Annotated in this window: 52 protein-coding genes; 31 read left to right on the plus strand and 21 right to left on the minus strand. The window is 65.9% G+C overall.

Features of this window, described 5'->3' with window-relative positions:
- Positions 1-119: 119 nt before the first annotated feature.
- Positions 120-287 (minus strand): hypothetical protein, encoded by a 168-nt coding sequence (locus ACQCVD_RS13690; RefSeq protein WP_426824334.1) that lies wholly within the window; start codon positions 285-287, stop codon positions 120-122.
- 185 nt (positions 288-472) lie between these two features.
- Here ACQCVD_RS13690 and ACQCVD_RS13695 point away from each other — a divergent pair, with 185 nt between their 5' ends.
- Positions 473-1,429 carry a Sir2 family NAD-dependent protein deacetylase gene (locus tag ACQCVD_RS13695; RefSeq protein ID WP_426824335.1) on the plus strand — a complete coding sequence of 319 codons (957 nt, stop codon included), beginning with the start codon at positions 473-475 and terminating at the stop codon, positions 1,427-1,429.
- Here ACQCVD_RS13695 and ACQCVD_RS13700 read toward each other — a convergent pair.
- Both ACQCVD_RS13700 and ACQCVD_RS13705 read right to left on the minus strand, forming a co-directional pair.
- Positions 1,426-2,619, minus strand: coding sequence for an MFS transporter (locus ACQCVD_RS13700; protein ID WP_426824336.1), 1,194 nt, complete (start codon positions 2,617-2,619; stop codon positions 1,426-1,428). The two genes, ACQCVD_RS13695 and ACQCVD_RS13700, sit on opposite strands and share 4 nt — an antisense overlap.
- Before the next feature lie 83 nt (positions 2,620-2,702).
- Entirely contained in the window at positions 2,703-3,776 is a 1,074-nt protein-coding gene (locus ACQCVD_RS13705; protein ID WP_426824337.1) for an esterase/lipase family protein, read from the minus strand.
- Between the two features lie 122 nt (positions 3,777-3,898).
- Here ACQCVD_RS13705 and amn point away from each other — a divergent pair, with 122 nt between their 5' ends.
- The 8 genes from amn (at position 3,899) to ACQCVD_RS13745 (ending at position 14,088) form a co-directional block, all read left to right on the plus strand.
- Positions 3,899-5,308, plus strand: coding sequence for an AMP nucleosidase (amn, locus tag ACQCVD_RS13710; protein ID WP_426824392.1), 1,410 nt, complete (start codon positions 3,899-3,901; stop codon positions 5,306-5,308).
- Between the two features lie 117 nt (positions 5,309-5,425).
- A complete protein-coding gene (locus ACQCVD_RS13715; protein WP_426824338.1) occupies positions 5,426-6,331 on the plus strand; it encodes a LysR substrate-binding domain-containing protein in 906 nt (301 codons plus the stop codon).
- Positions 6,332-6,717: 386 nt separating this feature from the next.
- Positions 6,718-8,103, plus strand: a complete 1,386-nt coding sequence (locus ACQCVD_RS13720; protein WP_426824339.1) for an MFS transporter — start codon at positions 6,718-6,720, stop codon at positions 8,101-8,103.
- Positions 8,104-8,150: 47 nt separating this feature from the next.
- The gene (locus ACQCVD_RS13725; protein WP_426824340.1) at positions 8,151-8,444 is read left to right on the plus strand and encodes a YciI family protein; all 294 of its coding nucleotides are present in this window, start codon (positions 8,151-8,153) and stop codon (positions 8,442-8,444) included.
- On the plus strand, positions 8,441-9,526 hold the full coding sequence (locus ACQCVD_RS13730; protein ID WP_426824341.1) for a zinc-binding dehydrogenase: 1,086 nt from the start codon (positions 8,441-8,443) through the stop codon (positions 9,524-9,526). The genes ACQCVD_RS13725 and ACQCVD_RS13730 overlap by 4 nt, the downstream gene beginning before the upstream one ends.
- Positions 9,526-11,235, plus strand: a complete 1,710-nt coding sequence (locus ACQCVD_RS13735) for an FAD-dependent oxidoreductase (protein ID WP_426824342.1) — start codon at positions 9,526-9,528, stop codon at positions 11,233-11,235. Before ACQCVD_RS13730 ends, ACQCVD_RS13735 begins: the two co-directional genes overlap by 1 nt.
- 53 nt (positions 11,236-11,288) lie before the next feature.
- On the plus strand, positions 11,289-13,115 hold the full coding sequence (locus ACQCVD_RS13740; protein ID WP_426824343.1) for an FAD-binding protein: 1,827 nt from the start codon (positions 11,289-11,291) through the stop codon (positions 13,113-13,115).
- Positions 13,116-13,419: 304 nt separating this feature from the next.
- Positions 13,420-14,088, plus strand: coding sequence for a heme oxygenase (biliverdin-producing) (locus ACQCVD_RS13745; protein WP_426824344.1), 669 nt, complete (start codon positions 13,420-13,422; stop codon positions 14,086-14,088).
- Between the two features lie 35 nt (positions 14,089-14,123).
- On the opposite strand, the gene ACQCVD_RS13750 is transcribed toward ACQCVD_RS13745, so the two are convergent.
- The gene (locus tag ACQCVD_RS13750; protein ID WP_426824345.1) at positions 14,124-14,255 is read right to left on the minus strand and encodes a hypothetical protein; all 132 of its coding nucleotides are present in this window, start codon (positions 14,253-14,255) and stop codon (positions 14,124-14,126) included.
- Between the two features lie 39 nt (positions 14,256-14,294).
- Positions 14,295-14,606 (minus strand): hypothetical protein, encoded by a 312-nt coding sequence (locus ACQCVD_RS13755; RefSeq protein WP_426824346.1) that lies wholly within the window; start codon positions 14,604-14,606, stop codon positions 14,295-14,297.
- 115 nt (positions 14,607-14,721) lie between these two features.
- On the opposite strand from ACQCVD_RS13755, the gene ACQCVD_RS13760 reads away from it, so the two are divergent.
- The 10 genes from ACQCVD_RS13760 (at position 14,722) to ACQCVD_RS13805 (ending at position 26,472) form a co-directional block, all read left to right on the plus strand.
- Complete coding sequence (locus ACQCVD_RS13760) at positions 14,722-16,686, plus strand: HtaA domain-containing protein (protein WP_426824347.1); 1,965 nt, start codon at positions 14,722-14,724, stop codon at positions 16,684-16,686.
- A 9-nt stretch (positions 16,687-16,695) separates the two neighbouring features.
- Positions 16,696-17,778, plus strand: a complete 1,083-nt coding sequence (locus ACQCVD_RS13765) for a heme/hemin ABC transporter substrate-binding protein (protein WP_426824348.1) — start codon at positions 16,696-16,698, stop codon at positions 17,776-17,778.
- Positions 17,779-17,915: 137 nt separating this feature from the next.
- A complete protein-coding gene (locus ACQCVD_RS13770; RefSeq protein WP_426824393.1) occupies positions 17,916-18,923 on the plus strand; it encodes a FecCD family ABC transporter permease in 1,008 nt (335 codons plus the stop codon).
- The gene (locus tag ACQCVD_RS13775) at positions 18,920-19,783 is read left to right on the plus strand and encodes a heme ABC transporter ATP-binding protein (RefSeq protein WP_426824349.1); all 864 of its coding nucleotides are present in this window, start codon (positions 18,920-18,922) and stop codon (positions 19,781-19,783) included. Before ACQCVD_RS13770 ends, ACQCVD_RS13775 begins: the two co-directional genes overlap by 4 nt.
- Before the next feature lie 71 nt (positions 19,784-19,854).
- Complete coding sequence (locus ACQCVD_RS13780) at positions 19,855-20,634, plus strand: HtaA domain-containing protein (protein ID WP_426824350.1); 780 nt, start codon at positions 19,855-19,857, stop codon at positions 20,632-20,634.
- Between the two features lie 59 nt (positions 20,635-20,693).
- Positions 20,694-21,545: an HtaA domain-containing protein gene (locus ACQCVD_RS13785; protein WP_426824351.1), complete on the plus strand. Its 852-nt coding sequence runs from the start codon at positions 20,694-20,696 to the stop codon at positions 21,543-21,545.
- Positions 21,546-21,767: 222 nt separating this feature from the next.
- The gene (locus ACQCVD_RS13790; protein WP_426824352.1) at positions 21,768-24,185 is read left to right on the plus strand and encodes a molybdopterin oxidoreductase family protein; all 2,418 of its coding nucleotides are present in this window, start codon (positions 21,768-21,770) and stop codon (positions 24,183-24,185) included.
- Positions 24,182-24,664, plus strand: a complete 483-nt coding sequence (locus ACQCVD_RS13795; protein ID WP_426824353.1) for a hypothetical protein — start codon at positions 24,182-24,184, stop codon at positions 24,662-24,664. Before ACQCVD_RS13790 ends, ACQCVD_RS13795 begins: the two co-directional genes overlap by 4 nt.
- 442 nt (positions 24,665-25,106) lie before the next feature.
- Positions 25,107-25,478: a transcriptional regulator gene (locus ACQCVD_RS13800; RefSeq protein ID WP_426824354.1), complete on the plus strand. Its 372-nt coding sequence runs from the start codon at positions 25,107-25,109 to the stop codon at positions 25,476-25,478.
- 100 nt (positions 25,479-25,578) lie between these two features.
- Positions 25,579-26,472 (plus strand): LysR substrate-binding domain-containing protein, encoded by an 894-nt coding sequence (locus tag ACQCVD_RS13805; protein WP_426824355.1) that lies wholly within the window; start codon positions 25,579-25,581, stop codon positions 26,470-26,472.
- Between the two features lie 12 nt (positions 26,473-26,484).
- Here ACQCVD_RS13805 and ACQCVD_RS13810 read toward each other — a convergent pair whose 3' ends face one another.
- The gene (locus ACQCVD_RS13810) at positions 26,485-27,588 is read right to left on the minus strand and encodes a 2-keto-3-deoxygluconate permease (RefSeq protein ID WP_426824356.1); all 1,104 of its coding nucleotides are present in this window, start codon (positions 27,586-27,588) and stop codon (positions 26,485-26,487) included.
- A 161-nt stretch (positions 27,589-27,749) separates the two neighbouring features.
- On the opposite strand from ACQCVD_RS13810, the gene ACQCVD_RS13815 reads away from it, so the two are divergent.
- The gene (locus ACQCVD_RS13815) at positions 27,750-27,956 is read left to right on the plus strand and encodes a hypothetical protein (RefSeq protein ID WP_426824357.1); all 207 of its coding nucleotides are present in this window, start codon (positions 27,750-27,752) and stop codon (positions 27,954-27,956) included.
- Between the two features lie 75 nt (positions 27,957-28,031).
- Here the strand turns inward: ACQCVD_RS13815 and ACQCVD_RS13820 are convergent, their stop codons facing one another.
- From ACQCVD_RS13820 to ACQCVD_RS13830, 3 genes are all read right to left on the minus strand, one after another.
- Positions 28,032-28,301 (minus strand): hypothetical protein, encoded by a 270-nt coding sequence (locus tag ACQCVD_RS13820; RefSeq protein WP_426824358.1) that lies wholly within the window; start codon positions 28,299-28,301, stop codon positions 28,032-28,034.
- 155 nt (positions 28,302-28,456) lie between these two features.
- Complete coding sequence (locus ACQCVD_RS13825) at positions 28,457-29,974, minus strand: mannitol dehydrogenase family protein (RefSeq protein WP_426824359.1); 1,518 nt, start codon at positions 29,972-29,974, stop codon at positions 28,457-28,459.
- 21 nt (positions 29,975-29,995) lie between these two features.
- The gene (locus ACQCVD_RS13830) at positions 29,996-31,441 is read right to left on the minus strand and encodes an RbtT/DalT/CsbX family MFS transporter (RefSeq protein ID WP_426824360.1); all 1,446 of its coding nucleotides are present in this window, start codon (positions 31,439-31,441) and stop codon (positions 29,996-29,998) included.
- Positions 31,442-31,615: 174 nt separating this feature from the next.
- Here ACQCVD_RS13830 and ACQCVD_RS13835 point away from each other — a divergent pair, with 174 nt between their 5' ends.
- From ACQCVD_RS13835 to ACQCVD_RS13845, 3 genes are all read left to right on the plus strand, one after another.
- Positions 31,616-32,476, plus strand: coding sequence for a DeoR/GlpR family DNA-binding transcription regulator (locus tag ACQCVD_RS13835; RefSeq protein ID WP_426824361.1), 861 nt, complete (start codon positions 31,616-31,618; stop codon positions 32,474-32,476).
- Positions 32,476-33,864, plus strand: a complete 1,389-nt coding sequence (xylB, locus tag ACQCVD_RS13840) for a xylulokinase (protein WP_426824362.1) — start codon at positions 32,476-32,478, stop codon at positions 33,862-33,864. The genes ACQCVD_RS13835 and xylB overlap by 1 nt, the downstream gene beginning before the upstream one ends.
- Before the next feature lie 78 nt (positions 33,865-33,942).
- Positions 33,943-34,839, plus strand: a complete 897-nt coding sequence (locus tag ACQCVD_RS13845; protein WP_426824363.1) for a hypothetical protein — start codon at positions 33,943-33,945, stop codon at positions 34,837-34,839.
- Between the two features lie 5 nt (positions 34,840-34,844).
- Here ACQCVD_RS13845 and ACQCVD_RS13850 read toward each other — a convergent pair whose 3' ends face one another.
- Positions 34,845-36,014, minus strand: coding sequence for an NAD(P)-dependent malic enzyme (locus ACQCVD_RS13850; protein WP_426824364.1), 1,170 nt, complete (start codon positions 36,012-36,014; stop codon positions 34,845-34,847).
- Between the two features lie 267 nt (positions 36,015-36,281).
- On the opposite strand from ACQCVD_RS13850, the gene ACQCVD_RS13855 reads away from it, so the two are divergent.
- Both ACQCVD_RS13855 and ACQCVD_RS13860 read left to right on the plus strand, forming a co-directional pair.
- Positions 36,282-37,325: a fatty acid desaturase family protein gene (locus ACQCVD_RS13855; RefSeq protein WP_426824365.1), complete on the plus strand. Its 1,044-nt coding sequence runs from the start codon at positions 36,282-36,284 to the stop codon at positions 37,323-37,325.
- Positions 37,326-37,346: 21 nt separating this feature from the next.
- A complete protein-coding gene (locus ACQCVD_RS13860) occupies positions 37,347-37,556 on the plus strand; it encodes a ferredoxin (RefSeq protein ID WP_426824366.1) in 210 nt (69 codons plus the stop codon).
- 48 nt (positions 37,557-37,604) lie between these two features.
- On the opposite strand, the gene ACQCVD_RS13865 is transcribed toward ACQCVD_RS13860, so the two are convergent.
- The 3 genes from ACQCVD_RS13865 to ACQCVD_RS13875 all read right to left on the minus strand — a co-directional run bounded on the left by ACQCVD_RS13865 (position 37,605) and on the right by ACQCVD_RS13875 (position 41,145).
- Entirely contained in the window at positions 37,605-38,678 is a 1,074-nt protein-coding gene (locus tag ACQCVD_RS13865) for an App1 family protein (RefSeq protein ID WP_426824367.1), read from the minus strand.
- A 67-nt stretch (positions 38,679-38,745) separates the two neighbouring features.
- Positions 38,746-39,690, minus strand: a complete 945-nt coding sequence (locus ACQCVD_RS13870) for a nucleoside hydrolase (RefSeq protein WP_426824368.1) — start codon at positions 39,688-39,690, stop codon at positions 38,746-38,748.
- A 15-nt stretch (positions 39,691-39,705) separates the two neighbouring features.
- Positions 39,706-41,145: an MFS transporter gene (locus tag ACQCVD_RS13875; protein ID WP_426824394.1), complete on the minus strand. Its 1,440-nt coding sequence runs from the start codon at positions 41,143-41,145 to the stop codon at positions 39,706-39,708.
- Between the two features lie 467 nt (positions 41,146-41,612).
- Between ACQCVD_RS13875 and ACQCVD_RS13880 the strand changes: the two genes are divergently transcribed.
- A complete protein-coding gene (locus ACQCVD_RS13880; RefSeq protein ID WP_426824369.1) occupies positions 41,613-43,631 on the plus strand; it encodes a LamG-like jellyroll fold domain-containing protein in 2,019 nt (672 codons plus the stop codon).
- Positions 43,632-43,656: 25 nt separating this feature from the next.
- Here the strand turns inward: ACQCVD_RS13880 and ACQCVD_RS13885 are convergent, their stop codons facing one another.
- Positions 43,657-44,370, minus strand: a complete 714-nt coding sequence (locus tag ACQCVD_RS13885) for a FadR/GntR family transcriptional regulator (RefSeq protein WP_426824370.1) — start codon at positions 44,368-44,370, stop codon at positions 43,657-43,659.
- 104 nt (positions 44,371-44,474) lie between these two features.
- Positions 44,475-46,145 carry an L-lactate permease gene (locus ACQCVD_RS13890; protein WP_426824372.1) on the minus strand — a complete coding sequence of 557 codons (1,671 nt, stop codon included), beginning with the start codon at positions 46,143-46,145 and terminating at the stop codon, positions 44,475-44,477.
- A 269-nt stretch (positions 46,146-46,414) separates the two neighbouring features.
- Between ACQCVD_RS13890 and ACQCVD_RS13895 the strand changes: the two genes are divergently transcribed.
- The 3 genes from ACQCVD_RS13895 to ACQCVD_RS13905 are packed head-to-tail and all read left to right on the plus strand — an operon-like array spanning position 46,415 to position 49,451.
- A complete protein-coding gene (locus tag ACQCVD_RS13895; protein WP_426824373.1) occupies positions 46,415-47,224 on the plus strand; it encodes a (Fe-S)-binding protein in 810 nt (269 codons plus the stop codon).
- Positions 47,221-48,798 carry a LutB/LldF family L-lactate oxidation iron-sulfur protein gene (locus tag ACQCVD_RS13900; RefSeq protein WP_426824374.1) on the plus strand — a complete coding sequence of 526 codons (1,578 nt, stop codon included), beginning with the start codon at positions 47,221-47,223 and terminating at the stop codon, positions 48,796-48,798. Before ACQCVD_RS13895 ends, ACQCVD_RS13900 begins: the two co-directional genes overlap by 4 nt.
- Positions 48,795-49,451, plus strand: coding sequence for a LutC/YkgG family protein (locus tag ACQCVD_RS13905; RefSeq protein ID WP_426824375.1), 657 nt, complete (start codon positions 48,795-48,797; stop codon positions 49,449-49,451). The genes ACQCVD_RS13900 and ACQCVD_RS13905 overlap by 4 nt, the downstream gene beginning before the upstream one ends.
- 27 nt (positions 49,452-49,478) lie before the next feature.
- Here the strand turns inward: ACQCVD_RS13905 and ACQCVD_RS13910 are convergent, their stop codons facing one another.
- Positions 49,479-50,942 (minus strand): alanine racemase, encoded by a 1,464-nt coding sequence (locus ACQCVD_RS13910; RefSeq protein ID WP_426824376.1) that lies wholly within the window; start codon positions 50,940-50,942, stop codon positions 49,479-49,481.
- A gap of 535 nt (positions 50,943-51,477) precedes the next feature.
- Between ACQCVD_RS13910 and ACQCVD_RS13915 the strand changes: the two genes are divergently transcribed.
- Together ACQCVD_RS13915 and ACQCVD_RS13920 are read left to right on the plus strand one after the other, a co-directional pair.
- The gene (locus ACQCVD_RS13915) at positions 51,478-52,032 is read left to right on the plus strand and encodes a hypothetical protein (RefSeq protein WP_426824377.1); all 555 of its coding nucleotides are present in this window, start codon (positions 51,478-51,480) and stop codon (positions 52,030-52,032) included.
- A gap of 36 nt (positions 52,033-52,068) precedes the next feature.
- Positions 52,069-52,734: a DUF1801 domain-containing protein gene (locus tag ACQCVD_RS13920; RefSeq protein ID WP_426824378.1), complete on the plus strand. Its 666-nt coding sequence runs from the start codon at positions 52,069-52,071 to the stop codon at positions 52,732-52,734.
- Here ACQCVD_RS13920 and ACQCVD_RS13925 read toward each other — a convergent pair.
- The 5 genes from ACQCVD_RS13925 to ACQCVD_RS13945 form a co-directional block, all read right to left on the minus strand.
- Positions 52,731-53,246 carry a GNAT family N-acetyltransferase gene (locus tag ACQCVD_RS13925; RefSeq protein WP_426824379.1) on the minus strand — a complete coding sequence of 172 codons (516 nt, stop codon included), beginning with the start codon at positions 53,244-53,246 and terminating at the stop codon, positions 52,731-52,733. The two genes, ACQCVD_RS13920 and ACQCVD_RS13925, sit on opposite strands and share 4 nt — an antisense overlap.
- Positions 53,247-53,413: 167 nt before the next feature.
- A complete protein-coding gene (locus tag ACQCVD_RS13930) occupies positions 53,414-53,572 on the minus strand; it encodes a hypothetical protein (RefSeq protein WP_426824380.1) in 159 nt (52 codons plus the stop codon).
- 309 nt (positions 53,573-53,881) lie between these two features.
- The gene (locus ACQCVD_RS13935) at positions 53,882-54,481 is read right to left on the minus strand and encodes a PepSY domain-containing protein (protein ID WP_426824381.1); all 600 of its coding nucleotides are present in this window, start codon (positions 54,479-54,481) and stop codon (positions 53,882-53,884) included.
- 107 nt (positions 54,482-54,588) lie between these two features.
- The gene (locus ACQCVD_RS13940; protein WP_426824382.1) at positions 54,589-54,906 is read right to left on the minus strand and encodes a monooxygenase; all 318 of its coding nucleotides are present in this window, start codon (positions 54,904-54,906) and stop codon (positions 54,589-54,591) included.
- A gap of 118 nt (positions 54,907-55,024) precedes the next feature.
- Positions 55,025-55,951: a hypothetical protein gene (locus ACQCVD_RS13945; protein ID WP_426824383.1), complete on the minus strand. Its 927-nt coding sequence runs from the start codon at positions 55,949-55,951 to the stop codon at positions 55,025-55,027.
- Between the last annotated feature and the right edge of the window lie 478 nt (positions 55,952-56,429).

Raw genomic sequence — 56,429 nt, forward strand, 5'->3', positions numbered from 1 at the left:
AGGCGAAAACCTCGGTGATGAAGTCCGCGAGGTCATCATGAGTGGCGGTGGTATTGTTCCTGCTCATGATATGAATTTACGCCTCAGCTCACCTGCCCACAAGAGCTAACAAAGCACTACTAGCGGGCGGCGGCATTGCGCCCGTCCGCAATGGCATCAACCAGCGACTCGTTACCAAGCTGCGGCCGGTCACTCCACATCGGGAGGCCACTCTCGGCATCTCCCGGTCCTGCAAGCTGGTCCAAGGTCAGATCCAGCGTGGTGTTGATATCTTCTACGGTTGCCATAGCAATCTCCTCTTCCTCATTGTTTTCTGGTGTGGATGACAGGAGTCTGCCGTATCGCCATGGACTTCTCGTAGCGTTCCGGGCGATCTGCAAGTCCCTCGGTGCCGCCATTGATCACTTGGGTAGCACCTCCCTTGGGGCCACTTAGTCGCCCCACCACCCATCCACGAACTACTCTGGATCCCGTGACGTCGACATTCGAATCACAGGACACATTCACCGATCAAGCCATCAACGAGGCGCACCGTGCGGCGCTTCGCTCTATCGCCCGGGTAGTGGAGGAGACCACGCCACCCACGCCACCGGAGCAGGCGTTGCAGCAGGTCATCGAGCAGCTCGACCTCGGTCCGGCACTCGTGCTCACCGGCGCCGGGGTGTCCACCGATTCCGGTATTCCGGACTACCGCAGCCCGCGGGGCCGGTTGAGCCAGCACCGCCCGATGACCTACCAGGAGTTCCGGCACGATCCGGCGGCACTCCAGCGTTACTGGGCACGTTCTTTCGTCGGCTGGCGGCAGATGACGGGCATGCGGCCGAACCGGACGCACTACGCCCTGGTGGAGCTGGAGCGCGCCGGATACATCCAGGGTGTAATTACCCAGAACGTCGACGGACTGCACAGTGCCGCCGGCTCCCGGAATCTGGTGCACCTGCACGGTGACATGAAATCGGTGATCTGTCTGGACTGCGGGTACCGGGAGGAGCGGGGGCACTTCGACCAGCGCCTCCTGGCCGCGAATCCCACTTATCTGGACTCCATCCGGCTGGATCCGCAGATGGTCAATCCGGACGGTGACGTCTTCCTCTCTGACCCGGATATCGCCCGGTTCGCCATGATCGGATGCCTGAACTGCGGCTCCCACCGGCTCAAGCCGGACGTGGTCTACTTCGGGGAGTCCGTTCCCGCCGAACGCAAGCAAGCCACCAGCCAACTGATCAACGACGCCGCCTCGGTCATCGTGGCCGGCTCCTCACTCGCCGTGATGAGCGGGTACCGCATCGTGCTGGACGCCCAGAAGCAGGGGAAACCGGTGGCGGTGATCAACGGTGGCCCGGGCCGGGCGGATCACCGGGTGAACACCCTGTGGCGCACCCGGGTCGCCCCGGCCTTCGACGCCCTCCTGGATGAGCTGGATCTCTAGCGGCGCAGCAGATCCGTCCTGCTCAGTTGCAGGCCACGCACCAGCGCGGAGAGTAGGGCCAGACCGGCCAGCACGAACAGCGGAAGTGCGGCACCCACGGTGGGAAGCAGGGCTTCGAGCAGCACCGGTAACCCGAACCCCAGGTAGGTGAACACGTAGAAGATACCGATCACGGTGCCGTGGGAACCCCGGGGCGCCAGGTGCTCGATGTCCAGCAGCCCCTGTTGAAGGCAGAGTCCATAAGCGGCACCCAGCACGAGACAGGCGACGATGAAGATCCACAACGGGGGAGCTGCGCCCCCGGTGCCGGCGAGTGCCATGCCGACGGCCGCCAGAATCGCACCGGCGACACCGGCCCCGGGACCCCACCCGAAACGGCGGCCCAGCATCTGCACGCCGAGCCCGGCGCCGAAGGCGAGGAAGGCGGCGGCACCGGGCAGTAGCACCCCGTTACTGACACGCCCGGCCATCCGTCCGGCCAAAATCACAAAAGTTGCGGTGGCGCAGCTGAACACCCACAGGGCCATCGGGAGAGAGGCTGACAGGGCACGGCCGATGCTGCGTGCAGCCGGTTGTGCGTCGGGCTGCCCGGCCGTTCCCCGGGTGGAGCGCTCCCGGGAGGGTTTGGCAGGTAGATTCCCGACCGCCAGGGCCAGCACGACCGTGGCCAGGGAGAAGAGGGTACTCACCGCGAAGGGGACGGGGAGGGCTGCGCTCGCAGGCAGGAGGTAGGCCAGTAATCCGGAGGCGATGGGACCGCTGGCGAAGCCGGAGGTCAGGAAGATCCCGGCGAGGGTGACCCCACCGGCCGGACGGAGTTTCCCGGCCCACGCGGTGCCGGCGCTCATGGCAAGACCCACGCCCAGGCCCACGATAAACCTTCCCACCAGCAACCCGAGCTCGCCGTGCCAGAACAACAGTCCGGCATTGCCGAGTGCGGCGACGGTCCCGCCGGTCAACACCACCCGGCGGGCGCCGATCCGGTCCGCGAGGGCTCCGCCTCCCAACAGACAGGGCAGTAACCCGAGGGCGTAGATGCCGTAGGCGCCGTTGACCAGCACCCCGGAAAGGTTCTCCTGTTCACGGAGCAGCCCCAGCATGGAGGCGAAGTGGTTCGCCGCCCACCCCGCGGCCAACAGCAGCAGGACCACAGCGCCGAAGACCCGGCGCCGGGCATTCTGATATTCCATGCTCACCCCATGACGGCTCGGCTCCCGGTTGTGTACAAGTGCACTCTAGTGGTTGAACCGGGCCCGGGGCCGCGGAACCGCAGCTATTCCACCATCGCCAATTCATCCCGGATGATCCGGCGCACCCGCTCATCCTGGGGCAGATCAGCGTGCAGGATCACGGCACGGGGATGCAGGTCCTGCACCCAGATATTGTGCACGCGGTCGGTCTCCAGTTCATCCACGGTGCCATCCGCCAGCTCCGCCTTGTCCGGGTAGAGGAAACAGGTCTCAGGTGGCTGGATCACGGTATCCCCGCGGGTGGCGATACAGGTATAAGTCACCCCGGGGTCCAGATCGCCGCCCTCGTTGATGGCCGCGATGGTGGCGTGCCCGGCCACCTGCTCGAAACCGGAATCACCGAACCAGCTGCTGACCAGTGAATTCATGATGTTCTCCGCCATGGAGGTCCGCACCAGCGGACTGACGATCCCGCCCAGAGTGGTGCCGTGGTTAGGTACCGCCAGGCTGACCAGATGCCGTACCTTCGGTGCTCCGCCCAGCAACCGCATCCAGTAGCGGCAGAGTGTGCCGCCCTGGGAGTGGCCGATCAGGATCACCTGCTCCGCCCCGGTGACCTGCAGGACCGTGTCGATGTAGGCGCCGATCTGGGAGGCGGATTCGGCGATCGTGTCAGTGGCCCGGTTGCCGAAGTCCGGTGCGAAGACCGCGTAGCCGTCTTCCCGGAGGTCGTGGCCGAGTTCCATCCAGTCTCCCTTGGTGGTGCCGGTGCCGTGCACGCAGACCACGGGATAGGGACGATCCGCGGTGGGGCGGGCCCGCCAGTCATCCTCGAAGAGGCCGCGGGCGCGCAGCCGGGCCAGGATCGGCAGAGGCCGGGGTCCCTCATCCTCCAGCGCCTCCTCCTCGCCGGAGGTGTCCACGTTCTTGCTGACCTCGCGCGCCACCCGCTCGGATTCCGCCCGGTCCTCCGGGGACGGTGCCGCTGCCGCATCCCCGTCGTTGTTCCCGTCATTCCCGGCGTCCCCGGGCAGGACCACCGGGTTGTCGGGGTCGTCGGCAAGCGAGTCAGTGCCGGATTTCTCGTGCGGCCGCAACAGATTACCGAGCTTTTCGGACAGCTCCTGGAAGAGGTCGTTCGGTCGCTCCTGCGGCATGTGGCTTCCTCATACTCGGCATTCGATCGGACGTCGCCCAGCCTAGCGGCGCCGCGGTTAGGCTGGGTGCCAGCAAGTACGAGGGTGAAAGGTAGTGATCCCGGGTGACGCAATCCGAACTGATGCTGATGCAGTCCGTCGACCAGGCGCTGGACAAGTTGACCGAGCTCTACGAGAACTCGGCCCGGCTGGCGCGGCAGGTGCTCGAGAAGGGCACCTACGAGGACTACCGAAAGGTGGTCTACCCCAAGCTCGTGGTGGACATTCTGGAGTGGCGGCCGATCGACCGTTCCGAACCCTTCGGTTATGTGGATGAGGCAGGCCGTTATTCCGCCACGCTGTCCAAGCCCCACCTGATCCGGGACTACCTCGAGGAACAGCTCACCCGGCTGACCGGAAACTACCCCTGCGAGATCTACGTCGGGGAATCGGAGACCCGTATCCCGCCGGAGTACCTGCGCGACGTCCCGGACGCCAGCGAAGCGCGCCGGGCCGGGGACGTCGCCGACGCGATCCCGCGCCCGACCCTGGACGAGGTGCACGACGCCATCGTCGACGGCGAATGGGACGTCTTCCACGGCGAGGAGAAACCGCTGTTCCACTTCGGCCCGCAGCGTTTCGACATCGCCTGCGCCCGCATCGAGCACTACACCGGCATCCCGGTGGACAGCGTGCAGCGCTACATCCTGTTCACCAACTACGCCATGCACACCTCTGAGTTCGTGAAATTCGGTCTCCGCGCCCTGACCCACGAAGATTCCCGCTACACCCTGCTGACCCTGCCCAACGGACAGCAGATCACGCCCGAGCACGCCGGGGAGCTGATCGGCGATGAGCTGGACCTCGGGTCGCGGTTCCAGATGCCGCGCTATGACCTGTGCACCGAGAACGGCTACGGCATCACCATGATCAACATCGGCGTCGGCCCCTCCAACGCGAAGACGATCACTGACTGTCTGGCGGTGCTGCGCCCGGAGGGCTGGATCATGATCGGCCACTGCGCCGGCCTGGACGGTCGGATGCGCATCGGTGACCTCATCCTGGGCAACGCCTACCAGCGCCAGGACCGGATCCTGGACCACCGCATCGACCCCGACATCCCGATTCCGGCGGTGCCGGAGATCCAGCGGGCGCTGGAGGCCAGCGTCCACGAGATCTACGGCGGCGACAAGTCGCTCATGCGCACCGGCACCGTGCTGTCCACCGGCGACCGGAACTGGGAGTGGCACACCCCGGAGGCGCTGTGGGAGTTGTTCAAGGGTTCCACCGCCGCCGCGGTGGACATGGAGTCCTGTGCCCTGGCGGCCAACGGCTACCGCTACCGCATTCCCTATGGCACCCTGCTCAGCGTCTCCGACCTGCCGCTGCACGCCGTGCCGAAGCTCCCGGCACAGGCGCAGGCCTTCTACTCCAACTCCAAGGAGGCGCACGTGATGTGCGCGGTACGTGCCGTGGAATCTCTGGCCGCCGACCCACAGCGCCTGCGCACCCGCAAGCTGCGCCGCGCCATGGGGGAGGTGCCCTTCAGGTAGAAGCCGGCCCGGTCGCCCGCTTGTTGACGCCGCGGGGCGCGGCACCATCGGGCTGTGCCGGGTTTGCGCCGGCGCTGGTTAGGATTGAGCGAAACGCGCGGCAGGCAGGAGGACGGCGTGGAGATCCGTTGGCTTGAAGGGTTCATCGCGGTGGCCGAGGAGCTGCACTTCAGCAATGCCGCAGCCCGCCTGGACATGCAGCAGTCCCCGCTGAGCCAGCTCATCCGCCGGCTGGAGAAGGAGCTCGGGCAACGGCTCTTCGACCGGAGCACCCGCTCCGTGGAGTTGACTGCCGCTGGCCAGGCGTTTCTGCCCCACGCCCGGGAAATCGTCGCCCGCACCATCGCGGCCCGACAGGCCGTGGACGCCGCTGAAGGTGAGATCGTGGGCAGGGTCCGGGTGGGGTTTTCCGGGGTGCTCAATTATTCGACTCTGCCTCCGCTCACCAGGATGGTTCATGAGCGACTCCCACACGTCCATCTTGACCTCGTGGGCCGCATTCTGACCAGGGATGCACTCATCCAGCTGCAGCGGGGATCCCTGGACCTGTCTTTTGTGGGGCTTCCCGTCAACAACCCGGACGTGGCGACCCGGCTCATCAACAAAGAAGCCTTCGGCGTGGTCCTGCCGGCTGACCATCCGATGGTGGGGGAGAAGATCGTGCATCTCGGCGACCTGTCGGGGGACGGCTTTGTCACGACGCCGGAGTCGTCGGGCTCGGTGTTCCGGGATTCCACCCTGAAGTTGTGTGCGGAAGCCGGTTTCACACCGCGCATCTCCCAGGAGGTGACCGACCCTTATGTGGCGATGCTGCTCGTGGCGGAGGGCGTGGGAGTGGCCGTCATGACCGAGGGCGTGGGCCCGCTGACTCCGCCCGGATCGGTGTACCGCCCGATCCGGCAGGACTCCGTGGAGCTCAGCCATGGCGTCGCCTGGGTTCCGGGGGCGGGGACGACCGCACGCGATGCGGTGATCGAGATCGCCGAGGAGCTGTCCGCACCGACCGGCGGTGACGGAGGGTAGCCGGTTTCCGGCGGGCGGTTACGTCCTGAGGTCGGTGCGTGGTTGCAGTGACCCGGGTGGGACGCTTCATCCGGCCCCTTGTTCCGCTGAGCGCGGGAGAGTCTGGACCGGAAAATTCATCTGCCGACGTCGCTGGGAGGGGCACAGCCAAGCCCTCGGTCGGGCCGTCACAAGGTCGTACCCAGGGGTTTCCCGGCGCGGAGCGTCGTTCCGGGAGGTGTCCTGCAGAGATAATGTAGAGAATGAACTTAATATATGTAGTATTTTGTATTTCTCTTACAAAGTGACCGTGCTTATAGTTCTCCTCAGTGGTTACTCCAGTCACATTATCTGGTGGTTGCGGGAACCCTACCCCCACATCTGCACAACGACTGAGAGGGACTCTCATGGCTCATAATCTGTCGGTGAAGGAGCCGCCGCGCGTGGCTCCTTCCACCGAAGACAGCCTCCGGGCCCATCCCACGAAGGGCACCCCGCAGGCGAAGCGGGCGGCCGTGTCCGGCTTCCTGGGGTCGACGCTGGAGTACTACGACTTCTTCATCTACGGTTCGGCGGCGGCGCTGGTATTCGGCGACGTGTTCTTCCCCGGTGGTGGGGCGAACTCGGTGCTGCTGTCCATCGCGACCCTCGGCGTGGCCTATGTCGCGCGCCCGTTGGGTGCCATCCTCTTCGGGCACCTCGGTGACACGCTGGGACGCCGCAAGACCCTGTTGATCATCCTGTTCACCATGGGGATCGCGACATTCGTCATCGGCTGTCTTCCGACCTACGACCAGGTCGGCGTATTGGCCCCCGTTCTGCTGGTGGTTCTGCGGTTGTTGCAGGGGCTGTCCGCCGGTGGCGAGTCCCCGGTGGCCGCCTCCCTGTCCATGGAGCACGCTCCGGAGCGCCGCCGCTCGTTGTTCGCTTCGTTCACCGCCTCCGGCGTCATGTCCGGCATCGTCCTTTCTTCTCTGGTGTTCATCCCGATCGCGGCCCTGCCGGACCAGGCCCTCCTGAGCTGGGGCTGGCGCGTTCCGTTCTGGCTGAGCATCGTGCTGACGGTGGTCGCCCTGTGGATCCGCACCCGCCTGGAGGAGTCAGAAACCTTCGCGGAAGAGGTGCAGGACGCCGATGAACCGGCGAAGGTGCCCATGGTGGAGCTGTTCCGCAGCCACCGGGGCGCTGTCATCCGCGTGATGTTCTCGTCGACCTACATGATGATGAACACCATCCTCAACGTCTTCGGGCTCGCCTACGCCGTGTACAACGACGTGGAACGAACCACCATGCTCGGTGTCATCGCCGCGGCGAACCTGGTGGCGGTGCTGACCCAGCCCTTCTTCGGGCTGCTGGCGGACCGGATCGGCCGTAAGCCGGTCTTCGTCGTCGGGGCGCTGGGAGCCGGTGCGATGATGTTCATCTTCTTCAGCGCCATCAGCACCGGCGACATCATGATGATCTACCTGTCCGCCATGGTCCTGATGGGCGTCTTCTACGCAGCCCCGAACGGTTCCTACATGGCGGCGTTCCCGGAGCAGTTCCCCGCCCGGGTCCGCTACTCCGGCATGGCCATCGCGTTGATGCTCGGACTGCTGATCTCCGGCTTCGCCCCCGCCATCGCGGAGCTGCTGACCGGGGGCCAGGCGGGCCACTGGCAGCCGGTGGCCTGGATGTGCCTGGGCTTCAGCGTGCTGTCCGCCGTGGCCTTCGCCACCGGCCCCGAAACCTACAAGATCCCGACCCACCTGCTGGGCACCAGGAAAACCGACCCGCAGGTTTCCCCCGAGTAAGGGCGACCGCCCACCACAACCCCCAATTCACCAAGGAGAGAAAGAACATGGCTGAATACGCCGTCACCTACGCCTACGTCCCCGAGAACGATGAGATGGCCGCCATCCGGCCCACCCACGTTGACTTCCTGCGGGAACTCCACGAGCGCGGCACCCTGCTGGTTTCCGGCCGGCTGACCGAGTGCGATCCGCTGGGAGCGCTGCTGATCATCCGCGGTGACTCGGTGGAGGAAGTCGAGGCCACCATGGATGAGGATCCGATCTACTCCGGCGGTTTCGTCTCCGAACGCCTGGTGCGCCGCTGGAACATCGCCTTCGGCGGAATCGAGGAGGGCAAGTGACCACCACGATCCAGACCCCGGTGCCCACGAGGCAGCTCACGGCGGAAGCAGCCGTCACCACAGCCCAACGCACCATCGAGTACCGTCAGCTCCCCGCCCCGGTCCCGGCCCCCGGCACCGCGGTGATCCGGATGAACACCGTCACGCTCTGCGGCACCGACGCCCACATCTGGGATGACGACTACGCCACCGAGCTGCCGATCATCCAGGGACATGAAGCCGCCGGAACCATCGTGGAGCTGGACCCCACCGACGCGGGGCAGGGCTTCAGCGTCGGTGACCGCGTGGTGATCTGTCCGATGTTCTACTGCGGTACCTGCCACGCCTGCTCGGTCGGCCGGGTGAACGCCTGCCGGGAGATGAGCGTCTACGGCTGCTACGAGGACGGTTCGCTGGTCTCCCGTCAGGCGGTGCCCCTGGCGAACCTGCACCGGCTTCCCGGGGGGCTGCCGGTGGACCTCGCCCCGCTGGTGGAGCCGATCTCCATCGCGATGCAGGCCTGCCAACGGGGTCGCCCCGTGGCAGGGGAGAAGGTGCTGGTCAACGGCGCCGGGCCGATCGGGGTACTGGCGGTGACCTACCTGAAGGACTTGGGCTGCGAGGTGGCCGTCGCGGACATGAACCAGGCCCGTCTCGAGCTGGCCGCCGCCTGCGGCGCGGACCGGCCCTTCCTCGTCGCGGGTGCGTTTCCCGCGGCGGACCAGGCGGATGAGCTGGCGGCGTGGACCGACGGCAACGGTCCCTCGCTGATCATCGACGCCACCGGTGCCCCGGTCTCGGTGGCCACCGCCATCGACCTGGTGGCCACCGCCGGCCGTGTGGTCTGCGTCGGTATCTCAGACCGGCAGCTGTCCTTCGACATGCGCAAGCTGGCCACCAAGGAGATTGATCTGCTCGGCTCCCGGAACTCGGAGAATCTCTTCGACCAGTCGGCCGACCTGCTCAACCGCTACCAGCAGACCCTCCGTCAGTTGATCACCCACCGCTTCGCCTTCCACGACCTCGACCGGGCCTTCACCACACTCATCGACCCGGCCGCGGGCGTGGGCAAGATCGCCATCGATTTCCCAGGAGAGAACTGATGTCCATATCCTTTAACGGAGACCGTCCGTTGCTGACCGCGCCGGAGCAGTGGCCCGAATCCGTCGACCTGCTCGTGATGGGATCCGGCTGCGCCGGCATGACCGCCGCACTGGTGGCGGCGCAGGCCGGGCAGCGGGTCGCCGTCGTGGAGAAGGCCAGCCGGCTCGGTGGCACCACCGCCGCCGGTGGCGGGGTGATGTGGGCACCGAACAACCACCTGATGGGTAACCGGGGCTTCACCGACTCGGTGGTGGCGGCCCGGGACTACCTGTGGGCCGCCACCAGGGGCAGGCTCTCCGAGGAGGAGATCGACTGGTACGTGGAGAATTCCGCGGCGGCGGTACGCTTCCTCGACGAGCACACCCGGGTGGACTACGTGCCGCTGTTCCGGCCGGACTACCACCGTGAATGGCCGGGTTCCACGGCGGGCGGGCGTGGTCTCGACCACCGGCCCTTCGACCCCGCCGTGGTCCCAGGACTGCGCGAGGCCGTCCGCCAGCCCACCTACCTCCCGCTGATCACCATGGATGAGCGTGACCAGCTCCACGGCGCCGCCCCCGACCCGCAGCTGCTGGCCGACCGGACCAAGGTGGGGGTGCGCACCATGGGCGGGGCATTGGCCTCGGCCCTGGTCGCCACCGCCTGGGATCTCGGCGTGCTGATCACCACCGAGACCGCGGTCACGGGTCTGCGGCACTCGGCCGACGACGAGCTGGAGGACACACCGTGGACCGTGGAACTGACGGGAACGGACGGCGCGCGTCCGATCCGTGCCCGCAACGTCCTCATCGCCGCCGGGGGGTTCGAGTGGTCGCAGCAGCTGACATCCACCCTGCTGAAGTTCCCCATCACCCCGATCTCGGCGCCGTCGAACACCGGTGACGGCCTGAAACTCGGCCTCGGCGTCGGTGCGGCGGTCACCGAGACCACCGACATCTGGGGGGTGCCCGTCCTCACCGAGCACGGTGCCGAGTACGACGGCCTGCCTTCCGGACGCATGGGCAACGTCGAGGCCACCCTGCCAGGCTCCGTCGTGGTCAACAGTGCCGGACGCCGCTTCGTGAACGAGGCGCTGAACTACCACGATTTCTCCCGGGTGTTCGCCAACATCGACCCCGCCACCGGACAGTTCCAGAACATCCCCGCCTACCTGGTCATGGACTCGGTCTTCGTCTCCCGTTACCCGGTCGCCGGCCACCCGGTATTCACCGAGGCCGCCGACGCACCGGAGTGGCTGGTGCAGGCCCCCACCCTCGCGGGGCTGGCGGAGAAGCTGGACGTGGATCCCGCCGGGCTCCAGACCACGGTGACGCGGTTCAACGAAGATGCCCGCGCCGGGGTGGACAGCGAATTCGGCCGCGGCGCCACCGAACAGGACCGTCACCTGGGTGACCCGGCCGTGGCACCGAACCCCTGTCTGGCGCCACTGGAGACGGGCCCGTTCTACGCGGTCCAGCTCCGCCCGGGTGTCCTCGGTACCTCCGGTGGCCTGGAAACTGACCTGGACGGCCAGGTGCTCGGCTGGGACGAGGCACCGCTCGGTGGGCTCTACGCCGCCGGCAACTGCTCGGCCACGGTCTTCAAGGACGCCTACCCGGGCGGCGGCGCCACCATCGGATCCGCGATCACCCGTGCCTATGCCGCCAGCCGACACATTGTTCACGCCCACAGCCGAACTGGCGACTATGCGGCTGCCGGCGTCCGCTGAACGCGGTGACCCGTGAAACACCGAAAGACTGAACCAGAGCTGGAGAAAAGAAGATGACCGAAAAAATTTCCGGTACGCCATGGGATCTCGAGGTTGATCTCCTGGTGCTCGGCTCGGGTGCGGCCGGGCTGTCGGCGGCCCTGACCGGCACGGCCGAAGGCCTTGAGGTGCTCGTCGCCGAGAAGAGCGACTACATCGGCGGCACCACCGCCTATTCGGCGGGCACCTGCTGGGTCCCCGACAACCACCACCAACGCGAGGACGGGATCACCGACGACCGCGAGAAGGTCGAACGTTACCTGGACACCCTGGTCGGCGATAAGTCCGACAAGGCCATGCGGATGGCCTACGTGGACAACGGCCCGAAGATGCTGAAGTACATGGAGCAACTCGGCGTGAAGTTCCTGCGCTCCCCGAATGTGGTGGACTACCACTCCGAGCTCCCCGAAACCGGGAGGACCGGACGGGCCCTGGAACCGGAACCCTTCGACGGCCGCAAACTCGGTGCAGTCAATTTCCGGCATGTCCGCCGTCCCGTTCCGGAGTTCGCACTCATGAACGGCACCCTGATGCTCCGCCGCCCGGAGGTCAACACCCTGCTCGGCATCTTCTCCGGAAGGCCCGCCCCCACCGCGAAGGCCGCCACCGTGGCCCTCGGTCTGGGTCTACGCTGGGCCACCGACCGGATCCGGCACCCGCGTGGCACGCGGCTCGTGATGGGCAATGCCCTGACCGCGAGGATGTACCACGAGGTCCTGCAGCGCGGGGCGACGGTCTGGCGCAACGCACTGACCACAGAGTTGCTCAACAGCGCTGACGGCTCCCGGGTCATCGGCGCCGTGGTCAACCACGGGGGCAGGCAGCACCGTATCCGTACCCGCCGGGGAGTGGTGCTGGCCGCCGGCGGTTTCTCCCAGTCCCCGGAGCTGCGCAAGAAGTACCTGCCGGAGCCGACCCCGCAGTTCTCCCGCGCCAACGAGAGCGCCACCGGCGACACCATGAAGCTGGCCGCGGCAGTCGGTGCGCGGCTCGGGGAGGACAACGGCGAGAACGCCCTGTGGTTCCCTTCCTCGATCGGTACCCGCGCGGACGGTTCGACCGCAGTGTTCCCCCACATCTGGGACCGTGGTCGACCCGGCGTGATCGCGGTGAACTCGGCGGGGGAGCGTTTCGTGGATGAATCCGTCTCATACCACCGCTTCGTGCGCGCCATGTATGAATCGAACAAGACCACCCCGACGGTGCCGGCCTGGTTGGTGGTGGACTCCCGCACCCTGGCGAAGTACGGCCTGGGCATGATCACCATGCCGCATCTGCCGCGGTTCGCGTTGAAGAAATACATCAGCTCTGGGTACCTCCATGAGGGCACCACACTGCGCGAACTAGCGGACAAGATCGGGGTCGACGCCACGGGACTGGCGATGACGGTGGCCCGCTACAACGAATTCGCCCGGACCGGCATTGACGGGGACTTCCACAAGGGCGAGCTGCTCTTCGGTCGGGCCGCCGGCGACCCGGAGCACAAGCCGAACCCCAACCTGGGGCCGGTGGAGCAGGGACCCTACTACGCCATCGCTGTGGTGCCCACCCCCTTGGCCACCTCCTTCGGTATCAGCATCAACCCGCACGCCCAGGTGGTGGCCGAGGATGGCAGGCCCATCCCCGGGCTTTACGCCGCGGGAAATGACGCCCAGTCCGTGATGGGTTCCGAGTACCCGGGCGCGGGTTCCCAGGTGGGCTCAGGCATGACCTTCGGGTGGGCGGCCGCCCGCCATGCGGCAGGGGAGCACCTGGATGACGGCACCGATGCGCCGCAGGTGAATGACACCGAAATGAAGGCGGGCACTCCTGTGGAGACGGTGACCACCACCGCAGGGTGAGTTCCCGCCCCCGGGGAGCGCTCCGCCCGGGGCACCGGCCGCGCCTGCCGGTGCCCCGGAATGCGCGGGCCCGCGGACTACCAGGGAGAAATGGGGGCGGCAGCAGGCTGTAGCCGATGTCTGATCCCACCTCCACGCCCCCTTCCCATCGCATTCCAGACGCTCTTTGGGCCCTTCAGGGGCATCCGAAAGGTTGATCTTGTACCTGCTCTAGCGCCAACCGTGCCCTTCTCATTAAGGTGAGCCTCACAATATTAAGGGCAGCCTAACTGGGCTGACATCTCAAGGAGAAGGGAAGTGGGGCATGAACCTCACCGCCGAAAAGCCGTTGTCCGTCAACCTGCGTGAATGCACCGCCGTCGCCCACGAGGACGCGGAGCAGTCGTCGTTCATGTCCCGTCTGCTCGAAGGTTCGCTGACCCGGGCGGCGGTGGCCGACTACACCGGCCAGCTGTGGTTCATGTACGCAGACCTGGAGCGCGCGGTGCGCGCGACCTCGCACCTGTCGTGCATGGCCAGCATCGCGGATCACCGCCTGGAACGGCTGGATGTCCTCGAGAAGGATCTGACCGAGCTGATCGGGCCGGACTGGCGGTCCACGCTGCTCCCCGAGCCCGCCACCGCCGCGTATGTCGCCCGGCTCGATGAGCTCGCCGAGGCCAAGGACGAACTTGGGCTGATCGCCCATCACTATGTCCGCTATCTCGGGGATCTCGCCGGGGGGCAGGTCATTGCCCGCATGCTGCGCCAGCGTTACGGCATCAGTGGACAGGGCGTGCACTTCTATGATTTCGGGGAGATCGGCAAGATCAAGCCCTACCGGGACGGCTACCGGGAGCGCCTCGATGCCCTGGACCTGGACGGGCAGGAAGTGGCCCGGCTGATCGAGGAGGCCAACCGTGCCTTCGCCCTCAATGGCGCGGTCTTCCGGGACCTCGCGAAGCGCCACTGCGCCACCGGCGACCCTCACTGAGAAGGGTCCGTCCGGCGGCGGGGTGTCAGTCTTCTTCAGTCTTCTTCGCTGCGCAGCTTCTTCGCGCCCGCCCGCCGGCGAGGGGACAGTCCCGGCGCGAACCACACCAGCGCCGCTGCGGCCAGGGCTGCTGCGGTGGCGCCCGACAGGGCGTACTCCGCCGGCACGAACCGGAGGGTGAGCAGGCAGATCGCCAGAATCCCCAGTCAGATCAGCGGCAACGTCACACTCCTGCCCAGTGAGTCTTCCACCTGGTCCTCGGCCCACCCCATGCCTGGGAAGCGGTCGCGGGCCTCATTGCGGATGCGCCGCTTCGTCTTCCGGGTTGCGCCGATCACCGCGATCAGCACCAGGGCCAGGCCGGCGCCGGTGATCAGGAGGTCGCCATAGGCGCCACCGAAGGCGATGACGGCGGTGGCCACGACGATCCCGATGCGTTCGGGCGTGCTGAGCGGGACCGGGGTCTCGGGATCGACGTCCGGATACAGCGTGTGAAACCGGCTGTCTGTGGCAGTCATGTGAAAGGGCCTTTCTCTGCTCGGGCTGTTATCCGCGCGATTTCAGCGCGTACCTACTTAAAGTTAATATAGGCTAGGCATGCCTGTTTAAGGTCAGCCTTACCAAAGGAGTTTCATGGTTAAGCAATACCGCGGTCCGCGACGGCTGGCCGCCACCACAGCAGTTGTCGCTTTGGCCGCCACTTCCCTCACCGTGGGGGTCTCGTCCCCTGCTGGTGCCGCCGAGACGTGCACCGAAACCCACCTGGCCGTGACCGGGGGCTCCTTCGAATGGGGCGTGAAGGAGAGCTGGCGCAACTACGTCACGGGACCGGTGGCCAAGGGCCGGTGGAACCTCACCGGGGTGCGTGACACCGGCTCCGCCTTCGCCTTCACTCCCGTCTCCGGCAGTGGCGGGCTCAGTGAGGACGGCACGGGTGTCATCCCCTTCAGCGGCAGCGTGAATTTCACCGGTCACGGCGGGGCCCTGGACATGACGCTGAGCGACATCGCTCTGGAGGTCGACGGTGCCGCTGCCGGCATCCGCGTCGACTACGAGACCTACACCACCGACTTTCAGACCTCCGGACAGAAGGGGGACAAGCGCACCGGTAATGACGTCATCATCGCCACGGTGGACCTGGGCACCCCCGTCAAAGCGGGTGCCACCTCCTTCAGTCTCGCCGGCGCCACCACACTGACCTCCGCCGGTGCGGGCCTCTTCCAGGCCTATGACACCGGTGCCCGGATGGATCCGACCGGCGGCACCGTATCCCTGAAGGAGACCTGCGGAGCGGCGCCAGGCGGCTCGGGATCGGGCACCGGTGGGGGAGGGCGGGCCACCACCGGCATGGGCGGGCTACTCGCCGGTCTGAATGACACGTTCTCAGAGGTCAACACCCTGCTGGGCAATACCACGGAGCTCTTCGATAATTCCGAGGATCTCTATGATCGTACCTGGGCCGACAACGGCGGCCGGGTCACCACCGCCTCGCCGGGCGCCACCGGCAACTCGCCCGGCGCCGGTGCGACAACGGACACCGGCGCCACCGGAACCACTCCCACCTCCGGCGGAAACCCCGGAACCACGACTGGTGGCACCGGCACCGCAGGCACCTCCGGGACCGGCGCCTCCCCCGGCGTCGCCAGCACCGGGACCCCCGCCGGAAACACTGCCGGTGCGAACAACACCGAGACCGCCAGCACCTCGGGGGATGTGTGCACCGCCGACGGCTCGCTGGGGGTCACCCAGGCCGAAGCGCAGTGGGGCGTGCGGTCGTCCTTCCGGAACTACATTTCCGGCGGCATCGCCAACGGCGGCTGGGAACTCAGTGGAGTGGGCTATGACAACGGCACCTTCACCTTCACCGGGGACTCCGGCGCCGTCGATCCGCAGCAGCGCAGCGGCACCGTGCTCTTTCCCGGCGCTCTGCGTTTCACCGGTCACGGTGGGGTGCTGGACACCCGCTTCTCCAACATGGAGATCCAGTTCGCCGGGGACTCCGGCTCCCTGCTGGTCAACGCCTCATCCAACTCCACGGAGGGCGAACCCAACGACTACGGCCGCGTGGTCCTGGCCACTCTGAACTTCTCCGAGCTGCAGGTCAGCGAGTCCGAAGCGGCCGGCACCGCCGTGCCGCACCTCACCGAGGCCGGTGCCCGAGCCTTCGGCGACTTCTACCCGGCCGGCGACACCCTGGACCCGATCACGTTCCGGGCCGCCCTGGGTGGGGGCGCCAGCTGCGCCGCCGGCCAAGGCGGGTCGGCCACCTCCTCCGCCACAGGCGGTTCCGACGGTGCCGGTGCCGCCGCTGAGCTGCGAGCTGCGGGCACCTCCGGGACGGTCGGCGAGGACGGCGCCGCCGGAGGCAGCGTCTTCGACGAGATCACCGGTGAGGGCACCACCACGACCAGTGACAGTCTGAACGCGGCCGCGGACGGCAGCCAGTTCCGCGTCCGCTCGGCCGGGGAGGACAACCCCGTCGGCAATGACCGGTTGATCACGCTCGTGTTGTTGATCGTCGCCGCCTTCGTGGTCGCCGGCGCCAGCCTGAGCAGTTTCGCGCGCCGCAACCCCACCGTGGGCTCGCAGGGAGAGTAGGTACACCACATGAAAATGACAAGAATCCTCCCGGGCGTCGCGCTGCTCCTCACGACCGCGCTGAGCCTGGGGGCCTGCGCCTCCTGGGACGAGGTCCCGGTCACCGCCGATGCACAGTTGCGTGAGGAACTGGGCAGCGCCACCCCCGCAGATGATCCCCGCGCGCTGACCGGAGTATCCGCGGTGGCGGAGATGTCCGAGGTCGAACCCGTCACGGACAGTGCACAGCCGCAGCTACCCGTCGAGCTGACCGACGCCGACGGTTTCGACGTCACCGTCACCGACACCTCCCGCATCCTCGCGCTCGACCTGTACGGCACCTACACCAAGACCCTGCGGGGCCTGGGCCTGGGCGAGAACATCATCGGCCGCACGGTCAGCTCCTCCGAGCCCTCGCTGCAGGACCTGCCGGTGGTCACCGAGTCCGGTCACAGCCTGAATGTGGAGGCCGTGCTCAATCTGCAGCCGAGTCTGGTCATCGTGGACCATTCCGTCGGCCCGCGCGAGGCCATCGACCAGATCCGGCAGGCCGGGGTGACCGTGGTGGTCATGTCCCCGCAGCGCTCCCCGGACTCCATCGGCACCGACATCATGGATCTGGCAGCCGTGGTCGGTCTGCCGGAGGAGGGCGAACAGCTCGCCGAGCGCAGCCTGGCAGAGCTTGAGGCGGACAAGCAGGCCGTCGCCGAACTGGCTCCCGAGGAGCCCCTGCGCATGGCCTTCCTCTATGCGCGGGGTGACGGCGGCGTGTTCTTCGTCCTCGGCGAGGAATCCGGATCCCGGGGACTGATCGAGGGGCTCGGCGGCATCGACGTCGCGGCGGAATCCGGCGTCGGTGCCCCCGCGCCCGCGAACGCGGAGGCCCTGGCCGAGCTCAACCCGGAGGTCTTCGTCATGATGTCCGGCGGCCTGGAATCCACCGGCGATGTCGCGGGCCTGCTGCAGCGGCCCGGCGTCGCACAGACCGTCGCCGGCCAGAAGCAGCGCATCCTCGCCCTGCCCGACGGCCAGTCCCTGTCCTTCGGACCGCAGACCGGTGAGCTGCTCCTGCGCGGTGCGCAGGCGCTCTACCTGGACGGGGAGAGTAAGTGACCACGAACCTCGGCAAACCCGGCACCGTCGCGGAGCCCATTACCGACGCCGCGTCCGTGCCTACCGCGGCCGCGACAGGGGCCGCACCCGTCACGGCGTCGCCAGACGGTCCCGAGCAGGTATTCCGGGCACGCCGCCTGCGGCGGGTCATCCTGCTGGTGGTACTCGCGGGGGCGGTGGCGGTCACCTCGGTCATCTCGATCATGCTCGGCCAGTACGATCTGCCGCTGCGGGACCTGCCCGGCATCCTCGCCGCCGGGCCCACGGGGGCGACCGACCTGACGGAATCCGTGGTCTGGCAGATCCGCATCCCGCGCGTGCTGCTCGGCCTGCTGGTCGGCGCTGCGCTGGGGGTGGGCGGGGCGCTGATGCAGTCGGTGTTCGCCAACCCGCTGGCCGAGCCCTCGGTCATCGGCGTGACCAGTGGTGCCGGCGTGGGGGCGGCCGCGGCCATCGTCTTCGGCTGGACCTTCCTGGGCACCTCCACCACCCCGGCGCTGGCGTTTGTCTCCGGGCTGATCACCACCGGGGTGGTCTACGCGCTGTCGCGCTTTGGCGGCAAGATCCGGGTGATCAACCTGATCCTGGTCGGTATCGCCGTCAACGCCGTGGCGGGCGCGGCCATCTCCTTCCTGGTGTTTCTCGCGCCGTCGACCTCCCGGGAGGAGATCGTCTTCTGGCAGATGGGCACGCTCAACGGTGCACAGTGGGCGCATGTCTCGGTCGTCGGGGTGATCGTCGCCGTCGGCCTGGTGATCGCACTGCTGCTCGGTAGGCACCTGGACGTGCTGTCCCTGGGTGACCGGGCCGCCGCACATGTCGGTGTCAATGTCGGCAAGCTGCGCGCGCTGGCGATCATCACCGCCACCCTGCTCACGGCGGCGGCGGTCTCCTACGCCGGGCTGATCGGCTTCGTCGGCCTGATCGTCCCGCACATCATCCGCACCGTCGCCGGGCCCTCGAACCACCTGATCCTGCCGGCTTCCGCACTCGGCGGGGCGGTGCTCATCGGCCTGTCCGACATCGTGGCGCGCACCATCATCCCCTTCGTGGACCTGCCCATCGGCATCTTCACGGCACTTGTCGGCGGTCCGGTGTTCTTCATCCTGCTGCGACGAATGACAAGAAAGGGCGGACACGCATGACCTCCGGCATCACCGTCACCGACCTCAGCGTGCGGATCGGTTCAGCCACCATCCTCGACCAGGTGAGTCTGCGCGCCGAGCCCGGCCAGGTCACCGGTCTGATCGGTCCGAACGGAGCAGGCAAGTCCACGCTGCTGGCCGCGCTGGCCGGTGACCTTGTCCCCACTTCCGGGAGGGTGGCCCTGGACGGCGTGGACCCGGTCCGTACCCCAGCGAAACAGCTCTCGCGCCACCGCGCGGTCATGCTCCAGGACACCCACGTGGCCTTCGCGTTCCTGGTCCGCGACGTCGTGGAGATGGGCCGTCGCCCCTGGGCCGGCACCCACCGGGCCCGGGGCGATGACACGCTTGTCGACGCCGCGCTCGCCGCCACCGGCGTCTCGGGGCTGGCCGGGCGCGACATCATGACGCTCTCGGGTGGGGAGCGGGCCCGGGTGGCGCTGTCCCGGGTCCTGGTGCAGCAGGCCCCGGTCGTGCTGCTGGATGAACCCACCGCTGCGATGGACATCCGGCACCAGGAGCAGTCCCTGGGGCTTCTGCGGTACCTGGCGGCAGCCGGGGCGGCGGTAGTGGTGGTCCTGCACGATCTCAACGCCGCAGCGGCCTATTGCGACCGCATCGTGTGCCTCTCGGAAGGGCGGGTGGCCGCGGCCGGTGAGGTGGGGGAGGTCTACACCGAAGAGATCCTCTCCGGCGTCTACCGCTGGCCCATTCAGGTGCTCAAGGGGCCGGGTGGCCTCCGCCAGGTCGCCCCCGCACGCGGGGGTGGTGAGGGTTGCCTAAACGGGCAGGTCAACCTGCTTCTCGGGGGTGTACGTTCAGGAAATTCCAGGGAAGTGCTTGCGTTAAGGCAAGGCTAACCTAAGCTTTCTTTCGATGGTGTGGAGCGTCGGCCCCGCACCACCGCCAGAACCCAAGAGAAAGACCACACATGACCATCATCACCCGCCGCACGGCGGCTACCTCCGTCCTCACCGCCACTGCGCTGGCGAGCGGCCTGGCGTTCGCGGTTCCGACCGCGGCACTCGCCGAGGACCCGCCGGTGCCGGGCATCACCGGTGGCAGTTTCACCTGGGGCATCAACGCGAATTTCCTGGGTTACCTCGCTTCTCCGGCCGCCGGTGCCCAGCTGACCGGCACCGACGGAGCGGAGTACGCCGAACGGGAATTCACTTTCCCGGTCGCGGCCGCAGATTCCGCCATCGACGCCGCGGGCACCGCCCACATCGCGCTCGACGGCGGCATCGATCTCAAGGCACACGAGGGGAAGGGGCCGGACGGCGGTTGGGGTCTCGACCTCAGCTACGACAACCTCTCCCTGACGGTGGTGGGCACCGCCGCCACCCTCACCGGTGACTATGACGTCTCCGACGGCTTGCGCAGCGGTGATGACGTTGATCTGGTCACCTTCACCCTGGCCGAGCCGATCGACCCGGCCACCGGTGAGTTCACCGTCACCGACGTGAGCACTGCGGCGGCGCAGGGGGTCACTGATTCCCTCGGCCACTACCCCGTGGGCACCGACATGGCACCGGCCGACCTCAGCCTGAGTTTCGCTGCTGAGCCGGCCGCCGGGAACGGTGCAGGCCAGATCAGCACCAGCTCGAACACCGGCTCCGGCGTCGTCGGGGTGCCGCAGGTGTTTGCCGCGCTCACCGCCTTCCTCGGCGAGACTCTCGGCGCCTCCGAAGGGGCCCAGCTCTCCTCCTAACCGTACCTCGGGCTGGATTCCACCACTACTTCACCTTTTCCAGAAAGGCTCCTCACACCATGGCTTTCCGACACCGCGCACTCGCCGCGACCACCACCGCCGTCCTCACCGCCGGTCTCCTCATCCCCTCCGCCACCGCCCAGGAGGGCGAACTGACCGGCGTGACCGGCACCGTGGACTGGAACTTCAAGGACAGCTTCCTGAGCTATGTCACCAGCGGATTCGCCGGGGGCGCGGTCACCGTCTCCGACGGGGCGACCTGGGAGAAGGGACAACCCTTCACCTTCCCGATCGATGCTGAGAACACCACCGTCACCGACAATGACACCGCCGTCATCGAGCTCGGCGGCGAGGTGAACTTCAACGCCCACGGCGGGATCCTCGACACCACCGTCAGCGACTTCACGCTCCACGTCGACGGCACCACCGGCTCCCTCTACGTGGACTACAGCTCCAAGCCCATGTCCATGGAACCAGGGGAGGAGGCTGTCGTCGAAGAAAATGTCCACTTCGTCGACATCGTCTTCGATGAGCCGGTGGACTTCAGTGCCCCGCTGAATCTGACCGGTGCCACCACGCTCGTCGAGGACGGCGTGCCGGTGTTCACCAACTACTCGGCGGGTGACGCCTTCTCGGACCTGGTGCTCGATACCGAGCCGACCTTCGCGGAGCCGACTGAGCCGGAGGAGCCGGCTGATCCGGAAGACCCGGCGAACCCGGAGGACCCGGCTGATCCGGAAGAGCCGACAGCGCCCGGCGGCAGTGCCGACGGCAGTTCTGCAGGTAGCTCAACTGAGGAGGGTGGATTCCTGTCCCAGCTCTTCGGCGCCGTGAGTGGCATTGTCGGTATCGGTGCCCTGGGCGCGGTCATCACCAGCATCGTCCAGCACTTCACCAAGCTGGTGGGTTAGCCTCTCCAGGTCCGCCGGGAAGCCTGGCAAGTCCATCTCAGCAACCGCTGTTGCCCCATGTCTCGGGGCGGCAGCGGTTGCTTTGTCGGGAACTGCGAGGGGAGCAGGTTCCGGAGCCTGTTCCTTGTCGCGGGAGAGAAGCGAATGTAGTCTCGGCCACACTCATTAGTTTTTGCATATGGCTGCAGATCAGCCCTGGATGTGAAATACAAGGGAGGCCACATGGGCCGGGACAGAATCGCCGAACCGTGGGGAGAGCGAACTCCCTACGCGGCAGGGGAGACATGGCCGAGCCGGGTGGACACGCACCTGGCGGAAGGCGTGGCCGAGGAGGACGTGGACGGGTGGAGGCAGACCGCGTCCATCCTGCACTCGAACGGCGACGCCCTGGACATCGCGGTCAAAGACGGAGAGATCGTCGGTGTCCGCGGACGGGCGCAGGACCGGGTCAACCACGGCCGACTCGGGGTGAAGGACCTCTACGGCTGGCAGGCCAATTCCTCCCCGGACCGGCTGACCCACCCGTTGATCCGGCAGGACGGCGAGCTCGTGGAGACGGACTGGGACACCGCCATGGACCGGGTGGTTTCCCGTACCCGGGAGCTGCTGGAGGAACAGGGGGCCAGTGCCCTCGGCTTCTACACCACCGGCCAGCTCTTTGCCGAGGAGTACTACACGCTGGGGGTGATCGCCCACGGCGGGCTGGGCACGAACCACGTGGACGGCAACACCCGGTTGTGCACCGCCACCGCAGCGGCCGCACTGAAGGCGTCCTTCGGGTGTGACGGGCAGCCGGGTTCCTACACCGACGTCGACCACGCCGATGTCATCGCGCTCTACGGGCACAATGTGGCAGAGACCCAGTCCGTGCTGTGGATGCGGATGCTGGACCGCCTGGCGGGCCCGAACCCGCCGCAGATCATCTGCGTGGATCCCCGCCCCACCAAGGTTGCCGAGCACGCCACCGTGCACCTGGCGCCGAAGCTGGGCACCAATGTGGCGCTGATGAACGGGCTGCTGCACGAGATCATCGCCAATGACTGGGTGGACCACGATTTCATCACCGCCAACACGGTGGGCTACGACAAGCTGGTGGAGACGGTCCGGGACTACCCGCCGGAGAGGGTCGCCGAGATCTGTGACGTCCCCGTGGAGCAGATCCGCCAGGCTGCCCATATTCTGGGGCACGCCGAGAAACTGCTGTCCACGGTGCTGCAGGGCTTCTACCAGTCAAACCAGGCCACAGCCGCATCCGTCCAGGTCAACAACATCAACCTGATCCGGGGCATGCTCGGGAAACCCGGTTGCGGCATCCTGCAGATGAACGGCCAACCCACCGCCCAGAACACCCGCGAGTGCGGCGGTGACGGCGATCTGCCGGGTTTCCGGAACTGGTCCAACGATGACCATGTGGCGGACCTGGCCCGGGTGTGGAACGTGGATCCGATGCAGATCCCGCATTACACGGCACCCACCCACGTGATGCAGATGATGCGCTACGTCGAGGAGGGCTCGATCAGGTTCCTCTGGGTCAGTGCCACCAACCCCGCGGTGTCCCTGCCCGAGCTGCACCGGATCAGGTCCATCCTCACGCAGGAACGGCTCTTCCTGGTGGTGCAGGACATCTTCCTCTCCGAGACAGCGCAACTGGCCGACGTCGTCCTGCCCGCCGCCACCTGGGGAGAGAAGACGGGCACCTTCACCAACGTGGACCGCACCGTCCACCTGTCTGAGAAGGCCGTGGAACCACCGGGCGAGGCGCGGCCGGACCTGGACATCTTCCTCGATTACGCCCAACGCTTGGACCTGCGGGACAAAGACGGGGAACCGCTGGTCAAATGGGATGATCCGGAGTCCGCTTTCGAGGCGTGGAAGGAGTGCACCCGCGGCAGACCGTGCGACTACACGGGGCTCAGCTATGACAAGCTGCGCGGTAAAACCGGCATCCAGTGGCCCTGCAATGAAGATCACCCTGACGGCACGGAACGCATCTACACCGACGGGAAATTCTGGAGTGCACCGGACTACTGCGAGAGCTACGGCAAGGACATGCTCACCGGTGCACCGATGGAACCGCAGGAGTACCGTGCCCAGAACCCGGAGGCCAAGGCAATGCTGAAGGGGGCTGCCTACGTCCCGCCCCATGAGGAGCCCGGTGGGGACTACCCCATGCAGCTGACCACCGGCCGCACGCTCTACCACTTTCACACCCGGACCAAGACGGCGCGGGCGCCGGAACTGCAGAAGGCCGCGCCCGAGGTGTGGATCGAGCTGTCAGCTGTCGACGCCGTGAGCATCGGTGCGGCCGAGGGGGATCTGCTGCGGGTGAGCACACCGCGGGGCAGGGTGGACGCGAAAGCCCGCATCACCGGCATCCGCCCCGGCGTACTCTTCCTTCCCTTCCACTACGGGTACTGGGACACCGACGGCGGAGAGGAACCGGGGGAGCACGGGCGTGCGGCCAACGAGCTGACCATCACCGACTGGGATCCCGTGTCCAAGCAGCCGATCTTCAAGACCGCGGCTGCGCGAGTGGAACGTCTCGGCAGCGGTGACGGATCCTCACCGGCCCCGACGAACACGGCGTCGGCCCCGCTCGCGCGAAGCGGCACCAACGACACGAAGGCGGGAATGCGATGAAGCTCGATCTGGTACTGCGGGAGCTCCACCGGCGGGAGAATAACCTCGCACACAAACTGCTGCATGTCTCTGAACGTCACAAGGTCGACCACGATGTCTACCATCTCGGACGGGACCTGGCGGGCTGGTCACAGCGACACGTCAGGGAGATCGCCGAGGCGGCGCGGGACCTTGACCTGAACCTCGATCCCGAGCCGGCGGCGGAACATCACGTGGCGCAGAAGTTGCGGGAAAAGGGCAGCGAATTGCTCGGCCGCCGCAGTGAGCCGGGACTTCTGCTGCTGGTCGATCTCCGCGAGCTCTACACCATGGCCGCGGGCCTCTCCGTCGACTGGGAATTGCTCGGGCAGGCGGCGCAGGGGATCAGGAACCGGGAGTTGCTGGCGTTGACCAAACGCTGTCATCCCGACACCCTCCGCCAGATGAAATGGGCGAATTCAAAACTCAAGGAGTCTGCCACGCAGATTCTGGTCAGCTGACGGGGATTTCGGGGGTAGCGGGTAACCGCGAATTGGGGGAATAACATGTGCGCCCCTCTAAATGGGGGGTGTATTTCAGCCTGCCGGTCTCGAATTGGATAAGCCGAGGTCACAAGGTGAAAAAACGTTGGAGCGTTCAAAAGGTGTGATTTACCTGGCATTATGCTGGGTGCCCCTGCGTTCTGGGGCTTTTTCGGGCTTATTTTATTTGCCTCGAAAAAGCCTTGAATTGTCTTCCCCCGGGGGCTAATTTTCTCTTAGAAAGCAAAAATGTTGTCATCCCAACCAAACATCATATCTGTCAACGCGTGGAGGTGAAGACGGTGAGAGGTCCAGTCCGAATCAGTTGTGAAAGCAAAGCACATCTGTCTGCTGGGGATCTCCCCGGCTTCCTTAAGCTCCGTGCTCCTGCGAGGACGGGGATCCTACTTTGAGGAAGAACATGGCAATTTACACGGCTCGAGTCCGCCGGGATGGCGAGTGGTGGCTGGTCTCCGTCGATGAAGTTGAAGGACTGACCACCAAGGTGCGGCTGCTGGAGCAGGTTCCCATGGCAGTTCGGGAGCAGCTCGCTCATATCCCGGGCGAGTTCTCAGATCCGGAGGACGCGATTGTGATGGTGTTCCCCGAGGATGACTCCCAGTGCGTGCTCCACGTCAAGGACCTCAGTGAGCGGGTGCGGAAATTGCAGTATGAGGAACAGCGGGCCATGCGGCAGGCGGTCCGGGAGCTGAGTCTGCAGGGGTTGACCTTCCGTGACATCGGCGAGATCCTCGGCGTGGACTTCAAGCGGGCCATGCAGCTCGCGAAATAGGCCTGGCTGGAGCTCCGGTTCCATGACTTTCCCCAGTCGGTGAGGCACGGCATGATAAGTGCTTGATTACCTCGGGTCTAAGGGAAGAGCGCAGACGGTCATGGAACTACGGCAGCTGAAATACTTTTTGGCGGTTGCCGAAGAGCTCAACTTCACCCGTGCGGCACAACGCCTGCACATGGCCCAGCCGCCACTGTCCCAGCAGGTGAAGGCTTTGGAAGATGAGCTGGGTTTCGCATTGTTTCGCCGCACCACCCGCAAGGTCGAATTGACTCCGGCCGGCAGACATTTTGCCGGCCGGGTCCGTGACCTGGGCAAGGAGCTCCGTAACGCTGTCAGCGAGGCCGCGAGCGTAGCGAACGGGGTCCGTGGAGTGGTCCGAATCGGTTTCGTCGGTACTGCCACCTACCACCTGATGCCGCAGGTTCTCGCCTGTGCTCAGCGTGAATTTCCTGAGGTGAAAGTGGAGGTCGAGGGGGAGCTGCTGACGCCGCAGATTGAGGACCGCTTAAAGCGGAGGGTGCTTGATCTCGCGGTTATCCGGCCGCCGGTGTCGACCGGGAGAATCTCAGTCGAACTATTGCGGGAGGATCCTTTTGAAGTGGCGTTCGCGGAAAATGATCCCCTCGCAGGTTCGACGGAACCGCTCGATATCGCTGATCTGCGGGAAAGAAGTTTTGTGTCTTATCCCGCCGACGCTGCCGCTGCGATCGCCTTCTACAGTGCCTGCCGGGAGGCCGGTTTTCTGCCTAGAGTGGCCCACGAGACAGATCGGATGTCCACGCTATTGACCCTGGTCGGTGTTGGTTCCGGAATTGCCGTGGTCCCCGCAGGTTCGGTTCCTCCCGCCCAGTTCCCCGTCTGCTTCCGGTCTTTGACGGGAATCGCACCGATTGGCCTGGCTATCAGCGGGCTTAAAGAGGCACAGAACCCGCTGATTACGAGAATCAGCGGGCTGCTTCGGCGGGAACTCGCCGGCGGAGAAGGAAACTAGACCACAGCGGTTCTATTCTCGTTTCACCGCAACGTCCTGGTTGACGGGAAAATCGAGGTGGGACAGATGGGTGGTAGGCGGACCGGCATCTTCGGTGTCGGGGAGGTCCGTGAGCCTGCCTTCGAACAACTGGTCTTCGGCGACGGGCGAGATGCCGGCTTTCCGCTGTCTCTTGGCCACGAAGGCGACCAGGAACGGAGTGATGAAGGTGGTGACAACCACCGCCGTGGCGATCTGTGCGGTGGCTTCCGCCTGGACGGCCTGGAGGGCGGGATCGATAGCGGCGATGGCTGCCGGAGTGGCGATGGCATTACCGGCGACAGCTGATTCTGCCGCACCCGCGACTACGTTGCGCGCGTTCTTCGGGTGGCGGCGAACCCGGTGCCACAGGTAAACGGCCAGAATCGTGGCGGTGCCGGAGAAGACCAGTGTCATCAGTCCGAGCAGTACACCAATGGCGCCGGAGCGAAGCAATTCGCCGAAGTCGATGCCGGCGCCGATGGCGAAGCCGGCGAACGGAATGATGAGCTTCTCGCCTGGGGCGAGGAAATTCCGGGCGATCGTGGAGAAGTTGCCGAGCAGGAAGCCGAAGATCATCGGGAAGATGGCGGCCAGCAGTGTCATGATGGGGAAGTCAGCGAGACCGGCAGCGCCGAGGGCGATCATGGTCAGGAAGGGACCATCGTTGACCGAGAGGACAGAGATGGACCCCTTATCGGTCTTGGAGCCGAACTGTGAGGTCAGAGCGACGAAAAGGGAGCCGCTCGAGTTGGACATGGCGGCGATCACCGCCAGCGGGAGCAGGCCCCAGAGGTGTCCGTCCGGAGTGAGAAATGCGACAGCGAGGCCGACGGTCACTGCAATGCCGAACTTCGAGAACATCAGTACGGCACCCTTCTCGATGGAGGGGAGGGCCGTCTTGAAGTTGATCTGTGAACCAACGGAGATGAAGAAGAGGGCGATCAGAACTGTGGTGCCCTCCTTGAACAGGGCAGTGGTGAAGCTACCGATCTCCAGAATCCCCGGTGCAAAGGTGTTGATGACCGCACCGAGAAACAGCGGCACCACCATCAGTGCCCCTGGTATCTTCCCGATTGTTCGAAATAGCTGGTCCACGGAAAAACTCCTCCATAATCGTTCGCGTCGGCGCGTGATGCAGTGCCACTCACATCGCCCACCCTGTGTGACTTGACTCATGTTATGGATTGTCCGTCAGTAACTGAAATACCTGAAAAGTCTCACTTCAGACGCTGGCACTATCAATCCCTCTGTGGCAGGTGGCCCAGGCAGATGCAGGGGCGGGGGCGCTGGAGGAGCGGGACAGCATCGCCACGTGGCACTGCCCGGAGGATGCCACCGCGACCCGCGGCCCCGTCCTCGATGCCGTCCTCGATCTGGGGCACGATCACCGGGATGTCGGACTGGTTCTCTACGCCCCGGGCGCCACGGTTCGTGGTGGCCAGCCCCGGGCGCCTCCCCGGTAGGGGCGGCGGAAGCTCACTGGCATCGGGGCGGTGACCTCCGCGGGGAAGGTCCGGCTGTCCACTGTCACAGCGGAATCAGAGCTCGTTGGGGAACTCGTGGGTGTCTCCATGGCGCTGGACACCTGGGGCGAGAACGCGCGGTGCCTGGAAATCCTCACCGGTTCCCAGTAGGTCTGCCGGCAGTTGCACGGCACTCCGCGTGGCCGCCGGGGCGGTCCGCGGGAGGACCGCTGCCGCGACCGGAGCCGTGCCCTTGGGTCCCTGGGTGCCGACGGCCGCGTCCAGTGGATCCGCGGCCACCACGGACACCTGCTCAACACCTTCCGGCCGAGCAGCAATGGTCACCCGCCGCTGCGCCCCAGCTCTACCTGGACAACCGGCCGGACTTCGCCCGGCGCCTGCGCACGTAACTACGGGAGGCGCTTGCCGATGCTCCGATGGACAGTCTGCTGCCGCAGAACGCGGCGGTGTCGATGGCGGTCCGCTGACGCGGGCAACCGTCAGGCGCTCAGCTGCTTCAGGTCCGCCAGGATCTCGTCGAGGGCGGCTTCAGCGCCGTCCTCGTGCAACATGGTCAGCACCTGGGCGTAGGGCTCGGTGAACTCTTCCCGGTCAATCAGGTCGCCGAAGATCCCGCGGTCACGCAGGAACGCCAGGATGTCCTCCCGGTTGTGGGAGGCGTTCTCCATCAGTCGTGGAGCCAGTCGGTCGACCACCTTGATGGCCTGTCCCTGTTCGTCCACCCCCTCGGCGTAGCGGGCCCAGGAGGCCACGATCGCGGCGGAGAGCACCACGCTGCCGCCGGTCGCCAGGTTCTCCCGGACCACGGGCAGCAGCCATTTCGGGATGCGGTCGGAGGATTCGGCGCACAGGCGCGGCACGGTGTCCTTGACGGCGGCGTTGCCGAAGCGCTCGATCAACTTGTGGCGGTAGGCGTCCAGGTCCACGCCCGGGAGCTCGCGCAGGGTCGGGGTGGCCTCGTTTTCCATGTAGGCCAGCAGGAAGTCCCGGAAGCGCTCATCGGCCAGGACGTCGTGGACCATGTGGTGGCCGGCCAGATGGCCGAAGTAGCACAGTCCCTGGTGGGAGGCGTTGAGCAGGCGCAGCTTCATCAGCTCATAGGGTTCGACGTCGTCGACCACCTGCACGCCCACCTCTTCGTAGGCCGGGCGACCGGCCACGAAGTTGTCCTCCAGCACCCACTGGGTGAAGTCCTCGGCCACCACGGGCCAGGCGTCCGTGTAGCCGGTGGCGGTGATGTCCGCGCGGTCGGCATCGGTGGTCTCCGGCGTGATCCGATCCACCATGGAGTTCGGGAAGGAGACGTTCGCGGCCACCCATTCCCCCAGTTCCGGGTCCACGGACTCGGCGAAGGCCAGGAAGTAGCGCTTGGCCAGGTCGCCGTTGCCCTGGATGTTGTCACAGCTCATGATGGTGAACGGTGCGGCGCCGGCGGCGCGGCGTTCGATCAGGGCGGCGGTCACCAGACCGAAGAAGGTCTGCAGGCCGGCGGTCCCGCCGTCCTGCAGGTGCTGCCGGTCCTGGGAGACGTGCACGTTGGCGTGGTCGAACTCGCCGGTGGCCGGATCGATGTTGTAGCCGCCCTCGGTGACGGTGAGGGAGATGATGCGGATCGCGGCGTCGGCAAGCGTGGCCACGGCGGCCGCGGGGTCCTCGGGGGCGAAGACGTAGTCGATGATGCTGCCGATCACTCGCTGGTCCACGTGACCGTCCGCGGACTTGGTGCTCAGGGTGTACAGGTGGTCCTGACCGGCCAGGGCGTCGCGCATGCGGGCATCGCCGGGCATGACGCCCATGCCGATGATGCCCCAGTCCAGGGCCTTGTCTTCGTTCATCAGGCGGTCCAGGTACATGGCCTGGTGCGCGCGGTGGAAACCGCCGACACCGAAGTGGACGATGCCCGCGGTGACCCGGGAGCGGTCATAGGTGGGGACGGCTGCGCCGGAGATCTCGGCTACCTGGTCGAGGGTGGCGTTGCTGAGCGCGGGGGATGGCATGGTGGGGTTCTCCAGGAGGGGTCAGTTGCGGGTGGAATCGGAGACGTCAACGCGGGAGGTGGCGTCAGCAGGGGAGCCGGCGAGTTCATCGATGTCGGCGTCCTCGGCCAGGGCCGGTACGCCGTCGAAGCCGGGCTGGGTGCCCTTGAGCTGGAGGGTCATCCAGCCGGAGAGCAGATAGAGGGCGATCATGATGAGCACCAGGCCGGTCGCGCCCACCAGCGGGTGGAAGACGGCGACCAGCAACGGGCCGACGGCCACGGCGCCGCCCACGCCCAGGTTGTAGGTGGCCATCGCGGCCCCGGGGTGCTTCGGGTCCAGGGAGACCGCGATGGCGGACAGCGGGACGAAGCCGGCCAGGGAAACGCCGAACAGCGCGCCGGCGGCGATGGTGACGCCGAAGACCAGCCCGTTGGGCAGACCCGCAGGCACGCCGAAGAAGGGGATGAAGTAGACCAGCGCGAGGGTCACCGCCCCGCCGATGGAACCGCCCCAGAAGACGGTCTTCGCCCAGCCGGTCTTATCGCCGAACTTGCCGAAGAAGGGGTTGAACGGCAGGTTCACGGCGTAGATGACGGTGGTCAGAATCAGGAACCAGCCCAGCTGCCAGCCGAGGTCATCGGTGAAGAAGGAGGGGAAGAACACCGCCATGGCGTAGGTGGGGATGGAGTTGATGGTGCGGATGTAGGTGACGAACCGGGCGCGGCGGTCCCGGGCCAGCAGCTTGAAGCCCTGACCGAGCGTCTGGGAGACGGCCTCCGGGTTGGCCACCAGCGGATGGCGGCCCTTGCGCTCCTTCACGCCGAGCAGGGCGATCAGGGAACCGATGATCACCAGACCCAGGGAGACCCACAGGGTCTCGTAGAAGGTCAGGCTGAAGAACTGGATGGACACGGTGGCCACCAGCGCCCCCAGCGTGGGCAGACCAGCAGAAAAGGCCACGTAGAACCAGCCCACACCGGTGCCCAGCTGTTTGGCCGGGGCCGTGGCGGTGATCCAGACCAGGAAACCGTAGGCGAAGAAGGGGTAGCCGAAGCCGCGTAATCCGTAGGTGAGGAAGATCAGCCAGTTCAGGTCCGTGGTCAGTGCCACGCAGAGGAAGGCCAGTTCAAAGACGATCCACACGACGGCGCCGAGGATCATCACCTTGCGCGGACCCCACAGATCCGACAGGGCGGCGGCGAAGAAGGCGGCGATGGCCACGGCGACGCCGTAGACAGTGACCAGCGTGCCGGCCAGGGACACGGAGAAGCCGTGCTCAGAACTCAGGAAGGGCTCCAGGATATTGGTTTCCACGCCGTCGCCGATCATGAAGATCGTCAGGCCGATGAATCCGAAGATCAGCGGCCGCGGGATGCCGATGCGGTCCAGCAGGCCGGGCTGCGGGGTGCTTGCCGACGCCGCGGTGGAGGCCGCCGGCGGCGGGGAGTCGGCCGCCGTCGCGGCGGGATCACTGTGGTGCGTCATGGGGTTTCTTCCTGGGACGGAGGGTGAGGTGCGGCGCCCCGGTTGCCCCGGGTTGTGCTCCCACTCACGATGACAACCACAATCTAACGCCATAGTGTTATAAAAAAGCAAGAACTAACATCCAGATGTTAGATAGGCGTGTTTTCTGACGTGCGTGCATGCTAGATTTTTCACATGGCTCGAGTAATCCCTGCCACCACGCAGGAGCGGCGGCGCGAACGCATCGTCGCCTATGTCACCCGTCATGGCTCCGTCCGGGTGGAACAGCTCGCGGAGCACTTCGACGTCTCCGCCATGACGATCCACCGTGACCTGGAGGCTCTGGCCGCTGAACACCTGCTGGAACGCATCCGCGGCGGCGCGCGGTCGGTGTCGCCGTCCATGAGTGAACTGGGCGTCGGCCAGCGCCGCCAGCTCCACCGGGACACCAAGGCGGCGCTGTGTGCGGCGGCGGCGCGGCTGATTCCGGAGGGCGCGGTGGTGGCCATCGATGACTCCACCACGCTGGAGCCCCTGGTCGAGGGGCTGCCAGAGCGCAACCCCTCGGCGCTCATCACCCACTCCCTCAAGGCGATGAGCGATCACCGGCGTCGCGTCGGCATGACCGGCATCCGGTTGATCGGATGTGGTGGCCTCTATTTCGCGGAGACCGACTCCTTCCTGGGGGCGACCACTGTCGCGGAACTGGGGCAGCTCTCGGCTGATGTCTCCTTCGTCTCCACCACCTCGGTCCGCCCCTGTGGTTCCGCCGGTGCCGCCCTCTTCCACCCCGACCTGGAGGCCGCGGATACCAAACGCGCGCTGATCGCGGTGGGCACCACCCGTGTGCTGGTGCTGGATTCGACCAAGTTCCATGCGCCGGGCGTGTTCAAGGTGGCGGACCTGGACGAATTCGACCACATCATCGTCGACCGCGAGATCAGCCGCAGTCAGCGCGACCTGCTGTCCCGCTCCCACGCCCGGGTCCATATCGTGGACGCCGAAGGCAATGAACACCCGCCGACCGCCGGCCGCACCGAACAGGAAGAGAACTGATGGCACTGGTACTGGGCATCGACAGCTCCACGCAGTCCTGCAAGGCGGTGCTTGTCGACGCCGCCACCGGCGAAGTCCTCGCCGAGCAGCGCGCGACCCACCCCGAGGGCACGGAGGTGGATCCCGCCGCCTGGCTGACCGCCATGGACCAGGCCACCGCCGGCCTCATCGAGCGGGCCGACGCCGTGGCGATCGCCGGGCAGCAGCACGGCATGGTCGCCCTCGACGAGACGGGCGAGGTGGTACGTCCGGCCCTGTTGTGGAATGACACCCGCTCCGCCCGGACGGCCGAGGACCTGATCGCCGAATTCGGCGGGCCCGCTGCCTGCGTGGAGCAGACCGGCAGCCTGCACGTCGCCTCGATCACCGCCACCAAGCTGCGCTGGCTGCGTGACCACGAGCCAGACAACGCCGCGCGCACCGCCAGCGTGCTGCTGCCGCACGACTACCTGACCTGGCATCTGGGTGGTCGGCAGCGCAAGACCACGGACCACGGCGATGCCTCCGGCACCGGCTACTACAGCACCCGCGAGCGCCGCTTCGTGCCGGAACTGGCCGAACAGGCGCTGGGGCATGCGGTGGAGCTGCCGCACATCGCGGAACCGGATGAGCAGGTGGGCACCGTCGGCGGCAGCCCGGCAGGCGCGGTGATCGCCCCGGGCACCGGTGACAACATGGCCGCGGCCCTGGGCCTTTGCCTGGGTGCCGGGGACGTGAGCGTGTCCATCGGCACCTCCGGGGTGGCTGCCGCAGCGGTCCCGGGAAGCGTGCACGATGAATCCGGACTGGTCACCGGCTTCGCCGACGCCACCGGTGCCTACCTGCCACTGGCCTGCACCCTGAACGGGGCGCGGGTGCTGGAACTGGGCCGGCGCATCCTCGGCGTGGACTGGGCGGAGTTCAGCCGTCTGGCGTTGGCCGGAGAATCCGGCGCGAACGGCCTGGTGCTCCAGCCCTACCTGGACGGCGAGCGCACGCCCAACCGCCCGGACGCCACCGGGGTGCTGGCCGGCCTCACCAGCGCCACCACCCGGGAGGACTTCGCACGCTCGATTGTGGAGGGACTGTTGTACTCCATGAAGGACGCCGTGGACGCTCTGGTGTCCGCCACCGGGGTGCCGGCCAAGCGCGTGCTGCTGATCGGCGGCGGCGCGCAGTCTGAGGCGGTCCAGTTGATCGCCCCGGAGATCTTCGGCGTGGACGTGGTCATCCCGGACCCGGCCGAGTACGTGGCCCTCGGCGCCGCCCGGCAGGCCGCGTGGGTGCTGTCCGGGGAACCGGAACCGCCGCAGTGGCCAGTGCCCGGCACCGAGGCGATCTCAGCTGCGGTGGATGGCGAGGGGCTGGCGCGTTATGCCCGGCTGCGGGACGCCACCGAGGGGTGGTGAACAGACCCGGACAGGGCGCGCAGTGCGCCGGTAGCCTGGGATGGGAAGGCATGCTGCCGAACCCCTGAGGAGTCCGAGATGCCGCAGTTGCTTGTTCTGGCCCGGGACCTGGACCGCATCGAGATGATCGATCCGGACACCGGTCACCGCGAGGTCATCATCACCGAGACCGGCCCGCACCCGGATGGCGTGGTGTGTGACGGCACCAGCATCTACTGGACCACGATGGGGGAGCGGACCGGTACCGCCCCCGGCGGGGAAGCCATCTACGCCCACGCGGACGGCGGGGTCCACGCCATCGACGTGGACGGGTCCCACCGCCGGGACATCGTGCCTCCCGGTGGCACGACCACCGGCAAACAAATCGCGCTGGACAGTCACGGCAACCTCTACTGGGGCAACCGGGAGGGCTGCTCGCTGGCCACCGTCCGAACCGATGGCACGGGCCTGCGGGACCTGGTCCGGCGGGACGGTTCCGGGGAGGAGCGGGACTGGATCGTCGGCGTGGCCATTGATGAGGCGAACGGCCACCTCTACTGGTCGCAGAAGGGTTCCTTCACCGGTGGCGACGGCAGGATCTTCCGCGCCGGGCTGGAAATCCCCGCCGGGGAGACGGCGGACAGTCGCAGCGACATCGAGCTGCTCTGGGACGGTCTACCGGCGCCGATTGATCTGGAACTGATCGAGGACCGACTGGTCTGGACCGACCGTGGCTCCGGCTCCTGGCCCGGCGGCAACTCGCTCAACCGGGCCCTGCTTCCGGCCATCGGGGAACCGGGGAAAGCCCCGGATATTCTCGCGCAGGGCTTCGATGAAGCCATCGGGCTGGTCGTGGACCAGGCCGAGCAGGTGGCCTATGTCGCGGATCTCTCCGGCAAGATCTGGATCGTACCCGGCCCCGGGAACACCGACGTGGGAACCCACGCGGTGATTGACCTGGGGTTCCCGGTGACCGGGCTGAATCTGGTGCGGTAGGGCGTTTAGCCCTGGGCCGCAGCCTGCACTGCTGCGCTGACCGCGGGGGCCACGCGCGGATCCAGCGGGGAGGGCACGATGCGTCCCGGTTCGAGATCCTCGGCGGCGATCTCCGCGATAGCGGTGGCTGCGGCCAGCTTCATCTCAGGCGTGATGGCCGTGGCCTCCGCGGCCAGTGCACCGTGGAAAATGCCCGGGAAGGCCAGCACATTGTTGATCTGGTTCGGCAGGTCACTGCGTCCGGTGGCCACGATCGCGCCGTAACGGCGGGACAGCTCCGGATCGATCTCCGGGGTGGGGTTGGCCAACGTGAACAGGATCGGCTCCGGAGCCATGAGCTGCAGCGCCTCCTCGCCGATGTTGCCGCCGGAGACGCCGATGAAGGTGTCGGCGCCAGTGAAGGCCTCGTTGATGCCGCCGGTGACGCCGCGCGGGTTGGTCCGGGCGGCCAGGTCCTGCTTGACCGGGGCCAGGTCCTGGCGGTCGGTGGAGATCACGCCGCGGGAATCGAGCACCACGATGTCCCGGGCGCCGGCGTTGTGGAGCATGTCCACGGCCGCCACACCGGCGGCACCGGCACCGGAGATGACGATGCGCAGACCCGCGATGTCCTTTTCCACCAGGGTCAGCGCGTTGCGCAGCGCGGCCAGGATGACCACGGCGGTGCCGTGCTGGTCATCGTGCATGACCGGGATGTCCAGGCGCTCGATCAGCTTGCGCTCGACCTCGAAGCAGCGCGGCGCGGAGATGTCCTCGAGGTTGATGCCGCCGAAGGAGGGGGCCAGTGCGGCGATCGTGTCCACGAGCTCATCGACCTCGCGGATGTTGAGCACCAGTGGGACGGCCTTCAGTCCGGCGAAGGAGCTGAACAGCTGGGCCTTGCCCTCCATGACGGGCAGGGAGGCCTGCGGTCCGATGTCACCGAGGCCGAGCACTGCGCTGCCGTCGGAGATGATCGCGACGGTGTCGCCGATGCCGGTGTGGGTGCGGGCGACGGCCGGATCAGCGGCAATGGCCTGACAGACCGTCGCGACACCTGGGGTGTACGCCAGCGAGAGGTCGCGCATGTTCTCCAGGGGGCGGGCGGATGCGATCGAGAGCTTGCCGCCCTCGTGGGCGGCGAAGATCTCTTCGTTGGTCAGCGCGCGGACGGAATCGGTAACTGGGGTGGCCATGTGGGTCAACCTTGATCTCGTTGGGTTTCGATGGACAAACTATCAAGGTACAGAAACAGGGTCACCTGCAAAAACCGGTTTCTCTGTTAAAGGTTGAAAGCTTTTCTGAGCGGGGAGGGAAATTTTGTGAAGGCCGGGGTTAGCATGAATATAAATACCGGCAGCGATGGCGCGGTGGGGGTTTGCCCGTGAGAAGCTTGGCGAGGTGCTGTCCCGGGAGTGAATGGCCGCTAGACTATGTCATACGTCACAGCATTAGGAGGTCCGATGACCACCAACCCCCACGTCGAATCCTTCCTCGCCCTATCCGCCAAAGTCCATGACGCCGGACTCATGCAGCGCCGCTACGGCTTTTATTGGACCAGGATTCTGTTCTGGACGCTGTGCACCCTGGCCATCCTCATCGCGGTGGCTCTGCTCGGCGCCAGCTGGTGGCAGTTGGTCCTCGCCACTTTCCTGGGGGTGGTGATGTCACAACTGGGATTCCTCAGCCATGAGGCCGCCCACCAGGAGATCTTCCGCAGCCGCAGCTGGAACGAATGGACGGCTCGCGTTCTGGGAGGGTTGCTCACCGGGCTGAGTTACGGCTGGTGGGTGGACAAGCACAGCCGGCACCACGCCCACCCCAACCGGGAACGATCGGATCCAGACGTGACCTCGAAGGTCGTGGCCCTTACCCCGGAGAACGCGGACCGGCGCAGCGGTCTGTGGGCGCGACTCACGCGCTACCAGGGCTACTATTTTGTTCCGTTGCTGCTCTTCGAGGGTTTCTCCCTGCATCTGGCCGCCACCAAGAAGGTCCTCACGTCCCGGCAGATCAGGCATCGGTGGGTCGAGCTCCTCTTCCTCGGGATCAGGCTGATCGGCTATCCGGTGTTCCTGTTTCTCTTCCTGCCTGTGGGGCTGGCACTTAGCTTCATCGTGGTCCAGGTGATCGTGTTCGGGTTCCTGCTCGGTGGGGCCTTCGCCACCAACCACATCGGGATGCCGAGCGTCCCCCACGACGTGAAGCTCGACTTCCTGCGGCGGCAGGTGCGCATGTCCCGCAATATCCGGGGCGGCCGACTGGTGCATTTTCTCATGGGTGGCCTGCAGTACCAGGTGGAACACCACCTATTCCCCAAGACACCCCGCCCGAATCTTCCGGTGCTCCAGGAACTTGTCCGAGAGCACTGCGCCCGCCATGACATCCGTTACACCGAGACGACGCTGCGTGAGTGCTATGCCACGATCATCGCTTATCTCAACCAGGTCGGACTGCGGAACCGGAATCTGTACACGTGCCCGCTGGTCCTCCAGTACCGGGGCTGAGGGCACTGGAAAGGAGGGGAGATGAAGGTCATCGCCAACTACGACACGTGCATCGCCTCTGGCAATTGCGGGTACATCGCGCCGAATGTCTTCCGGAACCTCGATGAGCACGGTGGTTTCGTCAGCGTGGCCGATGAGCACCCCCCAGAGGCCGAGTTGTCCAGAGTGCAACGGGCGGAGCGACTCTGCCCGTCAGCGACCATCCGGGTGGAAGAAGGCGGGGGCAGATAGCGGGCTGCCGGGCGCCCCGCCGCCGGGCGCGGCGTCGACAAGCGTCAGTTATTCGGGGGTTTCCGCCACCTGTTCTCGCACGAGCGGAAACGACGCCCGACGGTAATTGTCCAGCAGCTCGTGACCGTCGGCTCCCAGTATCGTGGGCACGCCCCGCTCCGCGGTCTGCGCCGGTTCTGTCAGGGCCGTGGTCGTGCCGTGGGAGAGCACATGCTCGCTGGGGGAGAGTTGGCGGATGGCCACCCCGGCGACACGGTCACCGTGCTCGAATACGGCTTCGCCGTAGATCAGCGGATCATGCTGGCCGTCATCTCCGACCAGGATCCACTGGATCTCGGGGAACTCGATGAACAGGTTCCGCAGCTGCACCTTCTTGTGCTCCTGGCCGGAACGGAACAAACCGGTAGGGGTCGGCCCCCAGTCCGTGAGCAGCAGCGGCCCCTTGGGAAGATCGTGCTTGGCCAGGAAGTCGACCAACGTTCCGTAGGTGTTCCACGCGCCGGTGGACAGGTAGAACACGGGAGCGTCGGGATCGTCCCCGAGCAGCTCCCGGTAGAAGTCATTCATGCCTGGGACGGGTTTGCGCTTGTTGGTGTGCCGGACCCAGGAATTCCAGGCCGCGAGCAGCGCCCGGGGTAGCCAGGTGACCATCACGGTGTCATCGATGTCCGAGATCAGGCCGGTCCGGACCTCAGATGGCACGATGAGCACGTCGGCGCGCTGCGGTGGCGCGCCCTCGGCCTCGATGGTGACCTCCTGCCAGCCGGACGGGAGACCGTGGTCATTGACCAGGACATCCACATAACCGTTGGCGTTGGTGGTGGTGTGCACGGTCTGCTCGCCGGCGCGGACGGTCACGGGGAGACCCCCGACCTGGACGGTGAAGAACTGTCGCCACCCGCGCTGGGCCTGTTCAGCGACGCCGCGCGGCGTGATCGGGGTGTCCTCACCCGGCTCCTCCGGATCCGCCATGAGCACACGGCCGAGGACCCGGACGCGCCGCCCGGATCCGTAACCCCGGAATCCGGTGACGGCCGGGCGCCAGCCCGCCTCGGCCTTGCGCCGTACTCCGGCGCGGTTGATGGAGTGTTCCGCTTTACGCACGAAGTCCGCGAGTGCCATGCCAGTGAGGGTACGGGAATGGCGGGGGAGGGCGCTGGGTGGAGTGGAGCCCGTGCTGGTCAGGGTGTCAGCTCAGCGTCTCCACCGCATCGATCACCAGGTCCCAGAACTTCTCCCGGTCGAGTGTGACCGCCACCTGGGTGGTGCAGTCCTCCGGGGCGGGGGCGCGGAAATCCGCGACGGTCATGCCCACGGTCAGCTCTCCGCGCAGCTCGACATCCAGCGGCACCTTCCGCGTGGTCACCACGGCGGGGTCGATGAGGTAGGCGATGGTGCACGGGTCATGGACGGGCGGATCGTCGAAGCCCTGGGCGTCACGGTAGGCCTGGCGGAAGAAGCCGAAGAGACCGACGACGAAGCGGGCGACATCGGTGTCCAGGTCCACCAGACGCTGCTCGACCTCCGCGGTGGCCAGGGCCTGATGGGTCAGATCCAGGCCGACCATCGTGAGCGGCCAGGACTCGTTGAAGACGATGTGGGCGGCCTCCGGATCGACCATGATGTTGAACTCGGCCACCGCGGACCAGTTGCCCTCGTGGTAGCCGCCACCCATGAGCACGACCTCCTTCACGCGTTCCGCGATCCGGGGTTCCTTGCGCACCGCCAGCGCAATGTTGGTCAGCGGCCCGGTGGGCACGAGGGTGACGGTGCCGGGCTCGTGGCTCATCACCGTCTCGATGATGTAGTCCACCGCATGTGTCTCAGCGATGACATCTGTGACTGGTTCCGGCAGCTCATAGCCATGGATCTCCATGCCGGAGTCGCCGTGGATGTCGGGCGCGACCTCGACGTCGCGTACCAGGGGGCGGGTGCATCCGGCGTAGACCGGAACATCGGTCTGGCCGAGGACGGTGAGCACCGTCAGGGCGTTGCGGGTGACCTTCGGCAGGGTTTGGTTGCCACCGATGGTGGTGATACCCAGGAGGTCGATGGCGGGGTTGCCGGCAGCCAGGATGATGGCCACGGCATCGTCGTGGCCGGGATCGCAGTCGAGGATGATCTTTTTCGTCATGTCCTTCATTCTTCCCTAGTTCTCGATGTTCGCGGTCTCATCGCTCACCGCGTCGGAGAGAGTTTCCGGTTTCGGAATGAGGAAGGAGGTCAGGAAGGCGAACAGCAGGATCACGGCACCGGTGCCGATGCCGAAGCGGAAGCCCGCGGCCGGATCCATCTCCGCGAAGAAGGTGAACACCGCGAAGAGGATGGCGAAGCTGAGACCGGCACCGAGGTTGAAGGCGGAGGCGTTCATTCCGGGCAGGTAACCCGGGTTATCCGCCGGGGAGAGCACGATACCCATGCCGTTGAGCATGATGTTGGAGATGCCGGCGTAGACGACACCGACGAACAACGAGATCAGCAGCAGCGAGATCGGTCCGGGATCGCCCACCACGAAGATGGCCGCCAACAGTCCCAGGGCGGTGCCGATCAGACCGATCTGCAGGATCACCTTGTAACCGAACTTGCCCGCCAGCGCGCCCGCGATCGGCCCGACGACCAGACCGGCCAACGCGTAGGGGGTCAGCGTCCACCACGAGACGGTATCGGCGGCGATGCCGGCACCGACCTCGGCGTTCTGCCCCAGGTTCGGGATCAGACCGTTCATCACCGCGAACACCCCGGTCATGGTCAGCAAAGTGGTGATCAGCAGGGCCCAGGTGCGGCGCTGCTTCATGTAGTGGGTGGACACCAGCGGATAGCGGACCGTGGACTCGATCCGCCAGAACACGAAGAAGGCGGCCGCCGCGACGATCAGCAGGCCGATGACCAGCCACCAGTTCGCCGCCGCCAGCTTGCCGGCCTCATTGAAGGCGATCAGCGCCGCAGCGAGGGCGATGACGATCGGGACCACACCCTTCCAGTCCATCGGGTGGGTCTCGGTGGCGGTGGACTCCCTGGTGCCGAACTGCACGGCCACTGCGGCGAGGATGGCGATCACGGCCATCACCCAGAAGATCGAGCGGAAGCCGAGGTGGTCCGCCAGCCAGCCGCCGGCCAGTGCATCGACGCCGCCGATGCCGCCGTTGACCGAGGTGATGATGCCCATCAACAGGGCATACTGCTTGTCACTGGGAATCTGCACGCGCAGCATGATGAGACACATCGGCACGGTGGGCCCGGCGACCCCCTGGATCACCCGCCCGATGAACAGTACCGTCGCATTCGGGGCGAGAGCGGCCACGATGCAGCCGACCAGCAGGACGAGCATCATGCCGACCAGCACCTTGCGCCGTCCGATGAGGTCTGCCCAGCGTGGCAGGAACAGGGAGAAGAGGGCCGCGGCGGTGAAGAACGCGGTCTGCGTCAGCCCGATCTGGGCGCTGGTGGCGCTGAGCTCATTTTCCATCACCACCAGCGCCGGGGAGAGCATGGAGGCGTTGAGCTGGAAGGCGAACACTGCAGCCAGCAGGGCCAGCACGAGGGGTGCCACCTGCCCGGCGCTGAGTCTCGCGGAGTCGGTATCTGAGATCTGTTGCGACGACGCGGAAGTCACCGGAACACCTGCTTTCACTGGGGTCAGCCCGGATGCGCGCCATACCTGAACTGGTGATACCCGGACGGATGGGAAATCATAAACTCCGCTTCATTTTAACCGGCGCGGGGGACGTTGCGTAGTGGGGCCGACGGAACGGGCCGCAGAAAGTTCGTCGAGGCCATCATGGTGACGGTTGCTGTGTTTACTAAAAGATCCTTTCTTTACATTAAGATGTTCTCCGGAACTTCATGGTTCGTTCACAAGGTGGATCTAATGTCGCTCTGTCGACCCCCTGATTCGAGGGTGGAGTCGCGCATCCGTTTCTGTGAAAGGTTGTCATGCGAATTTCCCGCCGTTCTTGTACGGCTGCCGTTCTTGTGTCCACTCTGGCTGTAGCTGGGACGACCGCTGTCACTCAGGCTCAAGACACCGAGTTGGGTTCCCGGTTCACTTTGGGGGTGATGCCCGATACTCAGTTCTATTCGCGGTACTCGACGCCGGACACCGGAAACCTCTATATGGACCGCTACGGCTCAGAGCCGTACGCCGCTCAAGCGGAGTGGTTGGTCGAGCATCAGAATGAACTGAACATTCCCTTCACCGCGCACTTGGGTGATGTAGTGGACCAGTCTTCCATTGTGCAGGAGTGGGAGGTGGCTGATCGTTCGATGCGGATTCTGGAGGACGGCGGGATGAACTACTCCGTCCTTCCGGGGAATCATGACATCTCGGACACGAATCCGACGATGTACACCCAGTACTTTTCCGCTGACCGGGCTGCCCGGAACGCCACCTTCGGGGAGCGCTACGAGGCCGCCAATAATGAATCTGAATTCCATATCTTCGAGGCGGAAGGGCAGGAGTACCTGGTCCTCGCTCTAGCGTGGCGGGCCGACGACGCCGCGCTGGCGTGGGCGCAGAGTGTGCTCGATGCGCACCCTGAGCTCCCGGTGATCCTCACCAGCCACGAAATTTCCAACATCAATGCGGAGGGAGAGATTTTCCTCTCCGAGTCCTATGGGCAGCACCTCTGGGACACCTTCATTTCGCAGAATGACCAGATCTTCCTGACTCTCTCCGGTCACCACCACGGGGCGGGCTACCGGGTGGACACCAACGCCACCGGTAACCCGGTGGTCAATGTACTGCAGGACTATCAAATGGCCTATCAAGGCGGGAATGGTCTATTGGGACTCATCCAGTTCGACCTCTCTGGAAGCCAGCTGGACATGACGGCGCTTTCCCCGTGGGTGGCAGCGAAGCCGGCGGAACAGCTCAACCAGTTCGATCACCTGATTCCAGAAGGACCCAGTGACAGCTGGGCCGTAGAGATGGACTTCGTCGACCGGTTCGCAGGGTTCGCCCCGGATTGGGCGATCGGGGAAGAGGACGACCCGGATTACGCTGCCCTGGCCCGTGAGATTATCTCGGCCGGATATACTCCTCCGGCTATCGAGGAGGGCGACCTGCCGACCGACAGTTCGGACTACCCCGAGGTTGAAGACACGGCGGTGCACTGGCGTCCGGGGATGACTGAGGTCGACGGGCGCCCAGCGGAAGAGGGTGAGGGGATCGGACCCGGTTCGGTGATTCCGGACGCCGCGGGCGACAACGATATGGTGCGCGCCGAACTCAACACCCGCGGTGCGCAAGGTGCTACGGCCGGGGATGTCATCTACACCACCGATACGCACCCGTTGTCAGCTGACACCGCTTCCCTCCGATGGGTCGATCCGGCTGAGAACAGTCAGCGTCTGAACTGGTTCGAGACTACGGCTGACGCGGCCATCAACACCGAGACGTTCGATGACGGTTACACCTTCGAAACGTTCATCAAGGTCGACGAAGGTTTCGACGGGGACAACCACTGGATGGGGGCCATCTCCCGGCAGGGGGAACGCGGGGAAATTGCGGCTGAAATCCCCGAGGGGGATGAACCACCTGCGGCCCTCGCGGTGTCTTCGCTCCGGGAACTGCAGTGGACCACGGTCGCCACGGAGGGGACCACCACCGGCACTTCGAACTGGTCGCATGAAGTTCCCAAGGGGGAATGGCTCCACGTGGCGATCATCAACGACCCCGACACCAATTCCGTCGAGATGTTCGTCAATGGTGCCCCGATTCTGCGCGACGTCCTGGATGCCCAGGGTTTGGCCGCCACCGGGGAGGCCTGGTTGATCGGTGCCAACATGTGGGATTCGAATCCTGCGAATCCCTGGTACGGCCAGATCGGTGAGACCCGCGTGGTGCACGGTGCCCTCGCAGCAGACCAGTGGCTGACCGCCCGTGCTCACGAGGCACCGGAGCCACCGGCCCGGTCCGGGGAAAGCTCCTCCCTGGGCTCGTCCGGAGCCGGCATCCTGGGGCTGACCGCCGCCCTCGGCGGCGTGGCTGCGGGGGTGGTCGCCCTGCTCAACGTCGACCATCCGGCGCTTGACCAGCTCAAGGATCAGCTGCGCTCCTTCGGGGTGCGGATCTGATCTGCGCCACTTGGAACGCAGCCGCTCATTTCTCCCCGCTCAGCCCGTAGAACCACATGATGTGTTCGCGCAGCGCCTGTGCGGCATCGTCGCCCCGGCGTTCCCGGACCGCCGCGAGGATCACCCGGTGCTGTGCCTGGAGGGTGTCGCGGACCTCGGCCCAGTCATTGACTCCGGCCACGGTCTCCTGCACATAGGAGATGGTGGCCTGCCGGAGGGAGGTCATGATGGTCTCCACCACGACGTTGCCGGCCAGGGAGGCCAGGAGGAGATGGAACTGGGTGTCGTGGAGGTGGTAGTCATCGGCGGGCAGCCCGGGGTCATCCATGACCGTGATCAGCTCAGCGGCGCGGTCCAGAATCTCCGTGCGGTCCGCTGAATCCAAAGTTTCCGCCGCCTCCACTGCCGCCTGGGTTTCCAGCAGCAGGCGGGTCTGCACGATGTCGTTGATCGGCAGTGACTTCGTCGCGATGTGCATCCGCAGCGCCCAGCCGAGGGCGGCGGAGGGCTCGGAGATCACCGTCGCACCGGAGCTGGGGCCGGACCCGGTGGCCGAGCGCACCAGTCCCATCACGTCCAGGATCCGCACGGCTTCCCGGACGGACGCCCGGGAGATGTCGAACCGCTCGGCCAGGACCCGTTCGCTGGGCAGTTTGTCCCCGATGGACAGTTCGCCGGAGCGGAGGCGTTCCTCGACCCAGGCGAGGACGACGGTGTAGGCGCGGCGCGTGGTGGTCATGGGCAACTCCTGGTCAGTAGATTCCCCATTACTTTAGGTAGCACTAAGCCGGATGAGAGACACCGCCCGCCGGGTTGGTCCCGCGCTCACGCCGGCCGCGCGCATCAGAACGCCGGCAGCATCCCGGCCAGGACGTTGGACTGCAGGAAGACCAGGAGACACAGCAGGAGCAGCAGGCCGATGGACCAGCCGACCACGGCCCGGAAGATCTGCGATTCCCTGCCCTCCATGCCGACGGCCGTGGCGGCGATCGCCAGCGATTGCGGGGAGATCATCTTGCCCACCACGCCGCCGGCGGTGTTGGCGGCGGTCATCAGGTAGGGGTCGGCACCGATGCCCTCGGCGGCGGTCTTCTGCAGGTTGGCGAACAGGGCGTTGGCGGAGGTGTCTGAGCCGGTGACCGCGGTGCCCAGCCAACCGAGCACCGGGGAGAGGAAGGCGAAGATCGCGCCGAGGCCCGCCACCCACGTGCCGATCGCGATGGTCTGGCCGGAGAAGTTCATGACGTAGGCCAGGGAGAGGACGCTGACGATGGTCAGGGCCGCCCAGCGCATCCGCCAGAAGGAGCGGCCGATCTCGACCAGGGCGTCCGTGAAATCAAGCTTGAACTTCCCGTGGTGGGTGAACACCGCGTAGATGACGGCGACCAGCAGGCCGGAGATCAGCAGCAGCGTGCCGGGACTGGACAGCCACTGGAAGTTGTAGACCGTGCTGGTGAGCACCTCGCCCTCGGCGGTGAAGAGGTTGCCGTCCAGCCCGGGCCAGGGAATCTTGACGTCGGTGGCCGCCAGTCGGGCAGGCACGTCCACACCGATCTTCCACAGCTTGGCCACCCCGAAGACGGCCACGACCAGCAGGTAGGGCAGCACCGCCATCCAGATGCGCACCGGGGTCAGCTTCTCCACGGTGGCGGGCTTCTCGACGCCGAGGCGCTCCCGGACGCCGTCGGTGCCCTTCGGCTTCCAGAAGCGCAGCAGGATCACCGCGGCCCCCAGGCCGACGAGCGCGGCGACGACGTCGGTGAGCTCATAGGAGAAGTGGGTGGCCGACCACCACTGCGCGACGGCGAAGCTCGCCCCGATCACCAGGGCCGCGGGCCAGGCCTCGCGCAGGCCGCGGGTTCCGTCGATGATCAGCAGCAGGATGAAGGGGACCAGGACGGCGAGGAAGGGTGCCTGGTGGCCGACGATGGCGCCGATGTGGGCGGGATCGAGGCCGGTCAGCGCGCCCGCGGTGGTGATGGGGATGGCGATGGCGCCGAAGGCCACGGGGGCGGTGTTGGCGATCAGCACGGTGGTGGCCGTCTTCAGCGGCTTGATGCCGAGGGCCATGATCATGGTCGCGGTGATCGCGACCGGGGCGCCGAAGCCGGCCAGTGCCTCCAGCAGGCCACCGAAACAGAAGGCGATGAGGATCGCCTGGATGCGCAGGTCACCGCCACCGAGGGTGTCGAAGAGCGTGCGCATGTCCTCGAATCGGCCGCTGAGCACGGTGACCTGGTAGAACCACAGCGCCATGACCACGATCCAGACGATCGGGAAGAAGCCGAACACGGCCCCCTGACTGGCGGAGAGGAAGGCCAGGTCCCACGGCATCCCGTAGGCGAAGATCGCCACGAGCAGGGCCACGGCGAGGGAGGTCAGGCCCGCGACGTGGGCCGCGACCTTCGCCAGCAGCAGCATCGCGAAGAAGGTGAGCAGGGGCAGGGTTCCGACCAGCGCCGACAGGGCGAGACTGCCGCCGACGGCATCGGTTAACGCGGTGTAGGTGTTCACGCGTGACTCCTGGGTTGAGGGGGAATGGGGAGAAACTCTTGCTGGGCCGCCCGCCGATTGTGGACTGACCATAGTGGACTGACCACAGCAGACTATATGATGGGCGTCACACCGGTCAATAGCTTGTGAGTGCCATGTGGATATTGCGTGATGTGCGACACTGTCCTAGGATGGTCTGACCACAGGGGTAGGATCGCTCCCGGGAGCTGCCAGCCCGCCGCTTCCGGCGTAATCTCCCCACCAGACTCACCCGCCCCAACGGAGGTCCCATGAAAATCGCGCTTTTCGCCACGTGCATCGTGGACGCGATGTACCCCAGGGTGGCCCTCGCCACCGTGCGCATCCTCGAACGACTCGGCCATGAGGTGGTGTTCCCGGAAGGCCAGGGATGCTGCTCCCAGATGCACGTCAACAGCGGCTACCTCAGTGACGCGTTGCCCGTGGTGCGCAACCACGTCCGGGCCTTCACCGAGGCGGACTATGACGTCGCGGTTGCCCCGTCCGGGTCGTGCGTGGCCTCGCTCGGCCACCAGCAGCCCATGGTGGCGCGCGCCGGTGGAGACAAGAAGCTGGCCAAACGGGCCGCGGAGGTCGCCGACAACACCTATGAACTCACGCAACTGCTCACCGACGTCCTGGGGGTCACCGACGCCGCGGAGCAGCTCGGCTCCTGGTTCCCGCACACCGTGACGTACCATCCCTCCTGCCACGGCCTGCGCCTGCTGCGGCTCGGGGACCGGCCCTCCGGGCTGCTGCGTAGCGTCGGCGGCATCGATTACCGCGAGCTGCCGAACGCCGAGGAGTGCTGTGGCTTCGGCGGCACCTTCTCCTTCAAGAACCCGGACGTCTCCGCGGCAATGGCAGTGGAGAAGATCGAAAACATCGAGGCCAGCGGGGCACCGCTGTGTACCGGCGGGGATGCCTCCTGCCTGCTGCATCTGGGAGGGGTCATGTCGCAGCGGGATGTGGACCTGCGCACCGTCCACCTGGCGGAGATCCTGGCGTCGACGAAGGACAACCCCCTTGAGGTCGACGGCCCGGTCGAATTGTCCATCACCACTGAAGGAGCTTCCCGATGAGCCCGACATCCCTTGGCATGCCCACCCTCCGTCCCGCCCACGGGCAGGGCAACCTCCACATCGACGAGCCCTTTCCCGAGGCCGCGCGCCGGGAAATGGGCAACGAACAGATGCGGACGAATATCCGCCACGCCACCCACACCATCCGCGCCAAGCGCGCCGACGTCGTCTCCGAACTGCCGGACTGGGAGGAGCTGCGGGCGGCCGGTTCCGCGCTCAAGGAGCAGGTGATGGCGAACCTGCCGGAACTGCTGGAGGAGTTCGAACGCAACTTCACCGCGGCCGGCGGCCACGTCCACTGGGCCCGCGACGCCGACGAGGCCAACCGCATCGTCACGGAGCTGGTGCAGGAGACGGGTTCGGAGGAGGTCATCAAGATCAAGTCCATGGCCACCCAGGAGATCGGTCTGGACCATCATCTCTCCGAACACGGGATCGAGGCCACCGAAACCGACCTGGCGGAGCTGATCGTGCAGCTGGGCCACGATAAGCCCTCCCACATCTTGGTGCCCGCGATCCACCGCAACCGCGACGAGATCCGCGACATCTTCCTGGCCGAGATGCCGGAGACCGATGAGACGCTGACCTCCGAGCCCCGGGATCTGGCCGAGGCGTCGCGGCGGCATCTGCGGGAGAAGTTCCTGAACACCTCGGTCGCGATCTCCGGCGCGAACTTCGGGGTGGCGGACACCGGCACCCTATCCATCGTCGAGTCAGAGGGCAACGGCCGGATGTGTCTGACCCTGCCGAACACGCTGATCTCGGTGATGGGCATCGAGAAGCTGATCCCCACCTTCGCGGATCTGGAGGTGTTCCTCCAACTGCTGCCGCGTTCGTCCACCGGCGAGCGGATGAACCCCTACACCTCCATGTGGACCGGCGTGACCCCGGGCGACGGCCCGCAGAACATGCACGTGGTGCTGCTGGACAACGGTCGTTCCGCGGTGCTCGACGATCCCGACGGCCGCTCGGCGCTGCACTGCATCCGGTGCTCGGCCTGCCTGAATGTCTGTCCGGTCTATGAACAGGCCGGCGGTCACGCCTACGGTTCCACCTACCCGGGGCCGATCGGGGCGATCCTCACCCCGCAGTTGACGGGCATCACCTCCGCGGAAAACGCCTCCCTGCCGTACGCCTCCTCACTCTGCGGCGCCTGCTATGACGTCTGCCCGGTCAAGATCAACATCCCAGACATCCTGGTCCACCTCCGGGACGAGGACGTGCGGACCCAGCACGGTGAACGCCCCTCAGGAGAAGAAAAGACCGGACTGGGCAGACTCGCCGGCAAGGTGCCCACCCAGATGGACATGATGATGAAGGGGGCCTCGCTGATGATGTCCTCCGGAACGACGATGTCGCTGGCGGAGAAGGCACTGCCGCTGGGGCGGGTCGTGGCTGGTCGGGACCGGGCGATCAGTTGGCTGCCCGGCGTGATCGGTGGCTGGACCGACGTCCGCGACATTCCGGCCCCGCCCAAGCAGTCCTTCCGCAACTGGTGGAAGGAACATGCCGGGGACGCCGAATCCCGGGTTGCCCGGGACGGCGGCTACCGTAACCAGGAGGAGGACAAGTGAGCGACGCCAAGACCGAGATCCTCGCCCGTCTCCGGAGCGCGCTTGACGACGCCCCGGCGGCCCCCGAGGCACCCCGCGGTTACCGCCGCCAATCCAACCGTGACCACGCAGAAGTGGTGGAGATGCTTGAGGACCGGCTGCTGGACTACCGGGCCAATGTCTTCCACGAGACCTCCGACACCATCGCCGAGCGCATCGGCGCGCTGCTCGCCGACACCGGCGAGTACGTGATCCCCGACGGTCTGGAGCACACCTGGGTCCCTGAGGACACCGACACCCGGCAGGTCATCGTCGAAACCACGGAGGAGGTCCTCGGCGTCAAGGATCTCAATAACGTCGGCACAGTGGTGACATCCTCCACCGTGTCCTGCGCGGAGACCGGCACCATCTTTCTGAGCGGTCGGCCCGATGAGGGGCGCCGGATGATCACACTGGTGCCGGACCACCACATCTGCGTCGTTCCCCTGGACAGCATCGTGGAACTGGTCCCGGAGGCGATGGAGCGGGTCGAACCCACCGCACCCATCACCATGATCTCCGGCCCCTCGGCCACCTCCGACATTGAACTGAAGCGCGTGGAAGGGGTGCACGGCCCCCGGAACCTGGATGTGATCCTGCTGCGCCGCGACGCGGCACCGTCCTCCCGGGCTTGACCACGGCGCCGGGCCCCGGCGGCGTCGCTAACCGCTGACGGTGGTCACCGGCAACGGGGAGGCTGCGTCGAGCATGTAGAAGCCCTCCGGGCTCGTGTCGATGCGCACCTCCTCGCCCACGGCGACCTCCGGCACTCCGGAGAGGTCGAGGGTGACCACGGTCCCGTGATTGAGCAGGACCGGAACCTGTACACCCCGGACGGTGAACACCAGCTCCGTCTCGCGCCGCGGGATGTGGTTGACCGTCCCCACGGTCTTCTCCTCGGCTGTCGGCGTGGTGCAGTCATAGTCGATGCACCAGCCGGCGGGCAGGGTCTTGACCGTTTCCAGCTGGGTGTTCCAGGAGTACACGGCTTCTTCCGGAGAATTGGCTCCGAAGAAGGCACCGCCAATCCGCAACAGGTCGTAGTACAGGGAATCGATCTCGTGGATGAGGACGTCGCTCGCCCCGGCGTGGATCAGCGCGTCCGTACCGAGCCCCGCGTCGCGGATCTCCGCCACGGAGTCGTCGAAACGCTTCTTCTGTGCAGCGGTGATGTTGTTGAGGTCGCCGTCCTCGATGGCCGCCTCGTCCTGGTCCGTGATGTGTGAGAAATGCGTGGCGATACCGACGAGCTCCAGATGCGGGGCCGTCTCGATGGCGGTGGCCAGCGGCAGGGCCTGATCGGGCGTGGCCCCCTCGCGGCCGAGACCGGTGTCGATCCACTGGTGGACCTTCAGAATTCCGCCGGTACTGGCGGCGACCTCATTCGCCTCGGCCACCCAGGACGCGTCCGCGGCGGCGCCCTCGATGTCATAGTGCAGCATCAGGGGGATGTGCTCGAGCTGCGAGACGTACAGCACCGCGATCCGCGACTCGATGCCCGACTCGCGGAGCTTGATGGCGTCCGCCAGCGTCGGCACGAAGAAGTACTCCGGCTTTGCCTCACCGTGGATGACCTGGCCGAATACGTCCACCGGGGCGCCGTTCTTCAACACGGCGGCGAGCATCAGGTCCCGCGGGTAGGAGCCCCGGATCTCCGTGGCCTTTTTCCGCACGGTGTCGGTGTTGACCGTCATCATCGGGGAGTCCTGCGTGCCGGGTGTGGTGTAGGTGTAGGTGCCGGTGGTGTCCAAGGGGGTGCCATCTACCGTGAGCGCGACGTTGACCAGCCCGGTCGTCTCCCCGCGTGGTGCTACGCAGGCATGCCGCGCCGAGAGCTCGTCAAAATGGCAGTCCACGGCTGTTTCCCCGAACTGTGCGGTGACGGGTACATCGGCCCCTTCGCCGGTGGCCACCAGAACCAGATTGCCACCCTGGATCGAACCGTGGGTCGGGGAGAGGGTTATCGTACCGTCGACCGAAGCGGGCACCGGTTGGTCCGCATCGGCTGCGCTGTCTCGACTCAGCAGGAACTCCGGCTGTGCGCAGCCGGTCAGGACGAGGGCGGTTATGCCGAGCCCCACCGCCGGCGCGAGCAGCCTGCGGCGATGATTGGTTGTGATGCTCACAGAGTTCTTCCGTACCACGGTGATCTTCCCTCTCACTGGGGGTGCTGGGTGTGGGCTGGGTGGATGAGGGGGAGAGGAACCTGTTCTCTGCCCGCTAAGGCGGACAATAGCCAAGAAAATATTAAGAATCTATGAAGTGGGGGATTTGTGCCTGATTTTAGGGGGAAACTCCCTGAATTCACCCGATAAGATGCTATTAAATCATCCTTTTAGTAATACTAAATGTTTTTCACTAATAGGGGAGAGCGGTGTGGGTAGGGTTATGGGAGAAAGTTTTGAGTGGTCCCTCAGGTTCTCCCTACTTCCTCCCGGGCGGTCTTAGTCTTCCTTTTTGGAGAGCGTGTTTCCTCAGTTTCGTTGTCCGCGCTACGGGAGGGGTGTCGGTCTGATCCGGGTGATCCACGGAAAGGAAAACCTGGGGGAACCTGCGGTAGCAGTCACGCCATGGTGTTGCTGCCGCGAATCGGGCAGCTGGGTGGGGTGAACCCGATAGCCTGATGGGGAAGAGGAAGCGAACTACCGGAAGGAACTGGGCATGACCACCGAAACCTACCTGGATATCGGCAGCGTGGACACGCTGCAGCAACTGATCGGCCAGCAACTGTCGGCCTACGGCAGCGATCTGGAGATCGATGAGGGGGTCGCGGCCTTCGGGGTGTGGCTGAAGCTGGATCAGGGTTGGGTGCAGCTGGAGTATGAGGAGACCGTGGTTGCATTCGACGCCGGCTTCGAGAACGTCGAGTCCCTGCTCAAGGTCTTTCCCCAGGGCGGGGACTTCCCCGGAGTCGAGTCCGACCTTCACGAACTGACCGGAGGAATCACGGCGATCCACCGGATCCAGGACCGGATCTCCGCGATCGACAGGAACACGGATCAACCGGAGTGGGATTGGTGGCGGGATGGTGGCCTGCGATTCGTGCTCGACAACGGGCAGGACCTGATCATCCATCGCGCTGCCACCGTGGGTGGAGAGGTGCGGATGCGTGCCGGGGCCAGGGCTGAAGTGGAGCCGGACCTGCTGCCGCGGCACAGCTATCAGGAGAACCAGCACCGCCGTTATGAGTTCGAACGGCGGGAAGTCGCACTCTGACGGTGAATGTCCGGCCCCTGTTCTACACTGCGAAGCATGAGCACCAGCTTCGACCGGATCGCGGGCACTGCCCGGCCCCTGCACCGTGCCCTGGTGGGCGCCGGTTACCCGGATCTGGAGTCGCTACACGGTGTGAACTACGCCGAACTGGCGGAGCTCCACGGCGTCGGTGAGCGCGGGCTGGAACGGCTCCAGGCCGCCCTGGTGGAGCGCGGCCTGAGCATGGCGGGGAACATTCCGGAGCTGCAACCCAGGGCCATGCGGACCACCGCCGGCCACACCGGGAAGAATGCCGCGGACATCAAGACCCGACCCACGGGAGTGGATGCGGTCGAATACATTGAGGGGCTGGACACCCCGCGCCGGGTCCGGCATGGCCGTCAGCTGCTTGAGCTCTTCGGCAGGGTGACTGGGGCGGAGCCGGTGATGTGGGGTGCATCGATGATCGGTTACGGCGAAGTGCACTATGAGTCCCCCACCGGTCGGGAGGGGGACTGGTTCGCCGTCGGCTTCAGTCCACGAAAAGCCGCGATCTCCCTCTACGGGCTCAAGGGCCCAGAGGTGGGGAAGCAGCTGGACAAGCTGGGAAAGCACACTGTCGGAGCGGGCTGCATCTACATCAACAAGCCAGAGGACATCGACCTCATGGTGCTTGAGGGCATGATCGCCGCTGCCTGGCAGCGGAATGGCCAGGGTGGCTAGATCAGCTCATCGAAAGCGGAGTGATAGGCCACCGCGCCCTGGGGCGCGGTGTTGTCTCCGAGGTGACGGGCGAGCAGATCGCCCTCGGGCGCTCCCGGATAGTAGAGGCCGGTGATGTGGTCGAAGTCGAAACGCCGGTAGAACGCGGGATCTCCCAGGGAAACGACTCCACCGGCCCCACCCTCCTGCAGGGCCTCCAGTGCAGCGCTCATCAGGGCACGACCAATGCCGGAGTTGCGGTGCTCCGGATCCACGGCCACCGGGCCGAGGCCGTACCAGCCGCCGGTGCCGTCCGCGATCTTGACCGGAGAGGCCGCGATATAGCCGACGATGTTCGGAATGCTGATCGCGACGAGGGAGACTGAAAGGACGTCCGCATCACGCAGTGTCTCCACGGCCTGTTCCTCGCGCCGGATGGCCTCGTCATCCTTGTCGGCGTAGGAGTTGAACACGAGGCGACGGATCGCGGGGATGTCCTCTTCGGCTTCGCGCCGGATCAACAACTTGTCCATGTCTCCGGATTCTAGGCCGTGGTGGTCATTATGGAGAGTCGGTCGGACGGTAGGCGCAGAAAGCTCGCAGCCGTACCAGCGGGTGGCACTCGATGGCGGGGCCGGGACCGGCTCCTGTGGAGGAGCTAAGCTCTGGAACGCCGAACCGCCCTCCGGGGGTGAAAAAATCAGGACTCGCGCCGGGAATTCATGTAGAGCACAAGTGCCGAGGCACATGCCGCCAGCGTGGCTAGCGGGGCCTGGGATATCCAGTTGCGCTCCGTACTGACCTGCTCATCTTCCGGAACCTGCGCGGCGCCGATGCTGTCAAGGGTGATGGTGCTCATGTTCTGCCGCTCCTTGTTTCGTGTCGGTTTCGCTTTAGGGAGCAGGTTATGCGGCTTCCCCCAAGCGAGCCAGGGAATGAGAAGAAATGTTGGAAACGGTGCTCATCCGGGGGTGAATCGGGCAGTGGGGCGTGAGAAGGGGGTGAAATAGGGACAGGAGAGCGGAGACAAGGAGAGACAGGGCGGTCTACTTTTCCTGATTTTGCGGGTTCGTCCACCCTTTTCCAGGGGTGCGAAAAGGAAAACCGGCGTCCCTGCAGGATGCCGGGACGCCGAGAGGATGATACTCAGGGGTAGTAGGTTGCCGCTTTAGTTGGCTGGCAGGGACAGCTCCGCCAGGTCGTTGCGGTCAGCGTCATCCAGGTCAATCTCCCAGTTCAGACGGCCGTCGTCCTCATCGAGCTGAGCCTCGTCCAGAACACCTTCGGGGTGCTGGTTCAGGGCGTCACGGATGGCGTCGGCCGCGGTCACGGTGGCGTCCTGGGCCTCGCGGACATCATCGTCGTCGCCTTCGCGGTCGTCCTCGCGGATCGTGCCGTCACCATCGACCTCGAGCTCGATGACTTCATTGCCCACGACGACATCGATGTCATAGATTTCACGGTCGTCCTCGCGGTCGATGTCCACGATGATGCCGTCGGCGTGCTCGGCCAGGACTGCGTCGATGGCGGCGAAGACCGGGTCATCCCCATTCTGCTGCTCGGTGGTATCGGTCGCTGAAGTGGTGGTGTCGGCGCTGGTGTCTTCGCTGGTCGTCGTGTCGTTGGCCGTGGTGGTTTCAGTGGCGTCCTGATCAGCCGTCTGGGTCACTGTCTCCGGGGAGGAGGTCTCTTCGGTGCCGGAGCAGGCGGCCAGGAAAAGCGAGGCCCCGAGTGCGATGCCTATGGTGAGGATAGAACGTGACTTCATGGTGTACTCACTCCTAATGTCATCGAGGGAGCCGGCGGGATGCCGCGCTCCTGCTTCACCGCCCCAGCATAGGTGGGCAAAACAAAACTGGCATGAGGACTTATCGACTAGTTGCCAGGGCGGGAGAGCACCGCATGATCAGCGCGGGAGAGCTCCTCGTTGACCTCGTAGGTGGTGGCGGAGATGTCAGTGATACCGAACCCCTCAAGGCGGCGGGTGTGCATGGCCACGTAATCGGAGGCGGTGGCGGAGTCCCGGAAGAGGTACACCCCGCCGGCAACCTGCCGGACGGGATCCTCAGTCCAGACCTTCCAGATGAGCCCGGTTTGCTCGGCGATGTCGTTGGCGAGGTCGCGGTAGGCACCGGCGGCTTCGGAGCCAAAGGGGCCGGTAGACGGAAACTCGAAGACAATCAGGGTAGCCATGGCAGGTTTCCTCCATTTGAGTCGGGGTGCAGTGTCCGTCGATTCTAGGTGCTGTTGCAGTTCACGGGGATGGAGCCCGGGGTGCGCGGCGGGACCGGCCAACCTGGTCGCGCAGTAGTCACCGAGAACCGGCCGGAGTCAACAGCCGCGCGGCGTCGCCGGTACGTTCACAGATTTCAGCGGCGCGCAGCTGGGCAGAGCGCCCTGCCGTTGGGGTGGAGCAGACCCATCCGCCGAGCTCGACATACATGGCATTCCCGCTGCCTTCCTGCTGCACGCGGTCACGGTATTCGTCGATGACCGCAGCGGCCTCATTGCAGGAGAGGCTGCCCTGTTCGACCTTTACCAGGGTTGTTGTTCCAGTTGCACCGCACATCGTCCCCGGGGTTGCGGGGACGTCCAGATCGGCACCATAGTTTTCGCCGGGGGTGGCTTCGACGGTCTCCTCCGGGGTTTGGGCAGCGGAGCTGCCGCCGTACGGATCGGTGACCTTACCGGAGGTGGTGATCAGCCGGTCCTGCCCGGAGATCGTGAATGAGTTGTCCCGGATTCCGCAGGAGACGTCGTTGTCCCGGGAGACCTCACAGGTGACCGAACCGACCTCAAGTCGTTTGCCCGGTTCCAGCTGTGCGGGGGCGGGCGGGACTCCCTCGGAGATGGTGTAGTGGAGGCCTTCCGCGCTGGCCGAAACCGCCCCCGGATGCTGGGGGTCAAAAGGTGGGATGGAAACTTCGGGAATTTCCTTGCCGGCGAGGCCGGTGCAGGTCACCCCATCTGTCGTGACCAGGCAGGTGCCGGTGGAGCTGTCCTGCATCTCATAGTCGAAGATGTAGTTCCCACTGACGCGGAAGCGTTCGGGATCCACTGTCGTCGGTTCCGTTGCTGCCGTCGAACCGGCAGGTTCGCTGGTCGTGTCTTCCCGGGATGGGTCGGACGTGACCGCCGTCTGAGACCCGGGTGGCGGTGTGTCCTCGGTGGTGCAGGCGGTCAGTCCCATTGCGAGCACTCCTGCGGTGGCCAGCGTCAGCTTCTTTATGTCGATCATGCCCTGACCGTAGAACGTCGGGTGGACATTGGAACGTGAGTTCGGGGTGTGACTGGTCCCAGCATGACGTCACTCAGTAACTGGGGTGCTCCGGAAGCTGGCTGCGGGTAGCGCTCGAGGCTGGCCGTTTCTCCATTACCCCGCCGTACTCATCCTCGACGATGGGCCGCAGGATGGTCTCCCGGGTGGCGGTGTCGCCCCTCGAGCCCGGCGGAATTTCTGCCGGGACGTCGATAGTGAGATTTCTGACATCCTCCGACCTGCCGGTAATGGGGAAGCCGCTCTTTCCCCAGTTCACACACGTATGACTGTGCGGTCGGGTGCTCTCTGTGCGGCTGTGGGGGGCCATCGCGGAAATAAACGTACCTTTACTTGTGATGGCACTCACGATAACTTCTCAAGTTTAGGTACTTAACTTGATCTGGTAGCCGAAGCGGTAAAGGGTCCGCCGAGCAGGGCACCTCGCTGTGCACTGGTG

It is taken from the genome of Corynebacterium halotolerans (genome assembly GCF_050107895.1).
Taxonomy (GTDB): domain Bacteria; phylum Actinomycetota; class Actinomycetes; order Mycobacteriales; family Mycobacteriaceae; genus Corynebacterium; species Corynebacterium halotolerans_B.

Excerpts from the sequence above, each read along its gene's own strand:
- ACQCVD_RS13690 (WP_426824334.1), bottom strand. The coding sequence starts at position 287 with ATGGCAACCGTAGAAGATATCAACACCACGCTGGATCTGACCTTGGAC.
- ACQCVD_RS13700 (WP_426824336.1), bottom strand. The coding sequence starts at position 2,619 with ATGGAATATCAGAATGCCCGGCGCCGGGTCTTCGGCGCTGTGGTCCTG.
- ACQCVD_RS13705 (WP_426824337.1), bottom strand. The coding sequence starts at position 3,776 with ATGCCGCAGGAGCGACCGAACGACCTCTTCCAGGAGCTGTCCGAAAAG.
- amn (WP_426824392.1), top strand. The coding sequence starts at position 3,899 with ATGCTGATGCAGTCCGTCGACCAGGCGCTGGACAAGTTGACCGAGCTC.
- ACQCVD_RS13720 (WP_426824339.1), top strand. The coding sequence starts at position 6,718 with ATGGCTCATAATCTGTCGGTGAAGGAGCCGCCGCGCGTGGCTCCTTCC.
- ACQCVD_RS13725 (WP_426824340.1), top strand. The coding sequence starts at position 8,151 with ATGGCTGAATACGCCGTCACCTACGCCTACGTCCCCGAGAACGATGAG.
- ACQCVD_RS13735 (WP_426824342.1), top strand. The coding sequence starts at position 9,526 with ATGTCCATATCCTTTAACGGAGACCGTCCGTTGCTGACCGCGCCGGAG.
- ACQCVD_RS13740 (WP_426824343.1), top strand. The coding sequence starts at position 11,289 with ATGACCGAAAAAATTTCCGGTACGCCATGGGATCTCGAGGTTGATCTC.
- ACQCVD_RS13745 (WP_426824344.1), top strand. The coding sequence starts at position 13,420 with ATGAACCTCACCGCCGAAAAGCCGTTGTCCGTCAACCTGCGTGAATGC.
- ACQCVD_RS13755 (WP_426824346.1), bottom strand. The coding sequence starts at position 14,606 with ATGACTGCCACAGACAGCCGGTTTCACACGCTGTATCCGGACGTCGAT.
- ACQCVD_RS13760 (WP_426824347.1), top strand. The coding sequence starts at position 14,722 with ATGGTTAAGCAATACCGCGGTCCGCGACGGCTGGCCGCCACCACAGCA.
- ACQCVD_RS13765 (WP_426824348.1), top strand. The coding sequence starts at position 16,696 with ATGAAAATGACAAGAATCCTCCCGGGCGTCGCGCTGCTCCTCACGACC.
- ACQCVD_RS13775 (WP_426824349.1), top strand. The coding sequence starts at position 18,920 with ATGACCTCCGGCATCACCGTCACCGACCTCAGCGTGCGGATCGGTTCA.
- ACQCVD_RS13780 (WP_426824350.1), top strand. The coding sequence starts at position 19,855 with ATGACCATCATCACCCGCCGCACGGCGGCTACCTCCGTCCTCACCGCC.
- ACQCVD_RS13785 (WP_426824351.1), top strand. The coding sequence starts at position 20,694 with ATGGCTTTCCGACACCGCGCACTCGCCGCGACCACCACCGCCGTCCTC.
- ACQCVD_RS13790 (WP_426824352.1), top strand. The coding sequence starts at position 21,768 with ATGGGCCGGGACAGAATCGCCGAACCGTGGGGAGAGCGAACTCCCTAC.
- ACQCVD_RS13795 (WP_426824353.1), top strand. The coding sequence starts at position 24,182 with ATGAAGCTCGATCTGGTACTGCGGGAGCTCCACCGGCGGGAGAATAAC.
- ACQCVD_RS13800 (WP_426824354.1), top strand. The coding sequence starts at position 25,107 with ATGGCAATTTACACGGCTCGAGTCCGCCGGGATGGCGAGTGGTGGCTG.
- ACQCVD_RS13805 (WP_426824355.1), top strand. The coding sequence starts at position 25,579 with ATGGAACTACGGCAGCTGAAATACTTTTTGGCGGTTGCCGAAGAGCTC.
- ACQCVD_RS13825 (WP_426824359.1), bottom strand. The coding sequence starts at position 29,974 with ATGCCATCCCCCGCGCTCAGCAACGCCACCCTCGACCAGGTAGCCGAG.
- ACQCVD_RS13830 (WP_426824360.1), bottom strand. The coding sequence starts at position 31,441 with ATGACGCACCACAGTGATCCCGCCGCGACGGCGGCCGACTCCCCGCCG.
- ACQCVD_RS13835 (WP_426824361.1), top strand. The coding sequence starts at position 31,616 with ATGGCTCGAGTAATCCCTGCCACCACGCAGGAGCGGCGGCGCGAACGC.
- xylB (WP_426824362.1), top strand. The coding sequence starts at position 32,476 with ATGGCACTGGTACTGGGCATCGACAGCTCCACGCAGTCCTGCAAGGCG.
- ACQCVD_RS13845 (WP_426824363.1), top strand. The coding sequence starts at position 33,943 with ATGCCGCAGTTGCTTGTTCTGGCCCGGGACCTGGACCGCATCGAGATG.
- ACQCVD_RS13850 (WP_426824364.1), bottom strand. The coding sequence starts at position 36,014 with ATGGCCACCCCAGTTACCGATTCCGTCCGCGCGCTGACCAACGAAGAG.
- ACQCVD_RS13855 (WP_426824365.1), top strand. The coding sequence starts at position 36,282 with ATGACCACCAACCCCCACGTCGAATCCTTCCTCGCCCTATCCGCCAAA.
- ACQCVD_RS13860 (WP_426824366.1), top strand. The coding sequence starts at position 37,347 with ATGAAGGTCATCGCCAACTACGACACGTGCATCGCCTCTGGCAATTGC.
- ACQCVD_RS13865 (WP_426824367.1), bottom strand. The coding sequence starts at position 38,678 with ATGGCACTCGCGGACTTCGTGCGTAAAGCGGAACACTCCATCAACCGC.
- ACQCVD_RS13870 (WP_426824368.1), bottom strand. The coding sequence starts at position 39,690 with ATGACGAAAAAGATCATCCTCGACTGCGATCCCGGCCACGACGATGCC.
- ACQCVD_RS13880 (WP_426824369.1), top strand. The coding sequence starts at position 41,613 with ATGCCCGATACTCAGTTCTATTCGCGGTACTCGACGCCGGACACCGGA.
- ACQCVD_RS13885 (WP_426824370.1), bottom strand. The coding sequence starts at position 44,370 with ATGACCACCACGCGCCGCGCCTACACCGTCGTCCTCGCCTGGGTCGAG.
- ACQCVD_RS13895 (WP_426824373.1), top strand. The coding sequence starts at position 46,415 with ATGAAAATCGCGCTTTTCGCCACGTGCATCGTGGACGCGATGTACCCC.
- ACQCVD_RS13900 (WP_426824374.1), top strand. The coding sequence starts at position 47,221 with ATGAGCCCGACATCCCTTGGCATGCCCACCCTCCGTCCCGCCCACGGG.
- ACQCVD_RS13915 (WP_426824377.1), top strand. The coding sequence starts at position 51,478 with ATGACCACCGAAACCTACCTGGATATCGGCAGCGTGGACACGCTGCAG.
- ACQCVD_RS13920 (WP_426824378.1), top strand. The coding sequence starts at position 52,069 with ATGAGCACCAGCTTCGACCGGATCGCGGGCACTGCCCGGCCCCTGCAC.
- ACQCVD_RS13925 (WP_426824379.1), bottom strand. The coding sequence starts at position 53,246 with ATGGACAAGTTGTTGATCCGGCGCGAAGCCGAAGAGGACATCCCCGCG.
- ACQCVD_RS13930 (WP_426824380.1), bottom strand. The coding sequence starts at position 53,572 with ATGAGCACCATCACCCTTGACAGCATCGGCGCCGCGCAGGTTCCGGAA.
- ACQCVD_RS13935 (WP_426824381.1), bottom strand. The coding sequence starts at position 54,481 with ATGAAGTCACGTTCTATCCTCACCATAGGCATCGCACTCGGGGCCTCG.
- ACQCVD_RS13940 (WP_426824382.1), bottom strand. The coding sequence starts at position 54,906 with ATGGCTACCCTGATTGTCTTCGAGTTTCCGTCTACCGGCCCCTTTGGC.
- ACQCVD_RS13945 (WP_426824383.1), bottom strand. The coding sequence starts at position 55,951 with ATGATCGACATAAAGAAGCTGACGCTGGCCACCGCAGGAGTGCTCGCA.